The sequence below is a fragment of the Nannocystis sp. RBIL2 genome, from assembly GCF_026626745.1.
Lineage (GTDB): Bacteria > Myxococcota_A > Polyangia > Nannocystales > Nannocystaceae > Nannocystis.
In genome coordinates, this window is sequence record NZ_JAPNJW010000002.1 from 1,498,530 (window position 1) to 1,556,200 (window position 57,671).

Annotated in this window: 49 protein-coding genes (2 of these 49 cut by a window edge); 38 read left to right on the forward strand and 11 right to left on the reverse strand. The window is 72.0% G+C overall.

Annotated features, from left to right (window positions below; all coding sequences use genetic code 11):
* The 4 genes in view from OV090_RS31125 to OV090_RS31140 are tightly spaced (at most 3 nt apart) and all read left to right on the forward strand, a layout consistent with a single transcriptional unit that may run on beyond the window.
* Nucleotides 1–1,232, forward strand: the 3' end of a protein-coding gene (locus OV090_RS31125; protein ID WP_267708285.1) for a response regulator. 2,152 nt of this gene lie to the left of the window's left edge; the window shows 1,232 of its 3,384 coding nt (coding positions 2,153–3,384); the start codon falls outside the window, past its left edge; it ends in the stop codon at nt 1,230–1,232.
* Nucleotides 1,229–2,044, forward strand: a complete 816-nt coding sequence (locus tag OV090_RS31130) for a CheR family methyltransferase (RefSeq protein ID WP_267708286.1) — start codon at nt 1,229–1,231, stop codon at nt 2,042–2,044. The genes OV090_RS31125 and OV090_RS31130 overlap by 4 nt, the downstream gene beginning before the upstream one ends.
* A gap of 3 nt (nt 2,045–2,047) precedes the next feature.
* Entirely contained in the window at nt 2,048–2,644 is a 597-nt protein-coding gene (locus OV090_RS31135) for a chemotaxis protein CheB (RefSeq protein ID WP_267708287.1), read from the forward strand.
* On the forward strand, nt 2,641–4,113 hold the full coding sequence (locus OV090_RS31140) for a response regulator (protein WP_267708288.1): 1,473 nt from the start codon (nt 2,641–2,643) through the stop codon (nt 4,111–4,113). Before OV090_RS31135 ends, OV090_RS31140 begins: the two co-directional genes overlap by 4 nt.
* A gap of 4 nt (nt 4,114–4,117) precedes the next feature.
* Here OV090_RS31140 and OV090_RS31145 read toward each other — a convergent pair whose 3' ends face one another.
* Nucleotides 4,118–4,639, reverse strand: a complete 522-nt coding sequence (locus tag OV090_RS31145) for an inorganic diphosphatase (protein WP_267708289.1) — start codon at nt 4,637–4,639, stop codon at nt 4,118–4,120.
* A gap of 147 nt (nt 4,640–4,786) precedes the next feature.
* On the opposite strand from OV090_RS31145, the gene OV090_RS31150 reads away from it, so the two are divergent.
* The gene (locus OV090_RS31150) at nt 4,787–5,956 is read left to right on the forward strand and encodes a zinc-dependent alcohol dehydrogenase (protein WP_267708290.1); all 1,170 of its coding nucleotides are present in this window, start codon (nt 4,787–4,789) and stop codon (nt 5,954–5,956) included.
* A 79-nt stretch (nt 5,957–6,035) separates the two neighbouring features.
* On the opposite strand, the gene OV090_RS31155 is transcribed toward OV090_RS31150, so the two are convergent.
* A complete protein-coding gene (locus tag OV090_RS31155) occupies nt 6,036–7,319 on the reverse strand; it encodes an ATP-binding protein (protein ID WP_267708291.1) in 1,284 nt (427 codons plus the stop codon).
* A gap of 371 nt (nt 7,320–7,690) precedes the next feature.
* Between OV090_RS31155 and OV090_RS31160 the strand changes: the two genes are divergently transcribed.
* The 21 genes from OV090_RS31160 to OV090_RS31260 all read left to right on the forward strand — a co-directional run bounded on the left by OV090_RS31160 (nt 7,691) and on the right by OV090_RS31260 (nt 27,943).
* Nucleotides 7,691–8,674, forward strand: a complete 984-nt coding sequence (locus tag OV090_RS31160; RefSeq protein ID WP_267708292.1) for an SDR family NAD(P)-dependent oxidoreductase — start codon at nt 7,691–7,693, stop codon at nt 8,672–8,674.
* Nucleotides 8,647–10,071 carry an NAD(P)/FAD-dependent oxidoreductase gene (locus OV090_RS31165; RefSeq protein ID WP_267708293.1) on the forward strand — a complete coding sequence of 475 codons (1,425 nt, stop codon included), beginning with the start codon at nt 8,647–8,649 and terminating at the stop codon, nt 10,069–10,071. The genes OV090_RS31160 and OV090_RS31165 overlap by 28 nt, the downstream gene beginning before the upstream one ends.
* 18 nt (nt 10,072–10,089) lie before the next feature.
* The gene (locus OV090_RS31170) at nt 10,090–10,896 is read left to right on the forward strand and encodes an endonuclease/exonuclease/phosphatase family protein (RefSeq protein ID WP_267708294.1); all 807 of its coding nucleotides are present in this window, start codon (nt 10,090–10,092) and stop codon (nt 10,894–10,896) included.
* A gap of 103 nt (nt 10,897–10,999) precedes the next feature.
* On the forward strand, nt 11,000–11,470 hold the full coding sequence (locus tag OV090_RS31175; RefSeq protein ID WP_267708295.1) for a hemerythrin domain-containing protein: 471 nt from the start codon (nt 11,000–11,002) through the stop codon (nt 11,468–11,470).
* 45 nt (nt 11,471–11,515) lie between these two features.
* Nucleotides 11,516–12,601: a glycosyltransferase family 9 protein gene (locus tag OV090_RS31180; protein ID WP_267708296.1), complete on the forward strand. Its 1,086-nt coding sequence runs from the start codon at nt 11,516–11,518 to the stop codon at nt 12,599–12,601.
* On the forward strand, nt 12,594–13,115 hold the full coding sequence (locus OV090_RS31185; protein WP_267708297.1) for a hypothetical protein: 522 nt from the start codon (nt 12,594–12,596) through the stop codon (nt 13,113–13,115). The genes OV090_RS31180 and OV090_RS31185 overlap by 8 nt, the downstream gene beginning before the upstream one ends.
* The gene (locus OV090_RS51055) at nt 13,094–14,152 is read left to right on the forward strand and encodes a glycosyltransferase (RefSeq protein ID WP_267708298.1); all 1,059 of its coding nucleotides are present in this window, start codon (nt 13,094–13,096) and stop codon (nt 14,150–14,152) included. The genes OV090_RS31185 and OV090_RS51055 overlap by 22 nt, the downstream gene beginning before the upstream one ends.
* Nucleotides 14,149–16,020 (forward strand): glycosyltransferase, encoded by a 1,872-nt coding sequence (locus tag OV090_RS31195; RefSeq protein WP_267708299.1) that lies wholly within the window; start codon nt 14,149–14,151, stop codon nt 16,018–16,020. The genes OV090_RS51055 and OV090_RS31195 overlap by 4 nt, the downstream gene beginning before the upstream one ends.
* Nucleotides 16,021–16,042: 22 nt before the next feature.
* The gene (locus tag OV090_RS31200; RefSeq protein ID WP_267708300.1) at nt 16,043–16,783 is read left to right on the forward strand and encodes an SDR family oxidoreductase; all 741 of its coding nucleotides are present in this window, start codon (nt 16,043–16,045) and stop codon (nt 16,781–16,783) included.
* On the forward strand, nt 16,780–17,364 hold the full coding sequence (locus OV090_RS31205; RefSeq protein ID WP_267708301.1) for an HAD family hydrolase: 585 nt from the start codon (nt 16,780–16,782) through the stop codon (nt 17,362–17,364). Before OV090_RS31200 ends, OV090_RS31205 begins: the two co-directional genes overlap by 4 nt.
* 161 nt (nt 17,365–17,525) lie before the next feature.
* Nucleotides 17,526–18,989, forward strand: a complete 1,464-nt coding sequence (gene rfaE2 / locus OV090_RS31210) for a D-glycero-beta-D-manno-heptose 1-phosphate adenylyltransferase (protein WP_267708302.1) — start codon at nt 17,526–17,528, stop codon at nt 18,987–18,989.
* Entirely contained in the window at nt 18,986–20,083 is a 1,098-nt protein-coding gene (locus OV090_RS31215) for a glycosyltransferase family 9 protein (RefSeq protein ID WP_267708303.1), read from the forward strand. Before rfaE2 ends, OV090_RS31215 begins: the two co-directional genes overlap by 4 nt.
* 18 nt (nt 20,084–20,101) lie before the next feature.
* Nucleotides 20,102–21,289, forward strand: a complete 1,188-nt coding sequence (locus OV090_RS31220) for a glycosyltransferase family 9 protein (protein WP_267708304.1) — start codon at nt 20,102–20,104, stop codon at nt 21,287–21,289.
* A 273-nt stretch (nt 21,290–21,562) separates the two neighbouring features.
* Complete coding sequence (locus OV090_RS31225; RefSeq protein WP_267708305.1) at nt 21,563–23,083, forward strand: AAA family ATPase; 1,521 nt, start codon at nt 21,563–21,565, stop codon at nt 23,081–23,083.
* Nucleotides 23,070–23,969, forward strand: coding sequence for a hypothetical protein (locus tag OV090_RS31230; RefSeq protein ID WP_267708306.1), 900 nt, complete (start codon nt 23,070–23,072; stop codon nt 23,967–23,969). The genes OV090_RS31225 and OV090_RS31230 overlap by 14 nt, the downstream gene beginning before the upstream one ends.
* A complete protein-coding gene (locus OV090_RS31235) occupies nt 23,956–24,429 on the forward strand; it encodes a hypothetical protein (protein ID WP_267708307.1) in 474 nt (157 codons plus the stop codon). Before OV090_RS31230 ends, OV090_RS31235 begins: the two co-directional genes overlap by 14 nt.
* Complete coding sequence (locus OV090_RS31240) at nt 24,416–25,042, forward strand: nucleotidyltransferase domain-containing protein (protein WP_267708308.1); 627 nt, start codon at nt 24,416–24,418, stop codon at nt 25,040–25,042. The genes OV090_RS31235 and OV090_RS31240 overlap by 14 nt, the downstream gene beginning before the upstream one ends.
* 344 nt (nt 25,043–25,386) lie before the next feature.
* Nucleotides 25,387–25,620, forward strand: a complete 234-nt coding sequence (locus OV090_RS31245) for a hypothetical protein (protein WP_267708309.1) — start codon at nt 25,387–25,389, stop codon at nt 25,618–25,620.
* A gap of 350 nt (nt 25,621–25,970) precedes the next feature.
* Nucleotides 25,971–26,267, forward strand: coding sequence for a hypothetical protein (locus OV090_RS31250; RefSeq protein ID WP_267708310.1), 297 nt, complete (start codon nt 25,971–25,973; stop codon nt 26,265–26,267).
* Between the two features lie 39 nt (nt 26,268–26,306).
* Nucleotides 26,307–26,783, forward strand: coding sequence for a helix-turn-helix transcriptional regulator (locus OV090_RS31255; protein WP_267708311.1), 477 nt, complete (start codon nt 26,307–26,309; stop codon nt 26,781–26,783).
* A 68-nt stretch (nt 26,784–26,851) separates the two neighbouring features.
* Nucleotides 26,852–27,943 carry a serine hydrolase domain-containing protein gene (locus OV090_RS31260; RefSeq protein ID WP_267708312.1) on the forward strand — a complete coding sequence of 364 codons (1,092 nt, stop codon included), beginning with the start codon at nt 26,852–26,854 and terminating at the stop codon, nt 27,941–27,943.
* 70 nt (nt 27,944–28,013) lie between these two features.
* On the opposite strand, the gene OV090_RS31265 is transcribed toward OV090_RS31260, so the two are convergent.
* Together OV090_RS31265 and OV090_RS31270 are read right to left on the reverse strand one after the other, a co-directional pair.
* Entirely contained in the window at nt 28,014–29,849 is a 1,836-nt protein-coding gene (locus tag OV090_RS31265) for an ABC transporter ATP-binding protein (RefSeq protein ID WP_267708313.1), read from the reverse strand.
* A gap of 1,084 nt (nt 29,850–30,933) precedes the next feature.
* Nucleotides 30,934–31,335, reverse strand: a complete 402-nt coding sequence (locus tag OV090_RS31270) for a KGG domain-containing protein (protein WP_267708314.1) — start codon at nt 31,333–31,335, stop codon at nt 30,934–30,936.
* Nucleotides 31,336–31,640: 305 nt separating this feature from the next.
* Between OV090_RS31270 and OV090_RS31275 the strand changes: the two genes are divergently transcribed.
* The 5 genes from OV090_RS31275 (at nt 31,641) to OV090_RS31295 (ending at nt 40,043) form a co-directional block, all read left to right on the forward strand.
* Nucleotides 31,641–32,774: a glycosyltransferase gene (locus tag OV090_RS31275; RefSeq protein ID WP_267708315.1), complete on the forward strand. Its 1,134-nt coding sequence runs from the start codon at nt 31,641–31,643 to the stop codon at nt 32,772–32,774.
* 807 nt (nt 32,775–33,581) lie between these two features.
* On the forward strand, nt 33,582–34,121 hold the full coding sequence (locus tag OV090_RS31280; protein WP_267708316.1) for a hypothetical protein: 540 nt from the start codon (nt 33,582–33,584) through the stop codon (nt 34,119–34,121).
* Between the two features lie 188 nt (nt 34,122–34,309).
* Complete coding sequence (locus OV090_RS31285; protein ID WP_267708317.1) at nt 34,310–35,365, forward strand: chemotaxis protein CheB; 1,056 nt, start codon at nt 34,310–34,312, stop codon at nt 35,363–35,365.
* A 50-nt stretch (nt 35,366–35,415) separates the two neighbouring features.
* Complete coding sequence (locus OV090_RS31290) at nt 35,416–38,451, forward strand: chemotaxis protein CheB (RefSeq protein ID WP_267708318.1); 3,036 nt, start codon at nt 35,416–35,418, stop codon at nt 38,449–38,451.
* Nucleotides 38,448–40,043: an ATP-binding protein gene (locus OV090_RS31295; RefSeq protein WP_267708319.1), complete on the forward strand. Its 1,596-nt coding sequence runs from the start codon at nt 38,448–38,450 to the stop codon at nt 40,041–40,043. Before OV090_RS31290 ends, OV090_RS31295 begins: the two co-directional genes overlap by 4 nt.
* A gap of 237 nt (nt 40,044–40,280) precedes the next feature.
* On the opposite strand, the gene OV090_RS31300 is transcribed toward OV090_RS31295, so the two are convergent.
* Together OV090_RS31300 and OV090_RS31305 are read right to left on the reverse strand one after the other, a co-directional pair.
* Nucleotides 40,281–40,922 (reverse strand): response regulator transcription factor, encoded by a 642-nt coding sequence (locus OV090_RS31300; protein ID WP_267708320.1) that lies wholly within the window; start codon nt 40,920–40,922, stop codon nt 40,281–40,283.
* A 76-nt stretch (nt 40,923–40,998) separates the two neighbouring features.
* Entirely contained in the window at nt 40,999–42,093 is a 1,095-nt protein-coding gene (locus OV090_RS31305) for a response regulator transcription factor (RefSeq protein ID WP_267708321.1), read from the reverse strand.
* Nucleotides 42,094–43,325: 1,232 nt separating this feature from the next.
* On the opposite strand from OV090_RS31305, the gene OV090_RS31310 reads away from it, so the two are divergent.
* The 4 genes from OV090_RS31310 to OV090_RS31325 all read left to right on the forward strand — a co-directional run bounded on the left by OV090_RS31310 (nt 43,326) and on the right by OV090_RS31325 (nt 46,589).
* Nucleotides 43,326–44,210, forward strand: coding sequence for a sigma factor (locus OV090_RS31310; protein WP_267708322.1), 885 nt, complete (start codon nt 43,326–43,328; stop codon nt 44,208–44,210).
* A 49-nt stretch (nt 44,211–44,259) separates the two neighbouring features.
* The gene (locus tag OV090_RS31315) at nt 44,260–44,580 is read left to right on the forward strand and encodes a hypothetical protein (RefSeq protein WP_267708323.1); all 321 of its coding nucleotides are present in this window, start codon (nt 44,260–44,262) and stop codon (nt 44,578–44,580) included.
* Nucleotides 44,581–45,533: 953 nt separating this feature from the next.
* Complete coding sequence (locus OV090_RS31320) at nt 45,534–46,046, forward strand: hemerythrin domain-containing protein (protein ID WP_267708324.1); 513 nt, start codon at nt 45,534–45,536, stop codon at nt 46,044–46,046.
* Between the two features lie 24 nt (nt 46,047–46,070).
* Nucleotides 46,071–46,589: a hemerythrin domain-containing protein gene (locus OV090_RS31325; RefSeq protein WP_267708325.1), complete on the forward strand. Its 519-nt coding sequence runs from the start codon at nt 46,071–46,073 to the stop codon at nt 46,587–46,589.
* Nucleotides 46,590–46,925: 336 nt separating this feature from the next.
* On the opposite strand, the gene OV090_RS31330 is transcribed toward OV090_RS31325, so the two are convergent.
* On the reverse strand, nt 46,926–47,279 hold the full coding sequence (locus OV090_RS31330; RefSeq protein ID WP_267708326.1) for a hypothetical protein: 354 nt from the start codon (nt 47,277–47,279) through the stop codon (nt 46,926–46,928).
* Nucleotides 47,280–47,402: 123 nt separating this feature from the next.
* Between OV090_RS31330 and OV090_RS31335 the strand changes: the two genes are divergently transcribed.
* The gene (locus OV090_RS31335; protein WP_267708327.1) at nt 47,403–48,707 is read left to right on the forward strand and encodes a Fic family protein; all 1,305 of its coding nucleotides are present in this window, start codon (nt 47,403–47,405) and stop codon (nt 48,705–48,707) included.
* Nucleotides 48,708–48,883: 176 nt separating this feature from the next.
* A complete protein-coding gene (locus OV090_RS31340; RefSeq protein ID WP_267708328.1) occupies nt 48,884–50,713 on the forward strand; it encodes a hypothetical protein in 1,830 nt (609 codons plus the stop codon).
* 173 nt (nt 50,714–50,886) lie between these two features.
* On the opposite strand, the gene OV090_RS31345 is transcribed toward OV090_RS31340, so the two are convergent.
* Both OV090_RS31345 and OV090_RS31350 read right to left on the reverse strand, forming a co-directional pair.
* Entirely contained in the window at nt 50,887–52,188 is a 1,302-nt protein-coding gene (locus tag OV090_RS31345; RefSeq protein WP_267708329.1) for an amidohydrolase family protein, read from the reverse strand.
* A gap of 63 nt (nt 52,189–52,251) precedes the next feature.
* Entirely contained in the window at nt 52,252–52,773 is a 522-nt protein-coding gene (locus tag OV090_RS31350; protein ID WP_267708330.1) for a hypothetical protein, read from the reverse strand.
* Between the two features lie 519 nt (nt 52,774–53,292).
* Here OV090_RS31350 and OV090_RS31355 point away from each other — a divergent pair.
* Complete coding sequence (locus OV090_RS31355) at nt 53,293–55,482, forward strand: hypothetical protein (protein WP_267708331.1); 2,190 nt, start codon at nt 53,293–53,295, stop codon at nt 55,480–55,482.
* 115 nt (nt 55,483–55,597) lie between these two features.
* Here OV090_RS31355 and OV090_RS31360 read toward each other — a convergent pair whose 3' ends face one another.
* Both OV090_RS31360 and OV090_RS31365 read right to left on the reverse strand, forming a co-directional pair.
* Nucleotides 55,598–56,434, reverse strand: coding sequence for a dienelactone hydrolase family protein (locus tag OV090_RS31360; protein ID WP_267708332.1), 837 nt, complete (start codon nt 56,432–56,434; stop codon nt 55,598–55,600).
* A gap of 301 nt (nt 56,435–56,735) precedes the next feature.
* Nucleotides 56,736–57,671: the 3' portion of a hypothetical protein gene (locus OV090_RS31365; RefSeq protein ID WP_267708333.1), read on the reverse strand. It continues 564 nt past the right edge of the window; 936 of the gene's 1,500 nt are visible here — the last part of the coding sequence; its start codon lies beyond the right edge, outside the window — the gene reads right to left on this strand; it ends in the stop codon at nt 56,736–56,738.

Sequence of the window (57,671 nt, forward strand, 5' to 3'; positions counted from 1 at the left end):
CGATCCCTCCCTTGCGTCGCCTCCCCGCGCCGCCGCCCCCGCCGCAGGCGCCGACCGCCGCGCGCTCGATCCTCCTCGTCGAGGACGACCCCGCGTTCGCCGGAATCCTCGCCGGCCTCGCGCGCGAGCTCGACTTCCACCCCCTCCTCGCCGACACCGCCGAGGAGGGCCTGGCGCTCGCGCGTCAGCAGCGGCCGAGCGCCATCGTCCTCGACGTCTCCCTGCCCGACCGCTCCGGCCTCAGCGTCCTCGACGCGCTCAAGCACGACCCCGCGACCCGGCACATCCCGGTCCACGTCATCTCCGCCAGCGACCACACCCGCATCGCCCTCGAGATGGGCGCCGTCGCCTACGCCATCAAGCCCGTCGTCCGCGACCAGTTGGTCGCGGCCCTGCGGCGGCTCGAGTCGAAGGCCGCGCAGTCGCTGCGGCGGGTCCTCGTCGTCGAGGACGACGTCGTCCACCGCGAGAGCACCTGCAAGCTGCTCGCGGCCGACGACGTCGAGACAGTGCCGGTCGGCACCGCCGACGACGCGCTCCGCGCGTTGCGCACCACCACCTTCGACTGCATGGTCCTCGACCTCAGCCTGCCCGACAGGTCAGGTTTCGAACTCTTGCGGGAGATGGCCCAGGGCGAGCAGTACGGGTTCCCGCCCGTCATCGTCTACACCGGCCGGGCGATCAGCCGCGTCGAGGAGCAGGAGCTCGGGCGCTTCTCGCAGTCCATCATCATCAAGGGCGCGCGCTCGCCGGAGCGGCTGCTCGACGAGGTCACCCTGTTCCTCCACCAGGTCGAGACCAGCCTCCCGCCCGAGCGGCAGCGCATGCTGCGGGACGCTCGCCACCGCGACGCGGTGTTCGAGGGTCGGCGCGTGCTCGTCGTCGAGGACGACGTCCGCAACGTGTTCGCCTTGACCAGCGTGCTCGAGCCGCGCGGGGCCAAGGTGGAGATCGCGCGCAACGGCAAGGAGGCGCTGCAGCACCTGAAACTCAAGCCGGGCGTCGACCTGATCCTGATGGACCTGATGATGCCGGAGATGGACGGTCTCACCGCCACGCGGGCGGTCCGCGCCGACCCTGCGACCGCCAAGATCCCGATCATCGCCCTCACCGCCAAGGCCATGGCCGACGATCGCGCCAGCTGCCTCGCCGCCGGCGCCAACGACTACATCGCCAAGCCGCTCGACGTCGACAAGCTGCTGTCGCTGGCGCGGGTGTGGATGCCCAAATGACGACGTCGCCCGACCCCGAGCTGAGCGCGCTGCTCGACGCGGTCTACCACCGCTATCACTACGACTTCCGCGGCTACGCCGAGGCCTCGCTGCGCCGGCGGATCGGCGCCGCACTGACCCACCTCCGCTGCCCCTCGCTCGCCGAGCTGCGCGAGCGCGTGCTCGCCGAGCCGCGCGGCTTCAGCGAGCTGCTCCGCTTCCTCACCGTCCAGGTCAGCGACCTGTTCCGCGACCCCTCGTATTATCGATCGCTCCGCGAACGCGTCGTGCCGTACCTGCGCACTTATCCCTCGCTCAAGGTGTGGGTCGCCGGCTGCGCCACCGGCGAGGAGGCCTACTCGCTCGCCATCGTGTTCGCCGAGGAGGGCCTGCTCGACCGCACCCTCATCTACGCCACCGACATCCACCCCGAGAGCCTGCGCGCCGCCGAGGCCGGCGTCTACGACCTCGAGCGCTTCGCCCGCTTCTCCGACAGCTACCGCCAGGCCGGCGGGCGCGGCTCGCTGTCCGACTTCTACACCGCGCAGTATTCCTCGGCGATCCTCGACCGTCGGCTCAAGCAGGCGATCCTGTTCTCCGACCACAGCCTCGCCACCGACGTCGCCTTCGCCGAGGTCGAGCTGGTGTCGTGTCGCAACGTCCTGATCTACTTCGACCGCCCGCTGCAGGACCGGGCGATCGGCATCTTGCGCGACTCGGTGCGGCGCAAGGGCTTCCTCGGCCTGGGCGCCAAGGAGACCCTGCGGTTCTCGGCGCACGCCGAGGCGTTCACCGAGCTCGTCCCCGAGGACCGGATCTATCAACGGCGGTAGACCATGGCGACGCGCAACATTCACATGATCGTGATCGGCGGCTCGTCGGGGGCGCTCGACGCTCTCGCCGCCCTGCTGCCGGCGCTGCCGCCGGGTTATCCGCTGCCGCTGGCCGTGGTCCTGCACCTGCCGCCGACCCAGCCCAGCCACCTCGTCGAGGTCCTGCGAACCAAGGCCTCGCTGCCGACGCGGGAGCCCGACGACAAGGAGCCCATCGTGCCCAGCACGGTCTACGTCGCCCCGCCGAACTACCACCTGCTCGTCGAGCGCGGGCGCAGCTTCTCGCTCTCGGTCGACCGCCCCGTGCTGTTCTCGCGGCCCTCGATCGACGTCCTGTTCGAGTCGGCCGCCGACGCCTTCGGGCCGCACCTCGCCGGCGTCCTGCTCAGCGGCGCCAACGAGGACGGCGCCCGCGGCCTCGGGCGCATCGCCGAGGCCGGCGGCCTCACGATCGTCGAGTCGCCGGCCACCGCCGCGGTCCCGATCATGCCGGCGGCCGCGCTGCAGCGCGTCGCCATCGACCACGCCGTGCCGGCGGCCGCCATCGGCACCTTGCTCGCGCGGCTCGCCGCGCCCACGCGCTCCGGGGAGGCGACATGAACCTCGAACCGATCAACTTCCTCCTCGTCGACGACACCGAGCAGAACCTCATCGCCCTCGAGGCGCTCCTGCGGCGCGACGGCCTCGACATCCTCACCGCGCGCAGCGGCTTCGAGGCGCTCGAGCTGCTGCTCGTCCACGACGTCGCCCTGGCCTTCCTCGACGTGCAGATGCCGGGGATGGACGGCTTCGAGCTGGCCGAATTGATGCGAGGCACCGAGCGCACCAAGAACGTGCCGATCATCTTCATCACCGCCGGCGCGCGCGACAGCGAGCGGGTGTTCCAGGGCTACGAGTCCGGCGCGGTCGACTTCCTGCACAAGCCGATCGACCCGCGGGTGCTGCGGAGCAAGGCCGACGTGTTCTTCGAGCTGTCGCGGCAGCGACGCGACTGCACCCACGCCCTGCGTCTCAACGAGATGTTCGTCGGGATCCTCGGCCACGACCTGCGCACCCCGCTGTCGGCGATCCAGACCGGCACCGAGATCCTCGAGCAGCTGGTGATCGACGACGACCAGCGCGGCATCTTGCGGCGCATGTTCGTCTCGAGCCACCGCATGAACGAGATGATCGAGCAGCTGCTCGACCTGACGCGCGCGCGGCTGGCCGGCGGCCTCGGCTTCGCGCGCGCGCGCCAGCGGGTCGACGTCGTCGAGCTCGTGCAGCGCGCCGTCGACGAGCTGCGCACCACGCATTCGCAGCGCGAGGTCCGGGTCGAGACCCTCGGCGACACCGTCACCGCCGGCGACCCCGACCGCCTGGTCCAGGCGCTGTCGAACCTGATCGGCAACGCGATCCAGCACGGCCACGCGGACGGCCCGATCGGCATCCGCGTGTTCGAGGACGGCCACCAGATCGCGGTCGAGATCCGCAACCGCGGCGTCATCCCGACCGAGCTCGTGCCGGTGCTGTTCGACCCGTTCCGCGGCCGCGACCACTCGCCCTCGCGCACCAACGCCCGCGGCCTCGGCCTCGGCCTCTATATCGCCCAGCAGATCGCCCAGGCCCACGGCGGCACCGTCTCCGTGATCTCGAGCGACGAGACCGACACCGTGTTCACGCTCCGCCTGCCGCGCGCCTCGCCCGAGCCCACGCTCGCCGATCGCCCGCATCGCGGCCACACCGTGCTGATCGCCGACGACGACGAGGCGACCCGCGAGAGCCTGCGCGAGGCCTTCGCCGGCGAGGGTTACGCGACCATGACCGCGGCCAACGGGCGCGACGCGCTCGATCAATTGCTGCACGCGCGGGTCAAGCCCGACCTCGTCATCCTCGATCTGGTGATGCCGCTGCTCGAGGGCGGGCAGGTCTATCAGGCCATGCAGGCCGTCCCCGAGCTGGCGCGGATCCCCGTGATCGTGTCGACCTCCGATCCGGCCCGCGCCCCCGCCGGCACGATCCTGATCCCCAAGCCGGTCAAGCTCGGCCGCCTGCTCGACACCGCCGCGCGCCTCGTCCGCTCGCCCTGACGCGCTACTTCTGCCCCGCCTCGACGAGCGAGCGGGCCGCCTCGGGGCCGAGCATGCCGAGCACGCGGAAGCGCTTGCCCTCGAGCTCGTTGTAGTGGACGAAGAATTGCTCGAGGTCGGCCAGCGCGCGCGGGCTGATGTCCTGCACGCGCCGCAATTGCTCGTACGTGCGGGACGCCGCGCTGACCGCGAGGAAGCGGTCGTTGCGGACCGGCTCCTCGCCGGCGGCCGATTGCTCGGCGGTCATCACCCCGAGCAAGCGCGCCCGCACCAGGCAGCCGGCGAACGTCGGTTCGTCGGTGAGGACGAGCGCGTCGAGCGGGTCGCCGTCGCCGCCCTTGGTGCCGGGGATGAACCCGAACTCGAGCGGGAACGCCATCCCGGCCGGCAGCACCTTGTGAAGGGTGAAGGTCTCGAGCGCCGGGTCCCACTTGAATTTGCTGCGACTGCCGGCCGGCGACTCGATCACTGCGTGGACATCGCCTTCGACGAACGCCGGAATCCTTGCGAATCTGTCCCGCCACATGCTCGCCTCATAGCACTCGCCCGCAGGGCGTCGAATCGCCGGACTCATCCTTGAATGCCCCGACGAGCGAGCGGACGGCCGAGTCCGCACCGGGAACGTTCCCGGGCGTCCTACCGTCCAGGCCGCACTCGAGTCATGCAGTGTCCCATGAAAGCACTGCGCTACCACGGGGCCCGCGACGTGCGGGTCGAGACCGTCCCCGATCCGCAGCTGGCAGACGCCAAGGACATGATCGTCAAGGTCACGGCTTGCGCGATCTGCGGCTCGGACCTCCACCTCTACGACGGCCTGATTCCGACGCTGCAGAAGGGCGACATCCTCGGCCACGAGTTCATGGGCGAAGTGCTCGAGGTCGGCCGCGAGGTGCGCGACGTGCAGAAGGGCGACCGCGTGGTCGTGCCGTTCAACATCAGCTGCGGCGACTGCTTCTTCTGCAAGCGCCAGCTGTGGTCGCTGTGCGATCGCAGCAACCCCAACGCCGCCCTGGCGACCAAGCAATTCGGCGCCGCGCCGGCCGGCCTGTTCGGCTATTCGCACATGTTCGGCGGCTACCCGGGCGGCCAGGCCGAGTATGTGCGGGTGCCGTTCGCCGACGTCAACCACGTCAAGATCGAGACCGACCTCAGCGACGAGCAGGTGCTGTTCATCGGCGACATCTTCTCCACCGGCTTCATGGCGGTCGACGTGTGCGACGTCCAGGAGGGCGACGTCGTCGCGGTGTGGGGCTGCGGGCCGGTCGGGCTGTTCGCGCTGAAGAGCGCCCTGATGCTGGGCGCCAAGCGGGTCATCGCCATCGACCGCTTCCCCGAGCGGCTCGAGCTGGCGCGGACGAAGTGCGACGCCACCCCGATCGACTACGAGAAGTCCGACGTCATCGAGGTCCTCAAGGAGCTGACCAGCGGGCGCGGGCCCGACATCTGCATCGACGCTGTCGGCATGGAGGCGCACGGCCACGGCCTCGAGTTCTGGTACGACCGGGTCAAGCAGGCGGTCGGCCTGCAGACCGACCGTCCGACCGCCCTGCGCCAGGCCGTCATGGCCTGCCGCAAGGGCGGCACCGTCTCGGTCCCCGGCGTCTACGGCGGCCCCATCGACCACTTCCCGTTCGGCGCCGCCTTCAACAAGGGGCTGACGCTCAAGATGGGCCAGACCCACACCCACCGCTACGCCCCGGCCCTGCTGCAGCGGATCGCCGCCGGCGAGATCGACCCGTCCTTCATCATCACCCACCGCCTCCACCTCGAGGAGGCGCCGAAGGGCTACGACATCTTCCAGCACAAGAAAGAAGGCTGCATCAAGGTCGTGCTCAAGCCGTGAGCCACGACGTGAACGAGAGAGCATGTCTCCATGGACATGCCCTATCGCGCATGTCCTGAAGTTCATCTCGTCGCCCGGCTCACTCCGGGCGCTCGCTCGGCCCGTCCTGCCCGCTCGCCGGCTCGTACAGCGGCAGCGCCAGGCGGAAGCAGGCCCCGGGCCCGTCCGCGTCCTCGACCACCAGCGTGCCGCCGTGCGCCTGCACGATGCTGCGCGCCAGGTAGAGGCCGAGGCCGAGGCCGAACGACTTCGGCCCGAGGGCGAAGCGGTCGAACAGCGTCGGCAGGAGCTCGACGGGGATGCCGGGCCCGAAGTCGCGGACGCGGACGAGGCTCCAGTTGGCGCCGTCGAACCGGTCGCGCCGGATCGTCAGCGACAGCCCCGCCCCCTCCGGAGAGTGGGTGATCGCGTTGTGCAGCAGGTTCTCGAGCGCCTGCCTCAGCGCGTCGGGGTCGGCCCGCGCCATCACCTGCGGCGGCGCCTCGATCTCGATCGCCTGCCCGCCGACGGCGAACAGCGCGGCGGTGCTGCGGGTGAGCTCGACGAGGTCGACGACCTGCAGCCGGAGGTCGAACAGGCCGCGCTCGATCCGCTCGACGCTGAGGAGGTTGGACAGCACCCGCCCCAGCCGCTCGACCCCGCGGCGCGCCTTGCTCAGCTCGTCGACGTCCGCCGCCCGCGCCTCCGCCTCCGCCCGCACCGTCAGCACGTCCAGCCGCGCGGCCAGCGGCGCGATCAGGTTGCGCAGGTCGTGCGCCACGACCGACACCAGCTCCTCGGCCGTCCGCTGGCGCGCGCGCTCGGCGGCCACGCGGGTGGCCTCCTCGACCAGCTCAGCGCGGTGCGTCACCACCCCGACCCAGTGGGCGACTGCGGCCAGGAACTCGAGGTCGCTCCAGCGGTACTTGTTCCGGGTCGCGGCCGTCACCATCAGCACCCCGCGGCGCTTGCCTTGCACCTCGATCGGCACTGCGATCGTCGACTGCACCTTGAGCCCCTCCTTGATCCCCTGCAGCTCGCCGGCGTCGGCCTGCACGTCGTCGCAGAAGTAGCGCTCGCCGGTCTGGAACACCTCGACGGCGCGGCCCCCGTTGCTCATCGGCACGCGATCGAGGCCGAGCGCGCGCTGGCGGCGGGACATCGGCGAATCATTGGTCCCGAGCGCCACCAGCGAATCGCGTGCGGCGTCGTGCAGGAACGCGTCGACCTTGTCCGTCTCGACCACGGACGCCACGACCTCGCAGGCCTCGACGAGGGTCTCGCGGACCGACGTGACCGGCAACGCGAGCAGCCGCGTCAGCGCCACGAACAGCGGCGGTTGGGGCGCGCAGGCACTGGTGGCAGTGTCGAGCTGTTCGATCATGGAGCGCACGGGCGTCGTGCAGGCCTGACCGTAGGGCCAACCTCGGTGGATGGCGAGCCGCGCTCCCCGGCGGCCGGCGGGCGCAGGGAGGAACTCCGCCCGCCGAATCATCGCGGGGATGCGGGGGGTCCGGGCGCAGGAGACGCCCCGTCCGCCGCTTGCGCCACCGCCGGGAAAATCCCCGGGGGACCGACGCCGCAAACCGACTGCCCTGCTGGATCGATCTGGCCCGCCGCGCGCCCCGGCCGCCTCGGCTCCCTGCTGTGATTGCCTCGAGGACATGTCCGATCGACCCTATCGTACATGGCCGAACCCGCCGGCCCTCGCTGGCGCGCCCACGAATCGCCCGCATACTGCGCGGGATGAGGCGCGTGGGCGAATCGAGGGTCGCGGTCGTCACCGGCGCGTCGAGCGGGCTCGGGCGGGCGACCGCGTACGGCCTGGCGGAGCGCGGCTGGCGGGTCGCTCTGGCCGCGCGCCGCGAGGGCGAGCTCGAGCGCACCGCCGCGGGCTGCCGCGAGCGCGGCGGCGAGGCGCTGGTGGTCCCGACCGACGTCACCCACGAGGACGCGGTGATGCACCTGGCCGAGGCGACCCTGTCGACCTGGGGCCGCATCGACGCGTGGATCAACAACGCCGGCGTGACCCTGTTCGCCCCGCTCGAGGGCGGCTCGCTCGCGGATCACCGCCAGGTGATCGAGACCAACCTCCACGGCGCCCTGCACGGCGCGCGCGCGGTGGTCCCGGTGTTTCGCCGTCAGGGTCGCGGCACGCTGATCAACATCGGCTCGGTGCTCAGCAAGATCGGCCACGCCTTCGTGCCGTCCTACGTGATCAGCAAGTTCGCGCTGCACGGCCTGTCCGAGGCGCTGCGCGTCGAGCTGGCCGAGTGCCCCGACATCCACGTCTGCACCGTCTTCCCCTACGCGATCGACACGCCGCACTTCCAGGTCGCGGCCAACGACCTCGGTCGCCACGTCAACGCCATGCCCCCGGTGCAGTCGCCCGACCAGGTCGCGTGCGCCGTGGTCGACCTCGTCGAACACCCCCGGCGCCAGCGCTTCGTGCCGCGGATCGCCGAGCTCGGCCTGGTCATCCACCGCGTCTTCCCGCGCACCATGGAGCGGCTGCTCTACCGCGCGCTCGGACGGTTTCACCTCGGCGCACCCGAGCCGCCCGTCGAGGGCAACCTGTTCCGCCCCACGGGCGAGCACGCGGCGGTCCGCGGCCACCGCCCGCCGCGGCTCGGCACCCCGGCGTTCCTCGCCTGGACCGCGCGCGAGCTGCTGCGCATCGAACTCGACGCCGCCCGCCACCGCCTCAAAAAATGGCACGTGACGCGTATGACGCAGTGATCGTCGGCGCCGGGCCCAACGGCCTGGCCGCCGCGATCACCCTGGCCGCCGCGGGCCTTTCGACCCTCGTCGTCGAGGCCGGCGCGACCCCGGGCGGCGGCTGTCGCTCGGCCGAGCTCACCCTGCCCGGCTTCGTCCACGATCCCTGCGCCTCGATCCACCCGCTCGGCGTGGCCTCGCCGTACTTCCGCACCTTGCCGCTCGCGCGTCACGGCCTGGCGTGGATCGAGCCGCCGACCCCGCTCGTGCACCTCCTGAACGACGGCCGGGCCGTGCGCCTCGAGCGGTCGATCGCCGCCACCGCGGAGCAGTTCGGCGCCGACGCCCAGGCCTACAGCGACCTCGTCGCGCCGTTCGTCGAGCGCTTCGACGCCCTGCTGCCGATGATCCTCGGCCCGCTGCGCTGGCCCGCAGATCCGCTGCTCCTGGCCCGCTTCGGCGTGTACGGCCTGCGGTCGATGCAGGGCCTCGCGCGGCGCTTCGCCGAAGAGCCCGCGCGCGGCTTGCTGGCCGGCATCGCCGCCCACGCGATGGTCCCTCTCGACGCCCCCGCCACCGCCGCGTTCGCCCTGGTGCTGACGATCGCCGCGCACGCGGTGGGCTGGCCGCTCGCCCGCGGCGGCTCGCAGGCGATCGTCGACGCCCTCGTCGCGCACCTGCGCGAGCTCGGCGGCGAGCTCGAGCTGAACCACGAGGTCGCCCACGTCTCCGAGCTGCCGCCGGCCCGCGCCTACCTGTTCGACGTCTCGCCGCGGCGCCTCGCCACCATCACCGCCGGCCGCCTGCCCTCCGCCTACCTGCGCCGCCTCGGCCGCTTCCGCTACGGCCCCGGCGTCTACAAGCTCGACTGGGCCCTGCAGGCGCCGATCCCCTGGCGCGATCCGGCCTGTGCGCGCGCCGGCACCGTCCACCTCTCGGGCTCCCTCGAGGCAGTCGCCGACACCCTCGTCCACGTCCACCGCGGCGCCGTCGCGGCCGAGCCGTTCGTCTTGCTCGCGCAGCCGACCCTGTTCGACGCCGGCCGCGCACCGCCGGGCATGCACACCGCCTGGGCCTACTGTCACGTGCCGCACGGCTCGGCCATCGACGTCGGCGCGCGGATCGAGGCCCACGTCGAGCGCTTCGCCCCCGGCTTCCGCGACGTCATCGTCGCCCGCTCGGCCCGCACCGCCGTCGACATGGCCCGCTACAACCCCAACTACGTGGGCGGCGACATCAACGGCGGCCTCGCCGATCTGCGCCAGCTGTTCTTTCGCCCGCTCGTCCGCGCCGATCCGTACACCACCCCCGCACCCGACATCTTCCTCTGCTCCTCGTCGACGCCCCCGGGCGGCGGCGTCCACGGGATGTGCGGCCACGCCTGCGCGCGCAGCGTGCTCGCGCGGGTGTTCGCGTGATCGATCACCCTGTCGGGCATGACGCGGATCCTGTCCCTCAACATCGGCGGCTACGACGAGCGGCACGGCCCGTGGAGCGCTCGCCGGCCGCTCGTCGCCGCCGTGCTCGCCGAGCAGCGGCCCGACCTCGTCGCCTTGCAGGCCGTCGCGCGCGACCCGGCGATCGAAGGCGGCAGCGACCAGGCGAGCCAGCTCGCGCGCGACGTCGGCGGTTACGAGGTCGTCTACCGCCCCGCCGCGGCGGACGCGGACGGCCGTGAACTCGGCCTCGCCTTGCTGTCGCCGGCGCCCGCGCTGGCCGTGCACGTCCGCCCGCTGACGCGCCGCGACGGCGACGACGACCCGTTCGACCGCGTCCTGCTGCACTGCGTGTTCGCGTGGCCGCGCGGCCCGCTGCACGTCCTGTGTGCCCATTTGTCGTGGACCGAGGCGCAGGCGCGCGACAACGTCGGCGAGCTCCTCGGATACCTCGCCGCGGTCCCCGGCCCCAGGCTGCTCCTCGGCGACTTCAACCAGACGCCCACCAGCGACGCGCTCGCCCGCCTGCTGCGCGCCGGCCTCGTCGACGCCTGGGCCGCGCTGCGCCCCGACCTCCCGGGTCACACCTTTTACGAGCACGGCGCCCTGCGCAAACGCATCGATTATCTGCTGCTCGACCGCGGCCTCGCCTCGCGCCTCTGCGACGTCTCGCTCGTCCTCGACGGGCCGGGCGAGCGGCGGGCCTCCGATCACGCCGGCCTGCTCGCGCGGCTCGCCAGCGGCGACGAGCGGGCGGACGTCAGCGAATCGACGGACCAGGGTTTAGGTCAGCCCGCGCCCCGCTGACCCCAATCGGCGCAGTCGGCGAAAATCACACGACCCCGCGATATGGGCCGACCGGGCGGGATTCGACTGGCCCCATCCGATCGACCGTGTCATGAACGGCCCGATGATCGAAACCGCTCAAGACCCCACCATCTACCAGGTGATCCGCGAGCAGCACCGCGTCGTCGCGGAGCTGCTCGCCGCGCTGGCGCGCGAGCAGGACGTCGCGCGCGGGCAGCAGCTGTTCGGCCAGGTCCGCGACGCGCTCGAGCGCCACGCGCGGGCCGAGGAGGCCGTGTTCTACGACATCCTCGCCCAGCAGGACGCGCAGGGCAAAGCGCTGGTCAAGGACGCCGAGCGCGACCACGCGCAAGTCCGGCAGCAGCTCGCCGAGCTCGAGGCGATGCGGGCCGACGACGACAAATGGGCGACGAAGGTCGAGGCGCTCACGCGCAGCGTCAGCGAGCACGTCGAATTCGAGGAGAGCACGATCTTCGCCGCGGTCGAGGCCATCCTCGACGACGATCAGGCGCGCACGCTCGCCGAGACCTTCGAGGCGCTCGAGTCGCGGGTCGAGCCCGAGGCCGCCGCGTGATCGTCCGACTGTGATGATTGACGATTCGCCGGGCAGAGGTCGCCAATGAGCGGAGTCGTATCACCGGAGTTCGCGCTCGCCTCGCCGGCGAGGGAGCCGGACCTGCGCTTGCGGATCGGCGGACAGGTCCGCCCGCCGCGCGAGGTCGTGGTCATGCGCGCCCTGCCGGGCCTCGGCGACTTCCTGTGCGCCACCCCGGCCCTGCGGGCCCTGCGAGCCGCGCTGCCGCGGGCCAGGATCACTCTTTTGGGCCTCGCACGGGCTCGCGAGCTCGTCGCCCGCTACCCGCACCTCGTCGACGACCTGCTCGAGTTCCCCGGCTTCCCCGGCCTGCCCGAGACCCCCGCCGACGTGCGCGCCTTGCCCGACTTCCTGCGCGCCGTCCAGGGCCGCTTCGACCTCGCCCTGCAGATGCACGGCGACGGCCTCGTCAGCAACATCTTCGTCCAGCTGCTGGGCGCGCGCGCCAGCGCCGGCTTCTACGCCCCGCCGCAGCCGTGCCCCGATCCCGCGACCTTCGTGCTCTACCCGGGCGACTTCGCGGAGCCGCGGATCCTCCTCGCCTTGCTCGCCGCGCTCGGCATCGAGGCGCGCGGCGAGCGGCTCGAGTTCCCGCTCACGCCGGATGACGCCCACCAGTGCGACGCGCTGCTGCAGGCCGCCGGCCTGGCCCCCGACGCCGCGTTCGCGGTCGTCCACCCCGGCGCCGCCGAGCCGCACCGCCGCGTCGACCCCGGCGTCCTCGCGCAGGTCGCCGACGGCCTGGTGATCCGCGGCCTCGCGGTGATCCTCACCGGCGCCGCCGACGAGGCCGCCCTCGCCGCTGCGGTCCGCCGCCACGCCGAACGCGGCCTCGTCGATCTCATCGGCCGCACCGACCTCGGCTCGCTCGGCGCCCTGGTCGAGCGCGCCCGCCTCGTCGTCGCCGGCGACACCGGCGTCTCGCACCTCGCCAGCGCGCTGCACACCCCGAGCGTCGTCGTCTTCCGCAGCACCGCGCCGGGCCGCTGGGCGCCCCTCGATCGCGTGCGTCACCGCGTCGTCGACGCTCGCGCGGTCCCGCCGACGGCCGCGGCGATCCTCGCCGAGGCCGACGCCGCCCTGTTCCTCGCGGGGGTCGATCGTGCTTGACCCGCGGGTCGCCCTCCGCCGCGCTCGCCGGCTGCTCGTGGTCCCGCCCGCGGCCGGCTGCGACGAGCTCGGGCCGGCGCTCGTGCGCCTGCGCGTCGCGGTGCCGCAGGCCATGGTGATCCTGTTGGCCGACGCGCGCGCGGCCGGGCGCGTCGCCGCCTTCGTCGACCAGGTCGTGCCTGCCGGCGCCCTGACGCGGTGCGACGCCCCGCACCTCTCGACCCTGGTCGAGCGGCTGGCCGCGGCGCGCCTCGACGCCGCTCTGGTGTTCACGGCCGTCGGCGAGACCGCCTTCGAGGTCGCCTACCTCGCCTATCTCGCCGGCATCCCGGTGCGCGCCGGCTTCGCCGGCGAGTTCGGCGGCGGCGTGCTCGCCCCGGCCGTCCCGCCCCCGTCGGCCCGCGTCATCGGTCCGGGGCGTCACCTCTCCCTGCTCGACGCGCTCGACCTGAGCGCGGCGCTCGCCCCCGCGAGCGCGAAAGCGAGGCCCTCGTGCGACGACTCCGCGTTCTGACCTGGCACGTTCACGGCAGCTACCTCTACTACCTCACCCAGGCGCCGCACGAATTCTACCTGCCCGTAAAGCCAGGTCGACCCGAGGGCTACGGCGGGCGCAGCGGCAGCTTCGCCTGGGGCGCCAACGTCCACGAGGTCCCGGTCGAGGTCCTCGCGCAGCAGCCGTTCGACGTCGTCCTGTTCCAGTCGCGCCGCAACTACGAGTGCGATCAATTCGAGGTCCTCGGCGCCGCCCAGCGCCGGCTGCCGCGCGTCTACCTCGAGCACGATCCGCCGCGCGAGTCGCCGACCGACACCCGCCACCCCGTCGACGACCCCGACGTCCTGCTCGTCCACGTCACCCCGTTCAACGCCCTGATGTGGGACGCCGGGCGCACCCCCGTGCGGGTCGTCGAGCACGGCGTCGTCGTCCCCGACGACACGACTTACAGCGGCGAGCTCGCGCGCGGCATCGTCGTCGTCAACGACCTCGCGCGGCGCGGGCGTCGGCTCGGCCGCGACGTGTTCGACCGCGTGCGCGCCCACGTCCCGCTCGACCTGGCCGGCATGGACTCGGCCGCGCTCGGCGGCCTCGGCGACCTGCCCCTGCGCGAGCTCCACGCCCGGCTCGGCCGCTACCGCTTCTTCTTCAACCCGATCCGCTACACCAGCCTCGGCCTGGCGGTGTGCGAGGCGATGATGATCGGCCTGCCGATCCTCGGCCTCGCCACCACCGAGATGAGCACCGCCGTGCAGAGCGGCGTCAACGGCTACGTCGAGACCGACCTCGACCGCCTGCTCGCGCACATGCGGCGCCTGCTCGCCGACCCCGCCGAGGCCGCCGAGCTGGCCGCAGGCGCGCGACGGATCGCCCGCGAGCGGTTCGGCATCGGCCGCTTCGCCGCCGACTGGTCGCGGGTCCTGGGCGAGGTCACCGGATGTCCCGAGGGACAGCTCGTCGCGCCCGACACCGGATGTCCCGAAGACCAGCTCATCCCGCCGATCGCCGCCTGTCCCGCGGGACAGGCCCCCGAGCCGGCCCGGAGGACCGCGTGAAGCCGCTGCCGTTCGAGACCGGCGCCGGCGTCGGCCAGCCGCAGAGCCCGCTGCGGATCGCCATGATCAGCGAGCACGCCTCGCCGCTCGCCCCGCTCGGCGGGCGCGACAGCGGCGGCCAGAACGTCTACGTCGCCCAGGTCGCGCGCCACCTCGGCCGCCTCGGCCACCGCGTCGACGTGTTCACCCGCCGCGACAGCCCGACCTTGCCGCCGGTCGTCGAGCTCGCCGACGGCGTGCGCGTGATCCCGGTCGACGCCGGCCCGCCCGCGCCGCTGGCCAAGGAGTCGCTGCTGCCGCTCATGCCCGCCTTCACCCGCGAGGTCGCGGCCCACGCCCGGCGCGAGCGCTACGACCTCGCCCACGCCAACTTCTTCATGAGCGGCCTCGTCGCCGCCGAGCTCAAGCGCGAGCTCGGCGTCCCGTTCGCGGTCACCTTCCACGCGCTCGGCAAGGTCCGGCGCCAGCACCAGGGCCAGGCCGACGGCTTCCCCGACGAGCGCTTCGCCATCGAGGCGCGGATCGTCGCCGAGGCCGACGTGATCGTCGCCGAGTGTCCGCAGGACGAGGTCGACCTCATGACCCTCTACGCGGCCGACCCCGAGAAGCTGGTCATGGTCCCGTGCGGCTTCGACCCCGAAGAGTTCTGGCCGGGCGGTCGCGCCGAGGCCCGCGCCGCGCTCGGCCTCGGCGACGGCGATCGCATCGTCTTGCAGCTCGGGCGCATGGTCCCGCGCAAGGGCGTCGACAACGTCATCCGCGCGCTCGCGCGGCTGCCGGGCGAGCTGCGGGCGCGGCTCGTCGTCGTCGGCGGCGAGTCGCGCCGGCCCGATCCTGCGCTCACCCCCGAGATCGGCCGATTGATGGCGGTCGCCCGCGACGAGGGCGTCGCGGAGCGCGTCACCTTCGTCGGCAGCCGCGGCCGCGGCGAGCTGCGCGACTACTACGTCGCCGCCGACGTGTTCGTCAGCACCCCGTGGTACGAGCCGTTCGGCATCACCCCGCTCGAGGCCATGGCCTGCGGCGTCCCGGTCATCGGCGCCAACGTCGGCGGCATCGCCCACACCGTCGCTCACGGCGAGACCGGCTACCTCGTCCCGCCGAGCGACCCCGACGCCCTGGCCGACAAGCTCGCCCTCGTGCTGTCGCAGCCGCGCCTGGCCCGGCGCCTGGCCCAGCTCGGCCTGCAGCGCGTCCACGCGTTGTTCACCTGGGAGAAGGTCGCCGCTCGCCTGGCCGACGCCTTCGCCGCGGCCGCCGGTCGGCGCCCCGCCCAGGCGCCCACCGCCGCCTTCGCCGCGGTCGACCGCGGCTTCGACGACCTGCTCGCCGTGCTGTCGCGCGCCAAGACCTGCCTGCGCGACGACATCGTGCGCGCCGCCGACCTCGTCAGCGGCGCCTTCGCCCGCGGCGGCAAGGTGCTCGTGTGCGGCAACGGCGGCAGCGCCACCGACGCCCAGCACTTCGCCGCCGAGCTCGTCGGCCGCTTCCTCGCCCCCGACCGCGCCGCCTTGCCGGTCATCGCCCTCAACGCCGACACCGCGGTGTTGACCGCGTGGGCCAACGACGTCGGCTACGCCGACGTCTTCGCCCGCCAGGTCCGCGCCTACGGCCGCCCGGGCGACGTCATGTTCGGCATCTCGACCAGCGGCCGCTCGGCCAACGTCGTCGCCGCCCTCAAGACCGCGCGCGACTGCGGCCTGCGCACCTTCGCCTTGCTCGGCGGCACCGGCGGCGAGGCCGGCGACCTCGCCGACTGCGCCCTCATCGTCCCCTCGCCCGACACTCAGCGCATTCAGGAGGTCCACACCCTGGCCCTGCACCTGATCTGCGAATTGGTCGAAGCGCGGGTGGCTCCATTGTCGTGAAATCATCGCACTCGGAGGACCGATGACCCTCGTGATCGAATCACCCCTCGCGGACAAGATCGTGCTCGTCACCGGCGGCGGCTCGGGCCTCGGCGCCGAGATCGGCCGCACCCTCGCGGCCGCCGGCGCCCACGTGATCGCCGCCGACATCCAGACCGGCCCGCTCGCCCGCCTCGTCGCCGAGGTGCGCGACCTCGGCGGCCGCATCGAGGCCGCCGAGCTCGACGTCCGCGACGCCGAGGCCGGGCAAGCCTTGATCGACGCCATCGTCGCCCGCCACGGCCGGCTCGACGTCCTCGTCAACAACGCCGGCACCGACAAGACCCTCGCGGTCGACGAGCTCAGCGTGGACGACATCGACCGCGTCCTCGCCGTCAACCTGCGCGGCCCCTTCGTCCTCAGCCGCGCCGCCTTCCCGCGCCTGCGCGCCCAGGGCGGCGGCTACATCGTCAACATCGTCTCGACCGCGGCCAAGCGGGCCTGGCAGAACGCCAGCGCCTACCACGCCAGCAAGTGGGGCCTCCTCGGCCTGTCGCACGCGCTGCACGTCGAGGGCCGCCCGTTCGGCATCAAGGTCACCGCGCTGCTGGCCGGCGGCATGCGCACCCCCTTCATCCTCGACCGCTTCCCCGACACCCCGATCACCAACCTCCAGGACCCGCGCAACGTCGCCGAGACCATCCGCTTCCTCCTCGCCATGCCCGGCGAGTCGGTCGTCCCCGAGCTGATGGTCGTGCCCATGCGCGAGACGAGCTGGCCATGACCCGCCTCCGCCCCGCCGCCTTCCTCGACAAGGACGGCACCCTCATCGACGACGTCCCCTACAACGTCGACCCCGCCCACGTCCGCCTCACCCGCGGCGCCCGCGACGGCGCCTGGTCGCTGCGGGCCGCCGGCTACGCCCTCGTCGTCGTCACCAACCAGTCCGGCGTCGCCCGCGGCCTGTTCAGCGCCCACGACCTGCTCGGCGTCCAGGCCCGCATCGAGGACCTGCTCGACCTCGAGCTCGACGGCTTCTACTGGTGCCCGCACCTGCCCGCCGGCGTCGTCGCCGAGTACGCCATCGTCTGCGGCTGCCGCAAGCCCGCGCCCGGCCTGCTGACCCGCGCCGCCGCCGAGCTCGGCCTCGACCTCGCGCGCTCGTGGATGATCGGCGACATCGCCAGCGACGTCGAGGCCGGCCGCCGCGCCGGCTGCCGCACCGCCCTGATCGCCGCCTCGCTGCCCCCGGCCCTCCGCCCCGCGCCCACCCTCGTCGCCGCCGACCTCGCCGAGGCCGCCCGCCGGATCCTCGGCGACACCGCCCGCAGCGACCACGACGAGCACCCCGCGCCCCTCGCCTGAGCGCCCGCGATGCTCTTTCGCAGCCCAAGATCGCCGGCTCGTTCGGACATGCCCTCTTCGACATGTCCAAAAAACCATGTCATTGGATCTGCCAGATCGGTCCTTCCAGACATGTCCCTCAAGGCATGTCTCAAAACACACCTTCACCCGGAGCGCCCGCGATGACTCACGTCCTGCTCCCCGTGCTCGACGCCTTCGCCGACCTGCGGACCCTCGTGATCGGCGAGGCCATGCTCGACACCTACCTCGACGGCCACAGCGAGCGGCTGTGCCGCGAGGCCCCGGTGCCCGTCGTCGACGTCGACGCGCGCCGCGACGTCCCCGGCGGCGGCGCCAACACGGCGGTCAACGCCGCCGCGCTCGGGGCCCGGGTCACCTTCCTCTCCGTCGTCGGCGGCGACGACGAGGCCGACCGTCTCGCGCGCGCCCTGGCGGCCCTCGGCGTCCCCGCCCACGGCCTCGTGCGCGCCGGCGGGCGCCGCACCCTCGTCAAGCAGCGCGTCCTCGCCGGCGGCCAGATCCTCCTGCGCCTCGACGCCGGCAGCCGCGACGACCTCGACCCCGTCACCGAGGCGCGCCTGTGCGAGCGCCTGCGGGCCGCCTGGGCCGACGTCGACGCGGTCATCGTCTCCGACTACGGCTACGGCGTCCTCACCGACGGCGTGATCGACGAGATCGCCGCCCTGCAGGCCGCCCACGCGCGCGTCCTCGTCGCCGACGCCAAGGACCTGCGCCGGCTCGCGCGCGCCCGGCCCACCGCCGTCAAGCCCAACTACTGCGAGGCCGCGCGCCTGCTCGGCCTCAGCAACGGCCACGGCGACGGCCGCGTCGAGCAGATCGCCGCCCACGAGGCCGAGCTCCTGCAGATCACCGGAGCGCGGGTCGCCGCCGTCACCCTCGACTGCGCCGGCGCCCTGGTCTTCGAGACAGGTCAGCCCGCCTACCGCACCTACGCCCGGCGCTCGTCCGACGCCAACGCCACCGGCGCCGGCGACACCTTCGTCAGCGCCCTCGCCCTCGCCCTCGCCGCCGGCGCCCCGACCCACGCCTGCGCCGACCTGGCCTCCAGCGCCGCCAGCCTGGTCGTCGCGCGCGACGGCACCACCGCCTGCAGCGCCGCCGAGCTGCGGGTCCACCTCGCCTCGCAGGACAAGCTGCTCGGCCACGACGACCTCGCCTTGCTCGCCGACTGCCTGCACCGCGCCGGCAAGCGGCTCGTGTTCACCAACGGCTGCTTCGACATCCTCCACCGCGGCCACATCACCTGCCTCAGCCGCGCCAAGGCGCTCGGCGACGTCCTGATCGTCGGCCTCAACGCCGACGCCAGCGTCCGCCGGCTCAAGGGCGACACCCGCCCGATCAACTGCGCCGCAGATCGGGCCCAGGTGCTGGCCGCCCTGTCGTGCGTCGATCACATCGTCGAGTTCGCCGACGACGTGCCGACCCGCCTCATCGAGCTCGCGCGGCCCGATGTCTACGTCAAGGGCGGCGACTACAGCCTCGACAAGCTGCCCGAGGCCCCGCTCGTGTCGCGCCTCGGCGGCGAGGTCTGCTTCATGCCGTACCTCGACGACTTCAGCACCACCGGCCTCCTCGCGCGGCTCGGCGATCGGGGCCCCGGATGAGCTGGTCGTCCGCTCGCCGCGTCCTGTGCGTCCGCCTCGACACCGTCGGCGACGTGCTCATGACCACCCCCGCCCTGCGCGCGCTCAAGGAGGGCCACCCGCAGCGCCACCTCACTCTGCTCACCTCGAGCCCCGGCGCAGTCGTCGGCCGCCTCGTGCCCGAAGTCGACGACGTCTGGACCTACGACGCCGCCTGGCTCAAGGCCAGCCCCGCGCGCCGCGACGCCAGCCTCGACCGCGCAATGATCGATCGCCTCCGCGCCGGCCGCTTCGACGCCGCGGTCGTCTTCACCGTCTACAGCCAGAACCCGCTGCCCGCCGCCCTCCTCACCTACCTCGCCGACATCCCGCTGCGCCTGGCCCACAGCCGCGAGAACCCCTACCAGCTCCTCACCCACTGGATCCCCGAGACCGAGCCCGAGCGCGGCGTGCGGCACGAGGTCACCCGCCAGCTCGACCTCGTCGCCGCCGTCGGCCTGCGCCCCTCGCATCATAGACTGTCTCTTCGGCCATGTCCTGAAGACCACCTCGTGGCCGAGGCCGAGCTCCGCCGCCTGCGCCTCGGCCCGCGCTGGCTCGTCGTCCACCCCGGCGCCACCGCCAGCTCGCGCCGCTACCCGCCCGCCGCCTTCGCGGTGGTCGCCCGCGCCCTCGTCCGCGACCACGGCGTAGGCCTCGTGTTCACCGGCGCCGCCGACGAGGTCTCTTTGGTCGAGCAGATCCGCGGCGCCGCCGGCGTCCCCACCCACTCGCTCGCCGGCCGCCTCTCGCTGGGCGCCCTCGCGGCCGTCATCGCCCGCGCCGGCCTGCTGATCAGCAACAACACCGGCCCCGCCCACGTCGCCGCCGCCATGGCCACCCCCGTCGTCGACCTCTACGCCCTCACCAACCCGCAGCACACCCCCTGGGCCGTCCCCGCGCGGGTCCTGAGCCACCCGGTCCCGTGCGCCCCCTGCTACCGCTCGACCTGTCCCGAAGGCCATCACCTGTGCCTGCGCGGCATCCCCCCCGCCACGGTCGTCACCGCCGCCCTCGAGCTGCTGCGCCCCGACGCCCGCGAAGCCCCCACCGCCGCACCCCTCTCGATGTCATGACCTCCTCGACGTGAGCCCATGCCTCCACGCAACGACCAGCACCCCGACGTCGCCCCGCTCGCCCTCGATCCCCGACCGCGGCTCGGCCGCGACTACTCGCGGGTGACCGCGCGCGACCCGGCCGCGCCTCTCGATCGCACGCGTCCCCTCGACTGGTCGCGCGTGCGGCGGATCCTCGTCGTCCGGCTCGACAACCTCGGCGACATCATCCTCACCGGCCCGGCCCTGCGCGCGCTCAAGGCCCATCTCCCGCACCTCCACCTCACCCTGCTCGCCAGCCCTGGCGGCGCCGCGGCGGCCGCCCTGCTGCCATGGGTCGACGACGTCGAGCCCTGCCGCGCCCTGTGGCAGGACCTGGGCCGCCTCGCCTTCGATCCCGCGCGCGAGCGCGAGCTCATCGCCACCCTCCGGCGCGGCGAGTACGACCTCGCCCTCATCCTCACCAGCTTCAGCCAGAGCCCGCACCCGGCCGCCCTCGCCTGCGCCCTGGCCGGCATCCCGATGCGGATCGGCGAGTCGCGCGAGCGCGGGCGGGCCCTCACGATCGCCCTCCCGCACGCCGACGACGGCCTCCACCAGTGCGAGCGCAACCTCCAACTCGTCGAGCGCCTCGGCGTGCCCGTCGTCGATCGCCGGCTCGAGATCTGCCTCCCGCGGCCCGCCTGGAGCGCCGCCCAGGCCCGCCTGGCCGCCCACCGCGTCGCCGGCGACTACCTCGTGTGGAACCCCTTCGCCAGCTGCCCCGCGCGCACCTACGACCCCCTGCGCCACGCCCTCGCCGCCCGCGCCCTGGCCGAGTACGCCGACCTGCGCCTGCTCGTCTGCGGCGCCGCCCGCGACCGCGACCGCGCCCGCGAGCTCCTCCCGCTGCTCGGCTCGCGCGCCCTCGACCTGGTCGGAGAGACAGATCTACCCGAGTTCGCCGCCCTCCTCGCCGGCGCCCGCCTCGTCCTCACCAACAACACCGCCGCCCTCCACCTCGCCGACGCCCTCGCAGTGCCCCAGCTCGTCACCTACGCCGGCACCGACCGCGACAGCCAGTGGATGCCCCGCACCTCGCCCCACCGCCTGCTGCGCCGCCCCACCGCCTGCACCCCCTGCTATCGCTTCGCCTGCCCGACCAGCCACGAGTGCCTGGCCCTGGCCCCCGCCGAGGTCCTCGCCGCCGGCCTCTCGCTGCTCGCCGAGACCGCCGTGCGTGCGTGAAGGCCCGGTCACCGGGCTGCACAGGCCGAGCACGAACAAGCGGCAGACCGCGACGCCAGACCTTGCGCTCCGTCATCCGGGCAGTACCCCGCCCGGCGGGGACCGCGACGCACCGAGGCTGGCCCGACAGGCAACGTCTCCAGCGGGGACGACGACCGGCACATCGAACGGGTGAGCGGCCGGCCGAAGATAGCGCCTGCCTTCGTGAGGCGGAACGCGGGACGTGCGCGCGCGATGCCGTCGTGGAGGAAGTTTGTTACTCTCCCTTCGGCCATGACTCGGACGGCGGACAAGACCACCTCTCCGGTGTTTGTTTCGCTGTTGTGGCACACGATGGCGGAGACGTCCTCGCAGGATCAGTTCGTGCTGGAGCGCGGCAAGGGCCGCAAGTGGGACGATTTCGGCTTCAAGACGCTCTACAGCCTCTATTGGCTCCCCGCTGGAGCCGAAGCCAAACAAGCCCGGTACATCGGGCCGATCAAGATCCTCCAGAGCGACGATCGCTCGACGGTGCTCCCCGATCGTTTCGCCGCGCTGAGCGAGTTTTACTGCAGCCTCGGCCAGAACCCCGAATACTACGAAAACCTCCAGGAGTTGGGTCCTGAGCTGGCTCAGGTTGTCCTGGTCGCGCTCCGCGACATCGCGTCCGATTCCGAAATAGAAGGAGATTTTGCCGAGCAAGAGGGTATCACCGTGTCGCTGCTTCGCTCGGTCTCAGCCCGCACGGCGATGAATTTGGCCCGTCAGAGGCTGCACGGCGTCGACGCGGATGTCGCTCCGGCCGAACTCACGTTTCGCTTTACCACGACGCTCTCGAAGGTCCTGCCGACTCCGTCCGCACCGTACCGCCTTGATGTGAGGCTCTCCGCCAGGGACGGGCGTCTTGGGCGCTTGATGGTGTTGGTCGGCAAGAACGCGACCGGCAAGAGCGGTTTGCTCAGCGTGCTCGGGCAGGCAGTCAGCGGCCTCGACAGCGAAGCAGGGAGCATCGACCCGCCCATCCGCGGCATCAGCCGTGTGATTGCGATCTCGTACAGCGCGTTCGACCCCTATCGATACTTCGGGAAGGCTCGACCGTCCACGGCTGTCGGATACTTTTATTGCGGGCTCCGCGATCATCATGGGGTCATCAACCTCAAACACGCGTTCGACCGCAGTCACCGTCACCTTCGGCAGCTCGATCCAAGAGCCTGGCGTGACGCGATCCGGGCGTCGGGACTCGCCGACGAGGAGCCCTCGCTGGCGGCCGTGCTCGAGGAGCCAGACCCGAGCAAGTTGATCGAGCTCATGGAGACGCTCAGCTCCGGGCACAAGATTTTCCTGTTCGTGCTGGTCAACCTGCTCGCGACGATTCGGCCCCGGGCGCTGGTCCTCATCGACGAACCCGAGATCCATCTCCACCCGAACCTCTTGTCCAGCCTGATGCGCCTGCTCCACAAGATCCTGGACGAAAGCGACAGCTTCGCGGTCCTGGCCACCCATTCGCCCCAAGTGTTGCAAGAGGTGCCGGCGCGATACATCCGCATCGTCGAGCGAGTCGACGGGGCGCCCGCATTGAGGCTGTATCCAGGCGAGTCCTTCGGAGCGAACCTTGGCGAGATCATTCGCTTCGCCTTCGGCGTCGATGAGAAGAGCGCCAACTACTTCAAGATATTGAACTCGACCCTCGACGAGGAGACTCTCCGGCGCTGGTACGATCACACGCTCCACGCATCTTCGCTTAGCCTCGCGCCCTATACGGTCCTCGCCGATCGCCTCCACGTGAATGAGGAGGACGACGATGAGACGACTTAGGCCGTATGGAGGGGATCCCTGGCAGTCCTTCCTCGATATCTGCGGCGCATCGACGCACCAACGGCGTCGTCCGCGGCTCGCGGAGGTCCGCGCGGTCATCGAGGACCGCTATCAGGATTACCTGAATTTGAACGGAGACTTCCTCAGAATCGCAGCATACTCCGACTTCTCCAAGGAGCAATCGGACGCGCTCAAGAAATGCTACGAGACCGAGGCGCCGGCGCTCAAACTCCTGAAAGAGGCGATCCGACAGCTCCAGGACCCGTCAGTCCGCGGCGTCTGTCAGAATTGCGGGCTGAACGAGCCGAACACGTTCGACCACTACATTCCCAAGGACGAATTCCCGGAGTTTGCGATTCACCCGCATAACATCGTCCCGTGCTGCCAGCAGTGCAACGACCTCCGGCGCCGCAAGCCGTGGCGCGACGAACATGGATGTCGGACGTTCCACTTCTATTTCGACGATGTCGAAGTGAGTGAAAGACACCTGGTTGCGAGGATCATCCGCGACGGCAACGACGAGCCGCGGATGCTCTTCGAGTGTTCGTCCTCCCCTGAGGCCCCCGGTTTCGGCGGAAGGTACTCTCGCCACGCGGAGACGCTGCAACTCCCGCGGCGGCTGGAAGAGCGCGCGCCGACAGAGCTGGATCGAATCTGCAATGAGTTGGCGGCGACGGCCGAACTGCTGCCCGGAGCTCCAGAGGCTTCGGAAAGAATAGACCGGTTGCGGGACCGGTCAAGGAACGTCGCTACACGCATGAAGAAGGTCCGCGGCCCGAACCACTGGGAGGTTGCGGCCTGGCATGCGGTCGCGGCGGCTCCGTGGTTCATCGAGCGCTGCCTCGCGCGCCAGAATAGGGAGGCGAGCTGTGATGACCAGGTCTGACTGGCGCCATGACGCGAGGGCGAGCCTCGAGTCGCTGCGCGAGGCGCTCGGCGAACTCCAGGACAGGTGGGGGTTCGCTTGCGAAGACGATCCGATCGACGACGACGACGACGACGACGACGCTTACGAGTATGATCAGCTCTCCTCAGACATCGAGACGGCGCTCGATACGCTCGTAGACGAACTGACCCAGCACCAGGCGACGCCGGACGTGGAAGAGCTCACGGTCGACGAGTTGCTCGCCAGGTATGTTACGGACGGTCTGGTGAGCCCAGAGCAGGTCAAGGTCGCGGCGGCGCTCGTGGACGCTCTCGGCTCCCGGGGGTCCCGGGGCGCTCGGACCAGCGAGCTAATCATGGGGCCGAGCTACGAGCAGCTCCTGAGCGTGGTAGACGCGCTCGAGCGGCTCGTCGACCACACCGCCGACGGGGAGGAAGAACCGGCCAATGCCATGGACTGACGAGGAAGACCTGGCTCGTTGCCTCGAGCGCGCCGGCGTCGCGCTCGCGGGTCTGCGCGAGCGCTGCTCGGAGGTCGTCGTGTTCGGTTCTCGCGCGGCGGGCATCGGCGATGCGAGGTCCGACTGGGACGTGCTGTGCGTCGGCGACGGGGCGACGCGGCGGACGCGAGAGCTGGACCTCGTCTGGATCTCCGCATCATTTACACGTGGCGACGCGTGGACGACGGGCGAGCTCGCGTCGCACGTCGTCACTTACGGGCGATGGATCGTCGGGAACCCGGGTCCATGGGTATCCCACGTGGCCATCACTTCGCAGACCGTCAGACGCAAGGTTCGCTGGATCCAGACGCACGTCGACACGTGGCGACGATTCTGGCCGCGCTGCTCGCCCCAACTGCGAACGCGCTACGCGGCAACGCTGAGGTACAACTTTCTCCGCCTTGATTTTTTGCTGCGCAAACAGGCGGTGCCACCGCGGCAGAGCCTGGATAGGTGGTTCGCGGAGCTCTCCGATAGGGCAGAGTGGTCCGAAGCGATGGCGGCAGTCGCCAAGGTCAGGGACGACTTCGTCTCCCGCGAATTGCTGCCGCGTGTGTGCCGGTCGTCTGGCTGACCGCCTGCCGGCGCACCCGCCTGCCCCCTGGTGCAGGTTACCGCGCGCCACAGATGTGCCCGCCTGTCGCTCGAGCCTGCTCGTCACCAGAAGGACGGCGTGCAGTAGGACAGCCCACATGCGAGACATCAAGAAATCATAAGCCTCCGCCGCTGCGCGCGAAGCAGCGAAGCTCCGGCTGAGACCGTCCGCCCCGCCTCGCAGCCTGAGGCGCACGAAACGATTCGATCGCCGCGCACCGTGCGCGACTGCCTGCGACCCTGCAGCGGGCGCAAACGGGATCCTCAAAAAAGCGGCCCGTACGGCCCGCTACGCCGCATCCCCGACGATTAGTGAGAACGGCCGTGCAGGCAACTGCCAACAAAATCTTCCCCGAGGAGGGAACACTCGCCATGCATCTCGAACGAGTTGAGACCCGATCGGAACAGCACCACGGCACCGCCGTGGAGCCGTGGAGCAACCTCGACGAGGACGACTTTCTCCTCGCCGCCGAGGCCAGCCTCGAAGCGCTGCGCGAAGGCGAGGACGAGGAGGAGCTGTCCCCGGACGACATCGAGGAAGTGCCCGAAGATCAGTAGCCCGGCCTGATCACGCGGTCCGTGCCGATACCACGAATCACCCGAGCGTCGCGGGATTCCTTACATCATCCAGCCCTTGCTCGCTACCGGGCACCGCTCCCACCGCGGATCCCAGTCCCAATCGTGCCCCTCGCCCGGAAGAGTAATTGCTGCCCGGGCCGAAGCCCGCGCGAACGCCCTCGAGGCGGCGCCTCGGCGCCTGCCTGACGCAGCTCGTCGCGGGAGGCCCGGCGCCTCGGCGCCTGCCTGACGCAGCTCGCCACGGGACGCCCGACTCTCGCCCCGAGCTCCCACCCGCGGCGGATGCGACCCCGCCGTCCCGCCCCGTCCTGCGGCATCATGGCCCTGCCATGCGGTTCGGTCCCGGACACTTCCTCGGCGTCTTCGAGCGGCGGCGCACGGCTCACGGCTTGTCGCTCGCCGATCTGCGGCCGACCGTGCCCGAGCACGAGGTTCACCGGCACACCCACGAGGACGCCCACTTCCTGCTCTTGCTCGCCGGTCGCTATCTCAGCAGCGCGCGCGGCATGCCGGACGTATGCGATCACCCCGCGCTCGTCCTCAACCCGCCGGGCACCACCCACGTCGATCGCTTCCGCGGCCTCGACGGCCGCTTCTTCACCCTGTCCGTCCCGACCGCGGCCTAGCACACGGCCACCGCGACCTGCCCGCTCCCCGACCACCCCGTGCGGCTGGGCACGGCAGCCTTGCTCGCGGCCTATCGCCTGTGCCACGAATTGCCGCGCTGGGACGCTGCCTCCGCGCTCGTCGTCGAGTCCGAATACCACCTGCTCCTCGCCGAGGCCGCCCTCGACGCCCGCCAACGGCGCTCCTCCGGACCGCCCTGGCTGGCGCGCGCCCGCGAACAGCTGCAGGACACCGGCGCAGTCACCCCGCGCCTGTCCGAGCTCGCCGCTGCTGCCGACGTCCACCCCGTCCACTTCTCGCGCGCCTTCCGGGCCCGCTACGGCCGCTCTCCCGGCGAGTACCTGCGTCACTGTCGCCTCGAGCGCGCCAGCGCCTTGCTGCGGGACCTCCGCACGCCCCTCGCCGACATCGCGGCCCAGTGCGGCTACGTCGACCAGAGCCACTTCAGCCGCGCCTTTCACCGCGCCTACCGCCTCACCCCTGCCGCCTTCCGCCGGCTCGTGCGGCCGGCCTGACACGTTCACGGCGTACAAGACCGGGCCCCGCCGCGCGGCTAGCCTCGCGCCTCTCCCGACCCGGCCCGATGCCCGCCTTCAAGCTGTTCGCCGCCTGCCCCCTCGCCCTGCTGCTCCTCCTCGACGCCGCCGCAGCCTCCTGCGCCCCCGACTCTCCGGCCCCGCTCGCCTCGCCCCCGCCGCCCCGCCTCGAGGACGTCACGAGCGCCGTCGAGGCCGGCGAGTTCGGCCAGATCACCAGCATCCTCGTCGCGCGCGACGGCCAGCTGCTCTACGAACATTACTTCGACGACGGCGGACGCGAGGCCCCGCGCAACACCCGGTCCGCCACCAAGACCCTCGCCGGCATTTTGGTCGGCCAGGCCATCGCTGACGGCAAGCTGCCCGGCCCGCAGGCCCCGATCCTCGACTACCTCGCGCCATACGGCCCGCCCGAGCACCCCGATCCGCGCAAGGCGCAGATCACCGTCGAGGACCTGCTGACCATGTCGTCGCTGCTCGAATGCCACGACGAGAACCAATTCTCGCGCGGCCACGAGGAGCGCATGTACCTCGTCGAGGATTGGGTGAAGTTCTACCTCGACCTGCCGATCCAGGGCTTCCCGGCCTGGATGCCCAAGCCGGCCGATTCGCCGCACGGCCGCAGCTTCCGCTATTGCACCGCCGGCGTGACCGCGCTCGGCGCGGTGCTGCAGGCCGCGACCGGCGAGCGCCTCGACGTCTACGCCCAGCGCAGGTTGCTTACCCCGCTCGGCATCGCCGATCCCAAATGGCAATACTCGCCGCTGGGTCTGCCGCAGGCCGGCGGCGGGCTCGGCCTGCGCAGCCGCGACCTGCTGGCGCTCGGCCAGCTCTACCTCGACGGCGGCCGCCACGCCGGCCAGCAGCTCGTGCCCGCCGAGTGGGTCGCGCGCTCCGTGCAGCCGCACGCCCGCGTCGACGACGGCGTCGAGTACGGCTATCTGTGGTGGCTGATGCAGTTCCCGGTCGGCGAGCGGATCTGGGACTCGTGGGCCATGAACGGCAGCGGCGGCAACACAGTGCAGGTGTTCCCGGCCGAGAGAGTCGCCGTCGTCATCACCACCACCAACTTCGACCGCCCGCAGCCGCATCGCCTCACCGCCAAGCTGCTGACGGACAGGCTCCTCCCGGCCCTGTGACGGGCGACGAGACGAGGGCGCATCGCCCTCCGGCGACGCGCCCTCTCGGCTCCCTGAAACCCGCCAGCTCTCAGGCCAGCTCGCAGGCCATGTGCGGGCGCTCGTCGGGCAGCGCGAACAGCGGCCGCTCGCGCGGGTGCTGCGACGGCGACAGCTCGTGCACTGCGCCGTCCTCGACGAACAGCACCCGGTCGAACAGCGACAGCAAGCTCCAGCGGTGGCACGCGGCCAGCACCGTCGCCTCGGGCGACGACTGGAAGATCGCAGCCAGCACCTCGCGCTCGGTCGGCGGGTCCAGGGCCGCCGTCGGCTCGTCGAGCAGCAGCAGGTCCCGCGAGTGCGCCCGCAGCAGCCCGCGGGCCAGCGCGATCCGCTGGCGCTCCCCGCCGGACAGGTTGAGGCCGCTCTGGGCCAGGTGCGTGTCCCAGCCCGCGGACAGCTTGGCGATCACCGGCCCCAGGCGCGCCAGGCGGATCACCTGCGCCAGCACATCCTCCGGCACGGTCTCGCCGAGCGTCACGTTGTAGCGCAGCGTCTCCGAGAAGATCTGCGGCTCCTGCGGGATCAGCAGCGTGCGCTGGGCCAGCGCCTCGAACGAGCTGCGGCGGCCGTCGAACGCCACCTCGCCCCCCTCCGGGCGCAGCATCCCCGCCAGCAACTTCAGCAGCGTCGACTTGCCGCCGCCGCTCGTGCCGACCACCGCGATCTTCTCGCCGCGGCGGATCGTCAGCGCCCCGCAGCGGAGGGCCGGGGCGTCGCCCGCGTAGTTGAACGCCAGCGCGTCGAGCCGCAGCTCGCGCCAGCGCGGCGCGGCCGTCGGCGGCGGCGCGACCGTCGGCGACCCGCGCAGCAGCTCGCTGGCGTCTTCGTACGCGGTGCACGCCTCGACGATGTTGCCGTAATAGGCCGAGAAGGAGCTGATCGCGCCGAAGATCTTGTCGAGGTAGGCGATGAGCACGTAGACCTGGGCCACGTCGAGCGCGGTGCCCTTCAGGCCGGCGCCGTGGAAGTACCACAGCAGCGACGTCGCCATCACCAGCGCGTAGCCGCAGCTCACCGCCCCCCACTTGAGCTCGCTGAAGCGCGACACCCGGCGCACCAGCTCGCCGCCCTCGGCCCGCTGGCGCCCGAGGTCGGCGCAGGCCAGCGCCTCGAGGTTCAGCGTCTTCACCGTGACGACGTTCGTCAGGTAATCGACGCACACCCGGCCGACCGTGTTGTCGAATTGATTGACCAGGCGGATGTTGTCGACCATGCGGCGGTTGAAGTACAGCATCGCCGCGATCGTGACCCCGCCCATGACCACCACGTTGGCGGCCACGCGCACGTCGAGGGCCCACAGCGCCACGCTGGCGAGCACCACCTTGACGCTGCCTTCCAGCACCTGCCACGAATACTGACCGACCACGTTGCCGACCGCGAGCGCCGAGCGGTTTAGCTTGGCCAGGTTCTCGCCCGTGTGGCGCTCGACGTGCCAGTGCAGCCCGTAGCCGAGCAGCGCCTGGAACACCCCCGTCATCGTCGTCATGCGCGCCTGGTAGGCCACCCCGCTCTGCAGGTAGCGCCCCAGGTGGTGCAGCAAGATGTTGGCGAAGCGCAGCCCGAGGTAGGCGCCGATGCCGAGCAGCGCCCCCTCGTAGGCGACCTGCGAGAAGCCGTGCTCGACGAACACCCCGACCGTGTAGCCGATGGCCCACGGGACCAGCAGCTCGGCAGTGTTGGCGGCGATGAACAGGGCGACGAACGCCCAGAACCGCGACCGGCTGGGCGCCAGGGCCACCCACGCGGCCCGCAGCAGCGGCGCCAGGCCGCGCACGGGCGGCAGCGGCCGCGCCGGCCCGGCCTGTTCGCGGGCGCCGACGCCCGCCCACGACAATGGCGAGAGGAAACGAGCGAGTGCGTGCATGATCACCAATCGGCGCCGGATGACCGGGTCGAAGGGGCGCTCAGCCCCGCAGCTCCACGAGGTTCGCAACGAACGATCGTGCGCGGATGGAGGAGGTTCTCGGGCTGGGACGGTGCGTCGGCGTGATCATGAGGAATGAACGTCGGTGCAAGGGCGTCAAAATGCGTAGAGTCCAGGAATGGCGAGCGAGGACGTCCTCCGACGATCGCTCGCAGCAGCAGAGGCGGCTCACTATAACAGACGGCCGTCCGCCGCCGCCACCCGTGAATCGCAGCGGCGGCGGCTCCGCCGGCGGAGCGAGCGCCGCGCCGCACGCCGGCTATGATCATAGCGCGCCCGCCGATCGCCCTGCGTCCGCGAACGACCGACCCTCTCGCAATCAGCGACGATCGGTCGCAGCCTCGCCGCACCGGCCATGCACCAGCGCCAATCCCCGCGATCTCACGTCGTGGGGCCGCGCGGGCCTCCGCGTCGGATCGAGATCCATTTCCGCGCCGCCGCCCTGGACGCGCGACGCGACCCCGACGAGCTGGCCGCTTGCCTCCTCGGCGGCTTCGCTGCCGACGCCCACTGCCCGCCGCTCGCGCCGCCGACGACCGCCAGAGCCCTCCCTCGGGCCCGAAGGCCGCCGACCGCGCCCCGCGCCGCCTCCCCTCGTGATCGCCTGAGACGATCGCTGCGAGGAGCGGTCGTCTGACGACCGCTCGTGGCGAACCCACGCACGTGGGTGAGCGCCGAACTCGCTATTTGCAGTGGCTCACGCCGACTCGTCCGACTCACCGAACGGGGCAATACGGCGATTCGACGCCCGAGCCGACGCGTCGGATCCACCTCGCTGCGATTGCGGCGGCTCGCGGCGACGATTCACGCCATGCACCCTGGAGCCGCCGGACTCCGCGCTCCGGGTCACGAGCGGAACGATACGACCATCCGCGTGCTCCGAGCCGGCCTGCACCACGATGCAAACAGGCGGCCCGCGATGCCGACGACGCCCGCGCGGCCCGCCCGCAATGCAAGCAAGCGGTCCCGGCACCGCGCGAGGAGAAGCCGGTTCTCGCGCGATGGAGGTCCGCCGAGACGCTCGTCAGCGCTGGCGATGCCCGCCGCCCTGCCCGCCGCCCTGCCCGCCGCGTTGCTGCGACGATTGCGACGAGCGGCGCTCCCGCTCCTCGTCCGTCCCGCGTCCCTCCTCGCCCCGGCCCTCGCCGGTGCGGCGGCCGCCGTGCGACGCGTGACCCCCCTTGGCGCCGATCTCGGCCATGTGCTCGCGGTCCTGGCTGACCGCCTCGCCGCCCTTGCGCCCGGCCTCGCGCGCCTCCTCGGACGTGAATTCGTGCGCGGTGCCCTTCTCGTGGGCGGCGTGACCGCCCTTGCTGGCGATCTCGCGTTGTTTGTCCTCGTCCATCCCGGCGAAACCGCGCCCACCGCCGCGCTGGCCCTTGTTCTCGCCCTTGTTCTCGTTGCGGTTGTCGTCCCTGGTAGGCATGACGTCCTCGTATTTCCTGGCGCGGGCGCGCCGGCCTCCGGACATCGGGGACCCGCCGCGACCGCATTGCGGGGTGGAGTATGGCGCGCTACCGCCCCGGGACAAGCTCGACTATGACGATTTGCCGACCGCGGCGAATGATAGTACTCCCCAGTTCGCCCCATTTGCCCAGGCCGAGGGCGGTGGACCGCAGGCGCCGGCTCCGGCGGGGGCTGGCGACCGAGGGAAAATCCGAGGGTTGCCGAGCGTGCGGACCCGACCATACCTGGGACATGAGAGCCGGTCTCGAAGGTATGTTGAACGACATGGATCGGCCTCCGCCGGCGCAGACGAGCGCCGCCGGCCATCCGGTCCTGTGGGTCTCGCAGCTGGCCTGGGAAGCCATCCCCCGGCGTCTGCGGCATCTCCTGGCCCGCGGCGCGCGGCAACGGCGCGTCGTCTTCGTCGAGGCCGTGGTGCCGACCGCCGGCCCGCCGCGGATGGACTTCGATCACCGCGAAGGTCTGGTGGTCGCCACTCCCTTCGTGCCGCGCGGCCTGACCGGCGACGAGGCGACCACGCTCCTGCGCGGCCTGCTCGACGGCGTCGTCCGCGACCTCGGCCTCGGCGGCTTCGTCCTGTGCCACGATTCGCCGCGGGCCATGGCCGCCTGCCGCCTCAAGCCGGTCGCCACCATCTACTACGATTGCCCGGGCGGGCCGCGGTCGCCGCTCGAGGGCGACGAGGCCCTGCGGGAAGACGCCCTGCGCCGGGCGGACGCCGTGTTCGTCGACGCCGGCCACGACCCGCTCGGCCCCGAGTTCGGCCCCGCCACCCACCTGCTGCCGCGCGGGGTCGACCTGGCGCACTTCGCCCGCGCCCGCGCCGGCGGCCCCGACCCGGCCGATCAGCGCGACATCCCCCACCCCCGCCTCGGCTTCTACGGCGCCCTCGAGCGCGACGTCGACATCGACCTCCTGGTCGCCGTCGCCGACCTGCGGACCGACTTCCACATCGTCCTCATCGACCACGAGGGCGGCTCCGACCGGCCCCGCCTGCCCGCCCGGCCCAACATCCACGAGCTCGGCCCCAAGTCCTACGCCGAGCTGCCGGCCTACCTCGCCGGCTGGGACATCGCCCTCCTCCCCTTCAACCACGAGGCCGCCCTCCGCCGCGCCAAGCCCTCCCAGACCCTCGAGTATCTGGCCGCCGGCAAGCCGGTGGTGGCTACCCCGCTGCGCGACGTCATCAATCCTTACGCCATCCAGGGCATGGTCTCGATCGCCGAGGGCGCCGAGGACTTCGTGATCGCCGTGCAGTGCGAGCTCCACCGCGCCGACCGTCGCCGCTGGCTGCAGCGCGTCGACACCTGCCTGCGCGGCAGCTCGTGGGACGACACCTGGGGCGTCATGGAGGCCGTGCTGACGCGCCTCGTCGCCCCGCCCGTCGCCACCCCCTGAGCGGCGTCGCCCGCGCGCTCTCGGCCGCCCCGGGCTCCAGTTCGCCGCGCGGCGAGCCGAACCCCGCGCGGCCCCCCTCGTTCGCGCCCCGCAGCGCGCCGCGCCCTGCTCGCATTGCCCGACCGCCTGCTCGCATTGCTGGCGGCCTGCTCGCATTGCGCAGTCGCTCGTGAGCGATGCGCGGGCCGACCGCCTCCTCTCATTGCCTGGCCGCTCGCTCGTATTGCGCAGTCGCTCGTGAGCGATGCGTGCCCTGGCCGCAACAATGCCTGGGCCGCTCGCTCGCATTGCGCAGTCGCTCGTCAGCGATGCGTGCCTCACCGCCGCATCGCCTGGCCGCTCGCTCGCATCGCGCAGTCGCTCGTGAGCGACGCGTGCCCTGGCCGCCTGCTCGCATTGCACAATCGCTCGAAAGCGACGCGAGCCTGGCCGCCTGCTCGCATTGCCTGGCCGTTCGCTTGCGTAATCGCTAGCGAGCCATGCCTGTGGCCGCCTGCTCGCATTGCCTGGCCCGCTCGCTCGCGACGCCCGCCCGTCGCCGAGCCCAAAAGCCATTCAACGTAGCAGCCGCCGGGTCGGGGGCCAGCGCGGCGCGCTCGTCCGATCGCGGGGTGGCCCGCGCCGCTGCGTCGTCGGGCGTGCCGAGCCCGACGTTGCGTTCGTGCGCCGCCTACGCCGAGGCATTCGCGCCAGCGAGGCCATGCACGCGGCCCGTGGCTCGCGCGCCGCGGCTCCGGATCGAGTCGCACGAATGGTGGCCCGCGCGGGCGATTCGATCAATGACCTGCGCGACCGGAGGATTTCATCATGAACGAGAACAAGCGCAATCAAGAGCCCCTGAGCAACCTCGCCTACGATTGGGTCACCATCGTCCAGCACAAATCGGAGGCCCTGCGCGCCTACGAGCAGTACATTCAGGACGCGCAGCAGGCGAACTCGCCCGAGTGCGTCGAGCTCATGCAGCAGATCTACGAGCAGGACGCCAGGCACATCGAGCAGGCCACCCGCCACCTCATGGAGGTCCTGCGCAGCGGTCGGATGGGCCGCACCCAGGGTGAGAGCCAGACTGGCCAGGGCGAGGCCGGCCGCATGGGCCAGACGAGCAGCCAGGGCGGTCGCTCAGGCATGAGCCAGGGCGAACGGGGCGGCGCAGGCACCAGCCAGGCCGCCAGCCAGGGCCGCATGGGCGGCATGGGCCAGGGGGGCGAGGGCGGCCAGGGCCGCATGGGCCAGACGAGCGGCCAGGGCGGCATGGGCGGCCAGGGCGGCATGACCCAGGGCGAGAACCCCCGCGAGTCGATGCAGGGCGAGTCGACCGAACGACGCGGCCAGCGGAACCCCCGCTAGGATTCGTCGCCAGCGGACTCGACCGCTTGCACGCAATCGTCCCGCCAGCGCATCACGCGCTCGCGGTCGATGACAGACACGACAATGACTGAAGAAAGTGTAAACCGGATTACAAATCCGGCGACTCATTCTCATTGTTCACGATTCGCCTTGCCTGCGACCCGCGAGGATGAACTATAAGCGTTGCCTTGACGAGAGCAAACCCCACGGCCTCACGCGACATCGTCGTGATGGGGGCATCCGCCGGCGGCCTCACCGCGTTGTTCGACATCGTGCGGGGGCTGCCGCGCGACTTCCCGGCGGCGGTGTTCGTGGCGATGCACATGTCGCCCGACAACCCGGGCGTGCTGTCGGACTTGCTGGGGCGCGTCGCCGCGTTGCCGACCGCCCTGGCCGAAGATCGCCAGGCGATCGAGCGCGGCCGGATCTACATCGCCCGCCCCGATCACCACCTGCTGATCAAGCGGGCCCACGTGCGGGTCACCCGCGGCCCCAAGGAGAACGGCTTTCGCCCCGCGGTCGACCCGTTGTTCCGCAGCGCCGCTCTGGCCTATGGCGCGCGCGTCATCGGCGTCGTCCTCTCGGGCGGCCTGAACGACGGCACCGAGGGCCTGCTGCGCATCACCGAGGCCGGCGGCCTGGCGCTCGCCCAGGACCCGGCCGAGGCCACCATCCCCAGCATGCCGCTCAGCGCCATCCAGAACGTCGAGGTCCACAGCGTCCTGCGGGCCGCCGCGATCCCCGGGGTGCTCGGCCAGCTGGTCGTGCAGCCCGTGGACGACCCCAACGCGCTCTGCGCCCCCGAGGTCGAGGACACCGCCGAGACCGGGCGCGCCCTCCAGCAGAGCCAGCCGGTCGGGGCCCGCTCGCCGTACACCTGCCCCGAATGCGGCGGCGCGCTGTGGGAGCTCGCCGAAGGCGACAAGCTGCTGAAGTTCCGCTGTCACGTCGGCCACGGCTTCACCGCCGAGGCGCTGCTGGCCGAGCAGGGCTCCAAGCTCGAGGGCGCGCTGTGGGGCGCCCTGCGGGCCCTCGAGGAGAACGCCGCGCTGTACCGCCAGCAAGCCGCGCGCGCCGGCTCGGCCGGCTTCCTCACCCTGTCGCAGCAGTACGGCAAGAGCGCCGCCGAGATCGAGGAGTACGCCAGCACCTTGCGCCCGCTGCTGCACCGGACGTCGCTGCAGTTCACCCCGCCCGCTCCCCCCGCGCCCACGCACGAACCACCGGAAGGAATTGAGGACTGATCGGCCCCTCGTCGCCGGCTCGGTCCCTCGATGACGCCGCATCCCGCACCATGCCGTCCACGCCCTCGCCTCCCCAGCCCGAGAACGCGACCGCCGAACCCGTCGAGGCCGCCGACGACAGCGAGGACGACGCGTCGGCGGACGCGAGCCGCCGCGCCGCCGGGCGCTTGCTGGTCGTCGCCATCGGCGCGTCTGCCGGCGGGCTGGAGGCCTTCACCGACATCCTCGACGCGCTCCCGGCCGACCTCGGCGTCGCCTTCGTGTACGTGGCCCATCAGGCCAGCGGCCGCGACAGCGCCCTGGGCGACATCTTGCACGGGCACACGACCATGCCGATCGTCCTCGTCAAGGACGAGGTCCCGCTCGCCCCCAACCACCTCTACCTCGCGCCGCCCGGCATCCAGCTGACCGTCGCCGAGCTGCGGCTGGTGCCCGCCCCGCGCCCGGAAGACCGCACCCAGTACACCCCGATCGACGTGTTCATGGCCTCCCTGGCCAAGGAGCTCGGGACCTGCGCCGTCGGGGTGGTCCTGTCGGGCTCGGGCGTCGACGGCTCGGCGGGCCTGCGCGAGATCAAGGGCGTCGGCGGCATCACCATCGCCCAGGACCCGGAGACCGCCCGCTACGACAGCATGCCGCGGGCCGCCATCGCCACCGGCAGCGTCGACCTCGTCTTGCCGCCGGCGCGGATCGCCGAGGAGCTGCAGCAGATCGGCCGTCACCCCTACGTGCGCTCGTCGGTCGCGCGGCGCCCGGGCGACGAGATCGTCATCCACCAGGAGCAGCTGCACCGCATCTTCACCATGCTGCGCAACGCCAGCGGCGTCGACTTCACCCACTACAAGCCGCCGACGATCCGGCGCCGGCTGCAGCGGCGCATGGTCCTGCACAAGCTCGACAGCGTGGAGCAGTACATCAAGTACATGCGCGAGAACCCCGAGGAGGTCGCCAAGCTCTACCAGGACCTCCTGATCCACGTGACCCGGTTCTTCCGCGACCCGGACTCGTTCCGGGCCCTCGCCTGCGAGGTGTTCCCGCATATCGTGCAGCAGCGGCGGGGCCTGTCGCCGATCCGCCTGTGGCTGCCGGGCTGCTCGACCGGCGAGGAGGCCTACTCGGTGGCCATCGCCCTGCTCGAGTTCCTGGGCGAGGAGTCGAGCGCGGTGCCAGTGCAGATCTTCGCCACCGACGTCAGCGAGACCGCGATCGAGCAGGCGCGCAACGGCCTCTACGCCGACAGCATCGCCGCCGACCTCTCGCCCGAGCGGCTGCGCCGGTTCTTCACCAAGACCGACGGCAAGTACCGCGTCGCCAAGGTCGTGCGCGACCTGTGCGTGTTCGCCCGCCAGGACGTCACCCGCGACCCGCCGTTCTCCAAGCTCGACCTCATCCTCTGCCGCAACGTGCTCATCTACATGGGCGCGGTGCTCCAGCGCAAGCTGATGACCGTCTTCCACTGCGCGCTCAAACCGTCCGGATACCTCATGCTCGGCGGCGCCGAGACCGTCGGCGCCCAGACCGACCTGTTCGCCGTCATCGACAAGAAGCACCGGATCTTCGTCAAGCGGCCGATCGAGACCCCCTCCAACTTCCAGATCCCCGTCGAATACACCCCCAGTCGCTCGCCCCACCGCGGCGCGCGCTTGTCCACCGAGATGCACACGCCCCCCTCTTTCCAGAACGAGGCCAATCGTCTGGTCCTCGATCGCTACGGGCCGCCGGGCGTGATCGTCGACGAGAACTTCCAGATCATCCAGTTCCGCGGCAAGACCGGCTTCTACCTCGAGCCTGCCCCCGGCGACGCCGCCCAGAGCCTCAACCTGCTCAAGATGGCCCGCGAGGGCCTGCTCCACGGGCTCCAGACCGCGCTCTACGGCGCCCGCAAGTCCGACAAGCCGGTCCACAAGCAGGGCCTGCGGGTCACCCACAACGGCACCAACCACGAGCTCGACCTCCACGTCGTCCCGCTGGCCGTGCCCGGCGAGGAGCGTCACTTCCTCGTCCTGTTCGAAGAGGCCGGGGCCACCGACGAGGTCGCGCCCGAGGTCGCCGCGTCCCCGCCGCAGCCGCCGTCGTCGGACGACGAGCGCGTCAAGCAATTGCAAGAGGAACTCGCGGCCAGCCGCGAGTACCTGCAGTCGATCATCCAGGACCTCGAGGCCGCCAACGAGGAGCTGCAGTCGGCCAACGAGGAGATCCTGTCGAGCAACGAGGAGCTGCAGAGCACCAACGAGGAGCTCGACACCGCCAAGGAGGAGCTGCAGAGCACCAACGAGGAGCTCAACACCGTCAACGAGGAGCTCCACGGCCGCAACGAGGAGCTGTCGCGCGTCAACAGCGACCTCGTCAACCTGCTCGGCTGCGTCGAGATCGCCATCGTCATCGTCGGCTCCGACCTCAGCATCCGCCGCTTCACGCCGATGGCCGAGAAGGTGCTCAACCTGATCCCGACCGACATCGGCCGCCCGATCAACCAGATCAAGCCCAACATCGAGTGCCCGGGCCTTGAGAAGCTGATCGCCCGCGTCATCGACACCGTGACGATCCAGGAGATGAACGTCCGCGACAGCGAGGGCAACTGGTACTCGCTGCGGATCCGCCCCTACAAGAACGTCGAGAACCGGATCGACGGCGCCGTCCTGGCCCTGTTCGACATCGCCAGCCGCCGCCACGAGCTCGAGCTCCGCCAGGCCCGCGACGGCACCCGCGCCATCGTCGAGGTCGTGCGCCAGCCGCTCGTCGTGCTCGACGGCCACCTGCGCGTCCAGGCCATCAACCGCGCCTTCACCGAGCTGTTCGGCCTGTCCGCCGACGACGCCCTCCACCGCCACGTCTACGACCTCGGCGGCGGCACCTGGGACGCCCCGCAGCTGCACCGGCTGCTCGACGACGTCCTGCCCCGCCAGGGCCGCTGCGCCGGCTTCCGCGTCGAGCACGAGTTCGTGCGCGGCCGGCCGATGCAGCTCGCCGTCGACGCCTCCCGCATCGACGGCAGCGACCCGGGCACGGCCCTCGTCGTGCTCGCCATCCACGACCTCACCCGGCTCGACACGAGCTCGGCGCCCCCCGCCACCGCCTCGGCGTGACCCACCGTCCTCCCCTCGACGACGCCGCCCACCTCCGCGCCGAGGTCGCGCGGCTGACCGCGCTGCTCGCCGACACCGACGAGCACCACCACCGCCTGCGCGACGCCTTGATCGTCCGCAACGAGACGCTCGCGGGCCACGTCCAGGCGCTCGAGTCCTTGCTCGACTGGTACGCCGACCTCTACGAGCACGCCCCGATCGCCTACCTCGCCCTCGACGGCAACGGCGTGGTGCGCGAGGTCAACCTCACCGGCGCCTCGTTGCTCGGCATCGAACGCCAGCGCCTGGTCGGCCGCCCGCTGCGCCTGCACGTCGTCCTGCGCGACCGCCGAAAGTTCCTCGATCACATGCTGCGCTGCCGCCGGGCCACCGAGCCGGTCGTCACCGAGCTCGAGATCGAGGCCCGGCGCCGCGTCGTCCCGGTCCAGCTGATCAGCCGCCGCTCGGCCGTCGCCGGCGAGGCCGGCACGTACTTCCGCACCGCCGTGTTCGACCTGACCGAGCGCCGGCGCGCCGAGTCGGACCTGCGCCTCGAGCACGAGCGCCTCAGCCTCGCCCTCCTCACCTGCGGCGCCGGCCCCTACGACTACTCGTGGCCAGCGGCCGAGCTGACCCCGAGCGAGCGCTGGTGGCAGCTCGTCGGCCGCCCACCCGGCGAGGTGCCCCAGGGCGCCACGCTATGGCAGTGGTTCGAGGCCCAGATCGTCCCCGCCGATCGGGCCGCCCGCGAGGACGCCCACGCCCGCTTCATCGCCGGCGAATCGACCGCCTATGCCGCCGAGTTCCGCCTGCAGCGCAACGACCGGACCCCCGTGTGGCTGCGCGAGCTGGGCCGCGCCGCCGAGCGCAGCGCCGAAGGCCACGCGCGCCACGTCGTCGGCGTGCTGATGGACATCACCGCCGAGAAGCAGCGCATCGAGGCCGCCGCCCAGCAGACCGCGCTGCTGCGCGACCTGTCTGCGGCGCTGTTCCGCGTCGAGGAGAACGAGCGACGCGAGCTCGCCACCTTGCTGCACGACGTCCTCGGTCAGCAGCTCGTCGCCGCCCGCCTGCAGCTCGGCGCGCTGAGGCCGACCAGCGGCGACGCCGAGAAGGTGCGCGAGGTCCTCGCCCTCCTCGACGACGCCCACCAATCGGTCCGCTCGGTCACGTTCCAGCTGCGCCCGCCGATCTTGCAGGACCTCGGCCTGGTGGCCGGCCTGCGCTGGCTGGCCCGCGAGACCTCGGCGCAGTTCAAGCTGCCGATCGCCGTGCTCGCCGAGGACACCCTGCCGCGCCTGGCCGGCGATCCGGAGTACCTGCTGTTCCGCTGCGTCCGCGAGCTGCTGCTCAACGTGGTCAAGCACGCCGAGGCCACCGCGGCCCGCGTCGAGGTCGGCGGCGACGAGGACGACATCCTCGTGATCCGCGTCAGCGACGACGGCAAGGGCTTCGATCCGCCGCGCCTCGCCGCCGACCGCTCGACGAGCCGCAGCTTCGGCCTCCTCAGCGTGCGCGAGCGGATCATGGGCCTCGGCGGCCACGTGCACATCGACAGCGCCCCCGGCCAGGGCACCCGCGTCGAGCTGCACATCCCGCTCGCCGAGAGTTGAGCGTCACAAAAGCAACCGCGTCGCGCTGCACATCCGCTCGCCGAGAGCGGACGTTCACAAAAGCAAGCGCGTCGCGCTGCACATCCCGCTCACCGAGAGCAGCTCGTCACGACGGCACTCGCGTCGCGCTGCACATCCCGCTTTCCGCGAGCGGACCGTCACCGTCTCGAGCTGCACATCCCGCCGGTCACGGCACCCCGCATCGAGCTGGACGTCCCGCTCGCCGACGGCGGCTCGTCAGTCGCGCTTGCGCAGCGGCGCCAGCCCGTGCTCGAGCGCGTAGCGGGTCATCGCCGCCCGCGAGCGCAGCCCGAGCTGCTGGGAGATCCGCGCCTTGTGGAACTCCACCGTCTTGAGCGCGATGCCCAGGTCGCCGGCGATCTCCTTGCCCGCCATGCCCGAGGCGACGCGGACCAGGATCTCGCGCTGACGCGTGGTGAGCAGGTTGCCGCCGCGCCGCCGCGGCGCCGTCTCGCTCGTCCCCTTGAGCAGCGCCTCGATCGCCGGGCTGACGTGGCTGCCGCCGGCGGCGACCGTGCGCACCCCGGCGACCAGCTCCTCGGGCGACGCGTCCTTGAGCACGTACCCGCGGGCTCCCGCGGCCAGGGCCGAGTGGGCCCACTGCGGATCGGCGTGGCGCGTGACGACCACCGCGCGGCAGGGCGAGCTCGTCTGCAGCGCGCGCAGCAGATCGAGCCCGCCCAGCGTCGGCAGCTCGAGCTCGAGCGCCACCACGTCGGGCTGTAGCTCGCGCGCGGCCGCCAGCGCCGTCGCGCCGTCGGTGAACGCCCCGACGACCTCGAACTCGCTGCCGAGCAAGACGCTCAGGCACTCGAGCACCATCGCCTGGTCGTCGACGAGAATCACTCGCGGTCGCATGCAACCATCCATGAACAACGTACCCGATCGACCATGAAGTTCAAGCACGTGTCCGCTCCTCTCGTGGCGTGGGGCCTCAGCGACCCGGAAGCAACCCGTGTTCGACCGCGTAGCGGGTCAGCTCGGCGACGGTACGCAGGCCGAGCACTCGCATGAGTCGCGCTTTGTGAAACTCGACAGTCTTGCGCGAGATGCCGAGGATGTCGCCGATCTCGCGAGCCGGCCGACCCTCGGCGACCAGCTGCAGCACCTCGCGTTGACGCGAAGACAGCTCGCCCCCGGCCAGCCCCTCTTCGGGCGCGCCGGGCCGCGGCTCGTAGACCAACCCCGGCGACACGAACGTGCCGCCCGCCAGCACCCGACGCACCGCCAGCAGCAGCTCCGACGAGGCGGCCGTCTTCACCACATAACCGTGCGCCCCGGCGCGAAACGCCTCCTGCACGTAATCCGGCTCGGCGTGGACCGTGACGAAGATGATCCGCCCCCGCGGGCACGCGCGCTGCAGCTGACGCGCCGCGTCGAAGCCGTTGAGCAGCGGCATCGTCACGTCGACGAGCACCACGTCGGGTTGGCATTGTTCGGCCGCGGAGACGAGGGCGCGGCCGTCGGCCACCGCCCCCACGATCTCGAGCTCGGCCGCCAGCAAGCGCATCAAGCCCTCGCGGACCAGCGTGTGATCGTCGGCCATCAACACTCGCGGACGTGCCCGCGAGGGCGATGCGTCCGCGCCGACGTCCGCGTGACTGGCTGCGTCCTCGTTCACACCAGCTCCGAAGGCGTCGGAGCTCCCGACGCTAACAAACACCTCAACGTCGTTCAGCACGGAAAAACCCCTGACCTCGAGCTCACTTTGTGGACTGGCCCGGTGGCGCCGCTCGCCGCGTGGATCGCCCGCCCCGCAGGCGAGGGACGCACCGCAGTTCAGGGTTCGTCGCGACGCGACCTCGACGTCGGGCCCGGCGTGGACGACCACCGATCCCCCGACACTCCCCCATGCACCGGGCTGATGATAGCCGTCGGACGTCACGCCGCTCACGGCGCCGACCACGTCCTCGGTGTGCTCGCGGTCGAATGGCGCACCGGCCTCGCCCGACTCCCGGTCATCCGCAAGCTCGTCGAAACCGCGGATCCGCGCCCTGCCGCGGGCGCCGCCTGGGATGAGCACAAACATGATTTCGCCGCCGTTCGCGCCCGGCGGTCTCGGCGCCTCCGGGGCGGCGTCCGATTCGCCGGACTCGCAGGCGCCCGCGGCCCCGCCCCCGCGGGAATTTTCCGGGGAGGTCGTACTGCGCGGACTCGACAGGATGCGCCGCGACGCGCGAGCCGAATGGACATTCGCGACGCGAGTCCGCTCGCGGGCCTTGCGCCCATTCTCCCGGCTCGTGCCCGCCCCCTGCGGACTCGGCGGCTGCGTCGCGGTAGCGATTTCGCGCATCGTCGTCGGGCCAACCTTGGACGGGTCGGCCAGGGCGGCAACCGCTCGGCGCCGCACGAACCGGGGAGACGCGACGCTTTTCGTCGGTTGAGAGCAAAATTGGAGCCTTCATCACAGTTCCGAACTTCCAGGGTTCTTCCCAGTCATGGCGCGATTCGCGGACGGCGAGGCGAGCGCACCGCCGCTCGCGGCTCCAGCGTGTCCCGGAGCGATTGCCCCGAGTCTGCCGCCCGCCCGCGTCGCTGAAATCACCGCCGCCTTGCACCCCGGGCGCCCTCTCCCAAGATTCCGCCGCAGTCGTCGGCCTCGCGGGCTCACGGGACTATGCGTACCCGCTGCGGAGCGAGCAGGCGCAGGCCGACGACTGCGAGCGGCGAGACTGCGACGCGTCTGCGACGCCTGTGGGCGCCTCGCCTCGCTCCTCCGCCGCCGAGCGACCGGCCATCCTCCACCTGCTCGAAAGACCAGGTAAGAGCGCGCCACGCCGCCCCTGACCTCGCCTCGCTCCTCCGCCGCCGAGCGACCGGCCATCCTCCACCTGCTCGAAAGACCAGGTAAGAGCGCGCCACGCCGCCCCTGACCCGCGCCCCTGAAGACGCCGACCTTCGACCCCCTGTCCGCGAAGCGCTAGCTGTCCCGTGCTCGCCGGGAACACTGTCCGCGCAGCAGAGCCTCGACGGTCCCCCTTGCATCCGCTCGCCCGGAAAAACCCCGGTCCTCGGCCCACCCCACCCGCAATCGCCGCGCAACAATCCGAGACTTCTTCACCAGCTGTCCCAAAGCACAGGCGTCCGCCGTCGCTTCTCGACCGCGCCTCGCGCATCGCCGAGAGCCGCGACCCGACCCGCGATTCCGCCGTCGTTCGCACCGGCGTCTCGCAGCAGTCTCGCGGCCGACGAACAATGATTCGTCCGACCCGCGACTTGCGACCTCGCGCGCTCCCGAGCACGCTGGTCTTCAGCGCCGTCATGACCCCCGCCCGCTCCCCGGCTCTCTCTCCGCGCGCGCTGGCCCCGGCGGGACGGGACCGTCCCCTCGACGCGCGGGCCGTCTCGCGCCACCCGTCCACCGGCGCCGCCGTCCGCTGCTTCGAGCTGCGCGCCGACCTGTGGCGCGCGCTGCTCGGTCAGCCCGCCGCGCTCGCCTCGATCGCCGAGCGCGCGCACCGGGCCCTGCACCCCGAGCTGCGCCCGGACGGCCCCCTGCGCCGCCTCGAAGCCGCCGCCCAGGTCCTCGGCTGCAGCGACGACCTCGGCCCGCGCCTGGCCTACGAAGCGGCGCGTCGGGCCGCCTCCGACGCCCTGGGGCCCGCCGATCCCGACCGCTGTGTGGTCCGCCGCCTCGTCGGCGATATCCTCGCCCGTCGCTCGGTCCCCCTCGCCGAGCCCACCCTCGGCCGCTGGTGCGACATCCTGGAGCGGCGCCAGGCGGCGCTGGACGCCGCCCTGAACCTCCTGCGCGCCCGCGATGAGCAGATCGGCCGCCTCGTCCGCGCCTTGCGGCCACCCGGGCGCGGCTGCGCCGAGCTGGTCGTCGTCGCCAGCCAGGGGCTGCAATGGGCCGTGGGGCGCTACGATCCCCGCCGCGGCGTCCGCTTCGACCGGTTCGCGGAGTGGTGGATCCGGCGCATGATCCGTCGCCACCTCGCGCCGCCGCCGGCACCCGGACCTCGCCCGCGGGCCGAGCTGCGCAGCACCTGCGCGCAATTCACCACCCTCCACGGACGGGCCCCGACCGAGGAGGAACTGCTGGCATTGACAGGCGAACCGCTGGAGCAGGTCCGCCTTGCCCGGGCGCCCTTCTCGCACCATCGCTACCCCCGCGAAAGAGAAATCGACCCCGCGCCCCCATGACGCCGCCACCGGTCGTGCCATCGGGACGCGCACGAGAAAGGAACCGACCATGGGCTCCCATCAAGCTTCCCCCCTCCGGCTCGGCCTCGCCTGCCTGATCGCGCTCGCGGCCTGCGGCGACCGCACGAAAGAGCCCCCGCCGGCGAATCGCAATCCAGGCCCGGGAACACCGGCGCCGGCCGACACCCGCACCAACCCCCATCCCACGGCCCAGCCCGCGAACAGCGGCACCCCCGGACCCTCCGCCGGCGCCGCCAACCCGAGCAACGTCCACACCCCCGACCCCGGCCACGAGCCGCCCGGTGGGGCCGCAGGCGCCGCCTCGCCCGACAAGCCCGCCGGCGAGCCCGCCCCGACCAAGGCGCACTAGCAGCCCGCCTTCGCGGGTCCACGAGGCCGGCCGACGCCTTCGCGCGTGGGCCGGCCGATTCACGCCATGCGACCGCCGCAGCGCGAGCATCCTCGTCACGACGCTGCGCTGCGTCGCCGTCTGCGACGAATCACGCCGCGGCTGCACGCGGAACCGGCCCACATTCCCATCCCCGACGCCGCCCGCGATCGGACGAGCCGCCGGTCTCCCTCCCGCACTCACCCCCGCGGCTGCAGGCGCACGGCCCCTCGCAAACGATCACTGGCGAATCACCGCCCCCCGATCGGACGAATCACCAGTCTCCGTCCCGCACTTCGAGTGGGACGCGCATCCTCATAACCGCCCCATGCCGCCCCCCGATCGGACGAATCACCGGTCTCCGTCCCGAACTTCGGGCGGGGGCGTATGCTGCTCCCACGGCCGCCGCGGCCCGTCCCGCAGCTCTGCTGAATCACCGCAGCCGGTGCTCCGCGCCCTCGCCCCGCAAACGTCGGAGCGGTCCGGCATTCGCATTACCGGCAGCCGAGTCACCGCCCGAAGGCTACGCCCCGACGCTTTACCCTCCCGCCTCGCGCCCCTCGTTCGCCGCGCGCCACCTTCGGCGAACCTCCGGCGATCGCTGCAGCGAACCACAGCCAGTAGCCGACGCGGCAGCGGCAATTCGTTTCTTCTTTGTTTTGTTTTCTCTAAAATAACCAATGGATTGTCCGAGGTCGCGTCCTGCGCGCGAAGCTCGACCGTGCTCGCAGTGACCTTCGTCGTCGCGGCCGCGGCGGCGGACTCTTCTGCCTCACTCTGCCGCGGCTTCGCCCCATCGAGCGATCGACCGCCGCCGTGCGCGACCGCGACGTCGTTCGGCCGCCGTCTCTTGCCCATGCAACAAATCCGCGCACCTTCGTTTCAGGCCGCCGGATCGGTATCGCCGAGCTCGCGGAGGCCGGAGGAGCGTCATCATGGCCTCGATCTTCCAGCACCTGCGCGAGGAGCACGAGCGGCTCCAGCGCTCGATCGTCCGCCTCCGCGGCGTCGAGCCCGGGGCTGACCGACTGCAGCCGTTCAACCAGCTGCGCCGCCAGTACGTCGCCTACGCGCGCGCCGCCGCGGGCGTCCTCTACAGCTACCTGATCCACGTCAAGACCACCCAGCAGCGGGCCCTCCAGGGCCTCGAGGAGCACAAGCGCCTCGAAGTGCGCCTCCTCGACGCCGAGCGCGTCCTCACCGACGACGATCACTGGCGCCCCACGATCACCTCGCTGTGCGAGGAGCTGGCCCGGCACTTGCGCGACGAGGAGCGCGGCCTGTTCTCGACGGCGAGGGTCGCGCTCAGCGACCGCGAGGCCATCGGCCTCGGCGCCTGCTTCGCCGCCGAGCGCGCTCGCTTGCACGGCGATCTCAGCAACCTGACCGGCAGTCCCCCCGAACCCCTCGCATCGGCGGCCGGGACCGGACGACTGCCGATCCACTGACCCCAAACCACAAGGAACACGACCATGCCCAAGACCCAGATCCAGATCTACGACATCCTGAAGCGCGAACACGAGGAAGTGAGCGAGCTGCTGCACCAGCTCAAGGAAGCCAAGGGCAACGCCGCGCAGAAGTTGTTCGCCGAGATCCAGCTCAAGCTCGTGCCGCACTCGCGCGGCGAGGAGACGACCGTCTATTCGCGGCTGCTCAATGAGCGGAGCGCCTCCGAGAAGATCCGCGTCAGCCTCGAGGAGCACCGCCAGGTCGACGTCCTGCTCGAGGAGCTGGGCGCCATGTCCCCGCGCGACGAGGAGTGGTCCGCCAAGGTCCACGTGCTCGCCGACATGGTCGGCCACCACGTCGACGAGGAGGAGGGCGAGCTGTTCCCGATGGCCCGCGCAGTGCTCTCCGACCGTGAGGCCGCCCAGATCGCCCAGGAGTACGAGCAGGCCCGCGACGAGGCCATGCAAGCCATGACCGGCGAAGCTGAAGAGGGCGAAGAAGTCGAAGAAGGCGGAGAGGAAGAAGAGCGCGGCGCCGCATGACCACAATCGCTTCCCCGACAAAACTCGCCGCGAGCGCTTGACCGCACTCGCCGCACCGACGATGCCTGCGGGCTCTTGCCAGGAGCCCGCCGGGACCACGATCGAGCCCGGGCGCCGCCGCTCCGGGCTCTTCGCGCGCACCCGCGTCGCCGCGCCTCGCTCCGGCGCGCGCGAGAGGCAGCCGTTTTGCCGGCCGTACCAAAGCCGACAGCCATGAAGCCCCGCAGAAGACCCCCGAGCTCAAGACGACCTGCGCCCTGCCCCGCGAGAGTTCCGCCGGCAAATCAACCTGTCCCAGAGGACATCACGACAATCCACGCCCCGCGGCTCTCGCCCTCATTCACCGAACACGCATGACAGCCCGTCGCGCGTCAGCAGCTCGCGCGACACCGACTGGCCCGTCCTCCACGTCAGCGTGACCGCGGCCACGCGCTCGTACGAGCCGTCCTGCCCCGGCCGCAGCTCGGCGCCGTCGCGGTCGCGCGTGGCCACCGAATACGTCGGCGCCCAGCCCGAATGAAACCAGTGATTGGCCCGGCACAGCGCCTCCGTCTCCTCGCTCGCGGTGGTCGCCGCCGCGATCGAGCGCGCCAGCCAAGCCACCACCGCGTATGGGTACGCGAAGTACCAACCCGCCGCGAGCCCGACGACGATTGCGATCACGAGCTTGCGCGCGCGCGGACGAGCCATGGCCGTCCAGTCTAGCACCCGCGGCCGCGCCGGACGCCACGATCTCGCCGGTGTTACGCACCCCGAGGACGGAGTCGTCTCGTCCGCGGCCCGCCTCGGCCGCAGCGTGATACCCTGCCCGCCATGCTGATGACGGTGTCCTGCTCGCGCTGGTCCGACGTCGATCCTGCCGGGCACGAGTTCGATCTCGAGCCGGCGCGGCGGATCGTCGAGCGGCTCGTGCAGGCGACAGTCGCCGATCGCGGCGCGAGCTGGCGCGCGGTCCCGCAGAAGGTCCGGGACGCCCTCATCGAGCAGTTCGACCGCGAGTTCGTCGGCGAGTACGGCGCGTGGGCGTCCGGCTGGCACTGGGCCGCCAGCGAGCCCGGCGGCGGCGGTCCGGTGCGCGGCTGGTGCTGCTCGCGCGACAGCCTGTTCCGCCGCGACGACCCCGACCCGCAGGCGACAGTCGAGCGCGTCGTCGCGGCGCTCGGCGAGTGGCAGCAATACCTCGTCGACCTCGCCGCGACCTTCGCCGACCTGTACCAAGAGACAGCCGACCTCCCGCTCGCCGATCAGGTCGAGCGCGCCGCGGCCCGCCTCTTACCGCTCGTCGTCGAGCGCACGGGCGCCGAGGATGCCTGGTACGACACCTTCACCCGCGCGCTCCTGTGGTGCCTCGAGTCGTTCGGCCGCGCCGGTCGCGACGTCCAGCGCGCCGTGGAGCACGTCGTCGGCGGCCATTTTTCCAGCTGGTGCGCGCCCGACCCTGCCGCTGCCCGCGAGGCCTGCACCCAGCTCGGCCTCGCCGTCGCCGACGCCGCCCGCGAATCGGACACCGCCCCGCGCCCCGACGCCCTCGCCGCCTGGCTGGAGACCCGCGTCACTGCCTTCCGCGACCCCCCGCGCTCGCGGCGGCGGACGCCGCTCCACCACGATGGTCACCTCCTCTTCATCGAACAGCGCGATCGGCCCCGCGACCCGGTCCGCGCCGATCGCATGCTCGCCGCCCTGACGGCCTGCCGGGCCCACGCCCGCTCGGGCGATCCGCTGACCTTCGACGTCCTCGCCTCCTGGCAGGCGCAGGTCCTCGGCGTCGACGCGCCTCGCTTCCGCACCACCGAGGCCTTCGCCCGCGGCGGCCACGACCGCTACGGCCTGGCCCCCGACACCTTCGAGCGCTTCACCGCCTGCGTCGCCGAGGCCGCCTCCGCGGAGCCGTTGACCGTCCGCGCCGCCCGCGTCTACCTCGACGTCTGCTTCTTCCACCCCTTCGTCGACGGCAACGCCCGCGCCGCCCGCCTCGCCCTCGATCACGTGATCACCCGCGCCGGCCTCGGCCTGCACAGCGTCGAGCCGCTGTTCATCATCGCCCGCGACGCCCACGACACCCGCGGCGCCTGGTGCCTCGCCCGCGCGCTCGAGCAGCTGCTCGGCTCGCCCGCGTGATCGCGAGACAACCGCGAATCACCGGACCCCGTATTGCGTAGAGTGCCCGCAATCGTCGCTGGCGCGCCGGCGAATGCGAAGAGACCGGCGCTCCAAAATGCGCGCGGACGATCGACGAATCGATCGCATCTTTGCCCTAGCAACATCGTCGATCGCAGCCGGTTATACGCCTCGCCATGAACTGGACTCCTCTACTGCGCCTCTCCCCTGTCGTGCTCGCCGCCTGTCCGGGCGGGCCGGCGGCGTCGACCGACACCGATCCCGCCGACACCAGCGGTCCGACGACCACGACTGTCGCCACCGATCCATCGACCACGCCCACGACTACCGGCCCGGCCACCGAGACCGGTCCCGATCCCACCACCACGACGACGGGCGAAAACACCACCGCGGTCGATCCCACCACCGGCGATCCCACCAGCGATCCCACGACCCTCGACACCACCACGACCACCACCAGCGAAACCACTTCCACCACCGACGCCACGTCCACCACCGACACCACCGACACCGGCGTCGTCGGCGAATGTGTCCCTGGGGACATCCAGAGCTGTTACAGCGGCCCGGGCGGCACCCTCGACGTCGGCGAGTGCGTCGCGGGGCAGCAGGAGTGCGACCGCGACCAGACCTGGGGCCCGTGCGTCGGCGAGGTCGTGCCCGCGCCCGACACCTGCGACGAGCCCGGCGACGAGAGCTGCGACGGCTTCGACCCGTGCCAGGGCGACGGTGAGTTCGCCTGGGGACTCACCTTCGGCAAGGCCGGCGACGACGAGGGCGCCCGGGTCGCCTTCGACGGCGCCGGCAACCTCGTCGTCGCAGCGTGGGGCAACGGCGACATCGACTTCGGCGACGGCCTGCTCGTCCACGCCGGCTACGACGTCTTCCTCGCCAAGTTCGCGCCGGACGGCGCCATCCTGTGGAGCAAGCGCTTCGGCGACGGCGACTACCAGGGCGGCCCGGAATACGGCCTCGCCATCGCCGACGACGGCGACATCGTGCTCAGCGGGATCTTCAACGGCGACATCGACTTCGGCGGCGATCCCCTCAAGAACCCCACGCTGAAGACCGGCCTCTTCCTCGCGCGCCTCGACGGCGACGGCCAGCACGTGTGGAGCAAGTCGTTCATCGCCGGCGAGGACGTGGCTCCCCTCGATCTGGCGCTCGACGCCGGCGGCAACATCCTGATCACCGGCGCCTTCTACGGCTCGCTCCCGCTCGGCGGCGCCCCCCTCGTCTCCGCGGGTGGCAACGACATGTTCGTCGCCAAGTTCACCGGCGCCGGCGCCCACGTGTGGAGCGCCGGCTTCGGCGACCCGGACTGGCAGGTCGGCATCGGCATCGCGCCCGACCCCGCGGGCAACATCTTCGTCACCGGCGGCCTGCGCGGCAGCTTCGACCCGGGCACGGGCCCGCTCACCAGCGCCGGCTCCGAGGACATCTTCCTCATCAAGTTCGACCCGGCCGGCGACGCTCTGTGGGGCAAGCGCTGGGGCGACGCCGGCAGCCAGGACGTCGGCGGCCTCGCGGTCGACAGCAAGGGCCGTGTCGCCCTCACCGGCGGCACCAGCGGCGTCCTCGACTTCGGCGGCGGCCCACTCGAGGGCGACATCGTCGTCAGCTACCTCGCCCAGCTCGACGGCGACGGCGACCACCTGTGGAGCCGCGAGCTGTGCGAGGGCGGCTCGATCGCCGAGAAGGTCGCCGTCGACGGCCTCGACAACCTCGTCACCATCGGCACCTTCTACGACACCTGCGACCTCGGCAGCGGCCCTCTGACCGCCGCCGAATACCGCGACGTGTTCGTCGCCAGGTTCAGCCCCGGCGGCCAGCCAGGGTGGAGCAAGCGCCTCGGCGGCCCGCAGGAGCAGTACGGGGCCCACGTCGCCGCGTCCGCCGCGGGATCCGTGGCCGCCGTCGGCAATTTTTACGATGCCATCGACCTCGGCGAGGGCCTCGAGACCAGCCAGGGCGGCCGCGACGGCTTCGTCGTCGTCCTCGATCCGTGACCTCGCGAACAGGACCGAGGCGCGGCCTGCACGATGGCTGTCCGAACGGGCATGTCCCGAAGGCCATGCTGCTCGGGCCAGGGGCCGCCGTCCCCGGCGGTCATTGCCTTTCCGCACCTATCCGATCGGGCATGTCCCGCAGGACATGCCCCCGGCGCCAGCCACTACCACCGTCACCTGCGGTGGATCGTCCCGCCCTTCATGACGAAGCGGACCTGCCGCAGCGCCCCGATCGAGCGCGTCGGGTCGCCCTCGACGGCGACCAGGTCGGCGAGCAGCCCGACCTTGACCTGGCCGATGCTGTCGGCCATGTGAAGCATCTTCGCGTTCACCGCCGTCGCCGCGCGCAGCGCCTGGACCGGCTTCATCCCGTAGTCGACCATCAGCTCGAGCTCGCGGACGTTGTCGCCGTGGCTGAACACCCCGACGTCGCTGCCGTTGCAGATCGGCACCCCCGCCTTCAGGGCCGCGCGGAAGCTCGCCCGCTTGTCGCGGATCGCCTGCGGCTCCGGGGCCGCGCCCTTCTTCCAGCCCGCGTACTGCAGGATCGCGTCGGTCGCCGCCAGCGTCGGGCACAAGTACACCCCGCGCTTGGCCATCAATTTAAAAACTTCCGCCGTCCCGCCGTCGCCGTGCTCGATCGTCTCGGCCCCGGCCAGCACCGCGCGGCGCATCCCCTCGGGCGTGCTCGCGTGGACCACCACCGGCCTTTGACCATCGCGCGCGGTCGCCACGATCCGCTCCATCTCCGCCTGCGAGAACGTCGGCAGCGCCTGGCCTTTCGGGCCCCACGAGTAATCGCCGTACACCTTGATCCAGTCGGCCCCGCGGGCGATCTGGCCGCGCACCACCCGGACCAGGTCCTCGCCGTCGGCCTCCTCCGCGCCTTGCGGCACGTGCCACTCCGGCGCGAAGCCCTTCGGCGCGTACGTCCCGGTGGCGACGATCGCCCGCGTCGTCGTCAGCACTCGCGGCCCCGGGATGATGCCCTGCTGGATCGCCTGCTTGAGGCCGACGTCGGCCTCGGCCGCGCCCTCCGTCCCGAGGTCGCGCACCGTCGTGAAGCCGGCCAGCAGCGTCTCGCGGGCGTGGTTCGTCGCCCGGGCCACGCGCACGGTCAGCGGCTCGCGCAGCACCTGGTCGTTCCACGTCGTCTCGTTGTAGGGGTGCAGCAGCAGGTGCGAGTGCCCCTCGATCAGCCCCGGCAGCAGCGTCGTGTTCGGCAGCTCGACCACCTCGGCGTCGGCCGGCGCGCCGACCTGCGCCGCCGGCCCGACCGCCGCGATCCGATCGCCGCGGACCAGCACCACCCAGCCCTCGCGCGGCTGCTCGCTCGCGCCCTCGAACACCCGCGCCGGGCGCAGCAGGTACGCCTTGGCGGGCGCCGGCGGCGGAGCGGCCGCCGCGACGCCGGGCTGTCCCCAGAGACATGTGACTGCGAGCGCGAGGACGGCGAGGGCGGCGAGGCGGCGCATGACAGCCCGCGATCGTAGAACGATTGTCGCCCCCCGTCCATGTCCCGAGGGACAGCCGGCGCCTCACTCGACCTCGAAGATCTCGTCGTTCCACACCAGCTCCCCGGCGGCCGCGTCGACGGTGCCCTGGAACGACTCGCCCTCGGCCTCGGCGACGATCGTCCCCGCCTCGCAGGTGTACGCGCCGGAGATCCCGTAATCGCCGCTCTGGTACATGAACTCGTCCGCGCTCGTGAACCGGACGCGGTCGGGGCAGGTCTCGACCGGCACGTCGTCGGGCTGCGGCCCGCACGGGTACTGCTTCTTCGACACGAACACCTTGCCGATCACGAACGCGCAGGCCTCGTCGATCGGCGCCGTCGTGCTGCTGCTCGTGGTCCCGGTCGTGTCGTCCGGCTCGCTGGTGGAGGTGGGCTCCGTCGCGCTCGTCGTCGACGTCGTCGTCGAGTCGTCGCTGGTGCTCGTGCTGTCCGGCGCGGTGGTGCTGGAGGTGTCCGCGGTCTCGCTCTCGGTGCCCGGGTCGCTGCCCTTGTCGGTACACCCCGGCAGCGCCAGAAGAAGGGTCAAACAAGCCAAATACTTCATGCGCGACAGGATAGCGCGAAGGACCCCGCCGCGCACACGGCTCGCTACCTTCGTCGCCGGACCCTCGCCGCGCGCACCCGGACGGCGCTCCGCTCGGGGCCGCGTCGGGCGAGCCCGCGCGGGTCGAAGCTCCCCGCGCCTCGCATGTCATGAACGCTGCCGAACGAGGCGCGAGTGATTCACCGCGACGCCGCCCCGACACCTCGCCCCACCGCGGCTCGGCGTCCACTCGTCGCCGCGGATGCTCTCGCCTCGGTCGAGCTCGCGTACGCGTCACCGCCCCCGTCGACGCCGTAGCGGCCGATGCTCTCACCCCGATCGAGCTCCCATTCACCTCGTGGTTCCCGACCGTCGCAGAGCTCGAGTGAAGATCTCGCCTTCAGGGTGGTTCCATTCGCGGCAGATCGTGACCCGACCTCGTCGAACGTCCACATCGCCCCGGACGCTCCGGCGCATCACCTAAGGCCATCGCCTGATGCGCAAGCGACTGCGGCGATGGGATGGTCGGCGTCCCCCCCCATGTCCACCGCCATTCACTCCGTCAAAGTCGCCGCGCTCAAGGGCGCCGAGATCAAGCTGACAGTGCGCTCGCTCGAGAAGGGCGTCACAGTCTCGTTCTGCCCGATCCTCGCGCTGCGCCTGCTGTCTGCGCTCGGCGCCGGCGCCCCCGTCGATCGCGCCGACTTCGTCGACGCCCACGCCAGCCCCGGCGAGCTCCACGACCTCGTCGCCGAGTGCCTCGAGTCGGCGCACAGCAGCGTGCCCAACGCGAGCGTCACCTTCACCCTGAAGGTGCGCGACGCCGCCTGGCTGAAGGACATCAAGAAGGGCGACAGCACCGACACTGCCGCCTACGCCGCCACCGCGCGTCGGCTCGGCGCCGCCTTCGCCGCCGGCGGCGCCCAGGTCGTGGTCGGCTGGGACAGCGGCGCGATCGAGGCCCACGAGGTGACGCAGAAGCGCGGCCGGACCGCCCTCGGCAAGCCCGTCTGGGCCGCCCAGCACCTCGGCCTGCTGAGCTTCGGCCTGCTCGCCGAGGACGTGCTCGTCACCGCCGGTCGCACCGAGCTGCGCGCCCATCGCGACGGCGAGCCGGTCGCCGAGGTGTCCCTCGAGACAGGTGCGAGGGTGACCGCGCTCGCGGCCGACGGTCCGCGCGCCCTGATCGGCTTCGCCGACGGCAGCGTCGCCGCCTGGCAGCCGGGCGCCGCGCTGGTGCGCCTCGGCGCCCTCGACGGCCCCGTCGTCGGCCTCGCCGCGATCGCCAAGGACACCGTCGCTGCGGCCACCGCCGGCGCCGCCGCGGTGCTGCGCGACGGCGCGATCGCCAAGACCGTCCCCTCGACCGACGGCCCGATCACCGCCCTCGCCAAGGGCACCGCCGCCGGCACGTTCGTGATCGGCACCGCCGCCGGCGCGGTCGTCTGGGCCGACGAGCGCGGCGAGGTCACGCGCAAGCAGCAGCTGCAGGTGCAGCAGGACTCGCACCTCGGCCTGCTGCACCGCGACGACCACGGCAACCTCCTCTCGCTGGTGCGCCGCGGCAAGCAGCTGTTCGTCGCCACGCTCGAGCCGACCGGCCTCCGCCTCGCCGGCCCGGCCGCCGAGGTCGACGACTTCAGCTCGGCCGCCGCCACCGACGGCCTGGTCGCCCGCGTCGACGAAGACCGCGTGCTGTACCTCGGTCAGGACGCCGCGGTGCGCTTCACCCAGCAGCTGCCCAAGGGCGCCGTCCGGGCCGCGCAGCTGTCCCCGCCGCAGTACGAGCCGAGGGTCACCCGCGACGGCAGCGCGCTGATCCTCGGCCTCTCCGACCAGCGGGCCGCCGAGCTGCGCTCGACCACCGGCGCCGTGCTGGCGCGCGCCGACAACTGGTCGGGCTACTTCGCCGGCGCCCTCGCGCTCGGGCAGGACGCCGCGCTGGTGTGGTTCCGCGGCGACGCGTTCCGCTTCACCGCCGCCGGCAGCGAGCAGCTGCCGCTGAAGCTCCTCGACGCCGCGCCCATCGAGCCCACCGGCGGCGCCTTCGTCCTGGTCCGCACCGAGGAGGACACCGGCCGCTTGATCGAGCTCGACGCCGCGGGCCGCGAGATCGCCGAGATCGCCACGATCGCCGCCGACGACGTCGGCAGCACCTGCGCCCTGTTCGTCAGCCACGACGGCTCGCTGTTCAAGGCCTCGGTCTACGACTCCGAGCGCGGCGAGCACGTGCCGCGCTGCTGGCTGCGCGAGGGCGCGACCTTCCGCGCCTTCCCGGCCCCGTGGAGCGGCCACGACTGGCCCTGCATCTCGGCCGACGGTCGGCGCGCCGCCTGGCAGTCGCGCGAGGACGAGTCCTGGGTCCTCCACGACACCTACGACGGCCGCGAGCTCGCCCGCATCCCGCTGAAGGACGCGTGGCTCGGCGAGTTCGACGGCGCCGGCCGCCTGGTGCTGAAGAGCCAGGACCGGCTGCACTGGTTCGACGCCGACGGCGAGCCGCTCGCCGAGGTCGCCCTCCCCGGCAAGGAGCGGATCTCGCCGCCGGTCACGCGCCTGCTCGCGAGCGGGGGCGCGCTCGACATGATCGCAGTGACCCCGCTGGGCACCTTCGGCCTCGGCACCAAGGGCAATCCGGCCCCGCTCGCCCACCCGGCCGCGCTGGCCGCCACCGACTCGCTGGTGGCCGTCGGCCGCGGCTGGCCGCTGGAGGTCACCGACCTCCGCTGAGCGGCGCCCCGGGACATACGATCGCGCTGCTGGCCTCGGGGACATGCCTTCGAGAGCATGTCCCGTGGGACATGCCTGATATAACATGCCCTGAGGGACATTCCCTCTCGACCATTCACGCCGCCGGCAGCAGCTTGCGCCGCAGCAGGTCGAGCACCTGCTGCAGCGCCGCGTGCGTCGGCTCGCCCGGCGCGTCGACGAGGCCGCCGGTCAGCACCGAGTGGTGCTTCTTCAAGATCTCCTCCGGGTGGCCGTCGCGCTGCTCGAGCTCGACCGCGACGAAGCCGTCGCCGAGGCGCTCGCGCAGGAATTCGAACCGCTCCGGCGGCACCAGCGGGTCGCCGTGGAAGCGCAGGCCGAGCACCTGCAGGCCCTCGCGCGCGCACCGACCGGCGACCACGGCCAGCTCCTCGGGCCCGCAGTCGATGCTCCGCCGCTGGCGCGCGGTCAGCCCGAGCGGCAGCGACGGCTGCGACAGCACCGGCACCAGCACCCGCGGCTCGGTCGCCATCGCCAGCGCGAAGCCGCCGGTGAAGCACATCCCGACCGCGCCGACGCCCGGCCCGCCGCAGCGCGCGTGCTCGTGGACCGCGAGCGCGCGCAGCCAGTCGACCACCGGCGAGCTGCGGCCGGTCGCCAGCATCGTGAACTCGCGGCTGACGCACACCTCCGCCAGCACCTTGACCGCGCCGCGCAGCCGCGCCAGCGGCCGCGCCCTGGCGGCGTCGAAGCCCGGGGTCCCGAACAGCTGCGGCAGCGCCACCGACAGGCCGAGCGCCACCAGCCGGTCGGCGAACCCGAGCACCTGCGGCGAGACGCCCGGCATCTCGGTGATCACGAGGACCGCCGGCCCCGCGCCCTTGCGGTACACCGGGTGCGTCACCCCGGCGTGCGTGAACGCCTCGCAGGTGAAGGTGTTCAGGTCGCCCTCGGGAGCCTTCTGCTTGGCCATGTCGTCTCCTGCACCGCATGATGCCCGCGCGCGCCGCGGCCTGCGCGGCGGATCACCGCATCGACCTGCCCCTTCGGACACATCATTCTCGCCGCGCGAGCCTGCGTCCGGACGGCGTCCTGTCGACTCACGCGGCAGCCGCTCGCAAGTCGCGCGCACCCGGGCGCTCGCGGCCTGACGAGGAGATCGCGGGCCCGGACGGACGCACGGCCGAGCGGACCCGCGACGAGCTCCACGCCAGGCGCTCGAGCGACGAGGACGACGCCGATCGAGCGGCGTCGCCCGAGCCTTCACCCGACGCTCAGGGCGTCAAGCACCACAGCGTCGAGCGGTCGATGCCGGCCTTGTACGCCACGTAGCCAGCCGTCTGCGGCGCCACGCACTGCGACGGCGCCGGCAGGAACGGCAGGCAGGTCGAGACCAGCGGGCCATCGGCGCCGTCGTCGTCGTAGCAGTGGCCCGGCCGGCCGTCGCCGCCGCAGTAGAGCGCGGTCGGGTTGTCGACGCACGGCTCGCCGATCGGCGCCGGGTCGACGCCGCTCTGCTGCAGCATCTCGTGCGGCAGGCACAGGTTGTAGCCGCCGCCGCAGTGGGTGCCTTCCGCGCAGCCGGGCGCGTCCGACAGCACGTCACAGACCTTGCCGCACTCGTGCCCGTCGCCGAAGTCGACGCAGCGCAGGCCGAGCGCGCAGTCCGAGTCCCAGCCGTTCGGGTCGACCAGCGCGCAGGCCTCGCCCTCCGCCTTCTCGCCGCCGGCCACGCACACACCGTCGGTGCCGATCGCGTTGACCGGCATGCAGAACTGCTCCGCGGGGCAGGCGTCGTCCGTGTACGGCGTGCAGCCGTTCGGCCGCCGCACGTCATACTCCGCCTCCTGAATCCAGTAGCAGGTCCCGTCGACCACCGGCTCGAGCAGGTCGCCGTTCTTCACCATCTCGCGCAGCTCGACGTGGCGCACGCGGCCGTGCGTCTGGTGCGACGACAGCAGGTCGAAGACCTCGAGCTCGCCGGCCACCGCGACGAACGTCTTCTTGTAGGCCTGGCCCTCGAGGTCCTCCTGGTACGTGACCGTCGCGCTGCTGACGGTCACGTACTGGCTGACGAAGTTGGGGATCGCGTGGTTCGGGTCCGGATCGAGGGGATGGACGCCGACGCCGATGTCGCCGTCGAACATGATCCGCAGCAGGTCGAACAGCGCCTCGTCGGCGGTGATGCTCATCTGCGTCCCCGGCGTGCG

Coding starts and splice junctions, on each gene's coding strand:
- OV090_RS31130 (WP_267708286.1), top strand. CDS start 1,229: ATGACGACGTCGCCCGACCCCGAGCTGAGCGCGCTGCTCGACGCGGTC.
- OV090_RS31135 (WP_267708287.1), top strand. CDS start 2,048: ATGGCGACGCGCAACATTCACATGATCGTGATCGGCGGCTCGTCGGGG.
- OV090_RS31140 (WP_267708288.1), top strand. CDS start 2,641: ATGAACCTCGAACCGATCAACTTCCTCCTCGTCGACGACACCGAGCAG.
- OV090_RS31145 (WP_267708289.1), bottom strand. CDS start 4,639: ATGTGGCGGGACAGATTCGCAAGGATTCCGGCGTTCGTCGAAGGCGAT.
- OV090_RS31150 (WP_267708290.1), top strand. CDS start 4,787: ATGAAAGCACTGCGCTACCACGGGGCCCGCGACGTGCGGGTCGAGACC.
- OV090_RS31155 (WP_267708291.1), bottom strand. CDS start 7,319: ATGATCGAACAGCTCGACACTGCCACCAGTGCCTGCGCGCCCCAACCG.
- OV090_RS31165 (WP_267708293.1), top strand. CDS start 8,647: ATGGCACGTGACGCGTATGACGCAGTGATCGTCGGCGCCGGGCCCAAC.
- OV090_RS31170 (WP_267708294.1), top strand. CDS start 10,090: ATGACGCGGATCCTGTCCCTCAACATCGGCGGCTACGACGAGCGGCAC.
- OV090_RS31175 (WP_267708295.1), top strand. CDS start 11,000: ATGATCGAAACCGCTCAAGACCCCACCATCTACCAGGTGATCCGCGAG.
- OV090_RS31180 (WP_267708296.1), top strand. CDS start 11,516: ATGAGCGGAGTCGTATCACCGGAGTTCGCGCTCGCCTCGCCGGCGAGG.
- OV090_RS31200 (WP_267708300.1), top strand. CDS start 16,043: ATGACCCTCGTGATCGAATCACCCCTCGCGGACAAGATCGTGCTCGTC.
- OV090_RS31205 (WP_267708301.1), top strand. CDS start 16,780: ATGACCCGCCTCCGCCCCGCCGCCTTCCTCGACAAGGACGGCACCCTC.
- rfaE2 (WP_267708302.1), top strand. CDS start 17,526: ATGACTCACGTCCTGCTCCCCGTGCTCGACGCCTTCGCCGACCTGCGG.
- OV090_RS31215 (WP_267708303.1), top strand. CDS start 18,986: ATGAGCTGGTCGTCCGCTCGCCGCGTCCTGTGCGTCCGCCTCGACACC.
- OV090_RS31220 (WP_267708304.1), top strand. CDS start 20,102: ATGCCTCCACGCAACGACCAGCACCCCGACGTCGCCCCGCTCGCCCTC.
- OV090_RS31225 (WP_267708305.1), top strand. CDS start 21,563: ATGACTCGGACGGCGGACAAGACCACCTCTCCGGTGTTTGTTTCGCTG.
- OV090_RS31230 (WP_267708306.1), top strand. CDS start 23,070: ATGAGACGACTTAGGCCGTATGGAGGGGATCCCTGGCAGTCCTTCCTC.
- OV090_RS31235 (WP_267708307.1), top strand. CDS start 23,956: ATGACCAGGTCTGACTGGCGCCATGACGCGAGGGCGAGCCTCGAGTCG.
- OV090_RS31240 (WP_267708308.1), top strand. CDS start 24,416: ATGCCATGGACTGACGAGGAAGACCTGGCTCGTTGCCTCGAGCGCGCC.
- OV090_RS31250 (WP_267708310.1), top strand. CDS start 25,971: ATGCGGTTCGGTCCCGGACACTTCCTCGGCGTCTTCGAGCGGCGGCGC.
- OV090_RS31260 (WP_267708312.1), top strand. CDS start 26,852: ATGCCCGCCTTCAAGCTGTTCGCCGCCTGCCCCCTCGCCCTGCTGCTC.
- OV090_RS31265 (WP_267708313.1), bottom strand. CDS start 29,849: ATGCACGCACTCGCTCGTTTCCTCTCGCCATTGTCGTGGGCGGGCGTC.
- OV090_RS31270 (WP_267708314.1), bottom strand. CDS start 31,335: ATGCCTACCAGGGACGACAACCGCAACGAGAACAAGGGCGAGAACAAG.
- OV090_RS31275 (WP_267708315.1), top strand. CDS start 31,641: ATGGATCGGCCTCCGCCGGCGCAGACGAGCGCCGCCGGCCATCCGGTC.
- OV090_RS31280 (WP_267708316.1), top strand. CDS start 33,582: ATGAACGAGAACAAGCGCAATCAAGAGCCCCTGAGCAACCTCGCCTAC.
- OV090_RS31290 (WP_267708318.1), top strand. CDS start 35,416: ATGCCGTCCACGCCCTCGCCTCCCCAGCCCGAGAACGCGACCGCCGAA.
- OV090_RS31300 (WP_267708320.1), bottom strand. CDS start 40,922: ATGCGACCGCGAGTGATTCTCGTCGACGACCAGGCGATGGTGCTCGAG.
- OV090_RS31305 (WP_267708321.1), bottom strand. CDS start 42,093: ATGTTTGTGCTCATCCCAGGCGGCGCCCGCGGCAGGGCGCGGATCCGC.
- OV090_RS31310 (WP_267708322.1), top strand. CDS start 43,326: ATGACCCCCGCCCGCTCCCCGGCTCTCTCTCCGCGCGCGCTGGCCCCG.
- OV090_RS31315 (WP_267708323.1), top strand. CDS start 44,260: ATGGGCTCCCATCAAGCTTCCCCCCTCCGGCTCGGCCTCGCCTGCCTG.
- OV090_RS31320 (WP_267708324.1), top strand. CDS start 45,534: ATGGCCTCGATCTTCCAGCACCTGCGCGAGGAGCACGAGCGGCTCCAG.
- OV090_RS31325 (WP_267708325.1), top strand. CDS start 46,071: ATGCCCAAGACCCAGATCCAGATCTACGACATCCTGAAGCGCGAACAC.
- OV090_RS31330 (WP_267708326.1), bottom strand. CDS start 47,279: ATGGCTCGTCCGCGCGCGCGCAAGCTCGTGATCGCAATCGTCGTCGGG.
- OV090_RS31335 (WP_267708327.1), top strand. CDS start 47,403: ATGCTGATGACGGTGTCCTGCTCGCGCTGGTCCGACGTCGATCCTGCC.
- OV090_RS31340 (WP_267708328.1), top strand. CDS start 48,884: ATGAACTGGACTCCTCTACTGCGCCTCTCCCCTGTCGTGCTCGCCGCC.
- OV090_RS31345 (WP_267708329.1), bottom strand. CDS start 52,188: ATGCGCCGCCTCGCCGCCCTCGCCGTCCTCGCGCTCGCAGTCACATGT.
- OV090_RS31350 (WP_267708330.1), bottom strand. CDS start 52,773: ATGAAGTATTTGGCTTGTTTGACCCTTCTTCTGGCGCTGCCGGGGTGT.
- OV090_RS31355 (WP_267708331.1), top strand. CDS start 53,293: ATGTCCACCGCCATTCACTCCGTCAAAGTCGCCGCGCTCAAGGGCGCC.
- OV090_RS31360 (WP_267708332.1), bottom strand. CDS start 56,434: ATGGCCAAGCAGAAGGCTCCCGAGGGCGACCTGAACACCTTCACCTGC.